This window comes from Nonomuraea solani (genome assembly GCF_900108335.1).
In the GTDB taxonomy this organism is placed as follows: Bacteria; Actinomycetota; Actinomycetes; order Streptosporangiales; family Streptosporangiaceae; genus Nonomuraea; species Nonomuraea solani.
Map to the genome: position 1 here is coordinate 1 of NZ_FNVT01000023.1, position 56,500 is coordinate 56,500.

51 protein-coding genes and 1 pseudogene (1 of these 52 cut by a window edge) are annotated in these 56,500 nt (G+C 71.5%); 26 read left to right on the top strand and 26 right to left on the bottom strand.

Going from position 1 to position 56,500, the window contains the following annotated elements; all coding sequences use genetic code 11:
- The 3 genes from C4V41_RS62440 to C4V41_RS49430 form a co-directional block, all read left to right on the top strand.
- Positions 1-264: transposase (locus C4V41_RS62440; RefSeq protein ID WP_235030478.1), on the top strand; the 264-nt coding region annotated here is incomplete at its 5' end.
- Between the two features lie 103 nt (positions 265-367).
- Positions 368-706, top strand: a complete 339-nt coding sequence (locus C4V41_RS49425; RefSeq protein ID WP_103963027.1) for a hypothetical protein — start codon at positions 368-370, stop codon at positions 704-706.
- Between the two features lie 7 nt (positions 707-713).
- Complete coding sequence (locus C4V41_RS49430) at positions 714-2,258, top strand: tyrosine-type recombinase/integrase (RefSeq protein ID WP_103963028.1); 1,545 nt, start codon at positions 714-716, stop codon at positions 2,256-2,258.
- A 202-nt stretch (positions 2,259-2,460) separates the two neighbouring features.
- On the opposite strand, the gene C4V41_RS49435 is transcribed toward C4V41_RS49430, so the two are convergent.
- On the bottom strand, positions 2,461-3,708 hold the full coding sequence (locus tag C4V41_RS49435) for a phytase (RefSeq protein ID WP_103963029.1): 1,248 nt from the start codon (positions 3,706-3,708) through the stop codon (positions 2,461-2,463).
- Positions 3,709-3,832: 124 nt separating this feature from the next.
- Between C4V41_RS49435 and C4V41_RS49440 the strand changes: the two genes are divergently transcribed.
- The 8 genes from C4V41_RS49440 (at position 3,833) to C4V41_RS49475 (ending at position 13,006) form a co-directional block, all read left to right on the top strand.
- Complete coding sequence (locus tag C4V41_RS49440) at positions 3,833-4,816, top strand: sugar ABC transporter substrate-binding protein (RefSeq protein ID WP_103963030.1); 984 nt, start codon at positions 3,833-3,835, stop codon at positions 4,814-4,816.
- On the top strand, positions 4,813-5,847 hold the full coding sequence (locus C4V41_RS49445; RefSeq protein WP_103963031.1) for an ABC transporter permease: 1,035 nt from the start codon (positions 4,813-4,815) through the stop codon (positions 5,845-5,847). Before C4V41_RS49440 ends, C4V41_RS49445 begins: the two co-directional genes overlap by 4 nt.
- Positions 5,844-6,599, top strand: a complete 756-nt coding sequence (locus C4V41_RS49450; protein ID WP_103963032.1) for an ATP-binding cassette domain-containing protein — start codon at positions 5,844-5,846, stop codon at positions 6,597-6,599. Before C4V41_RS49445 ends, C4V41_RS49450 begins: the two co-directional genes overlap by 4 nt.
- A 253-nt stretch (positions 6,600-6,852) precedes the next feature.
- Positions 6,853-8,160: an MFS transporter gene (locus C4V41_RS49455; RefSeq protein WP_103963033.1), complete on the top strand. Its 1,308-nt coding sequence runs from the start codon at positions 6,853-6,855 to the stop codon at positions 8,158-8,160.
- Positions 8,157-9,104 carry a hypothetical protein gene (locus tag C4V41_RS49460; protein WP_103963034.1) on the top strand — a complete coding sequence of 316 codons (948 nt, stop codon included), beginning with the start codon at positions 8,157-8,159 and terminating at the stop codon, positions 9,102-9,104. Before C4V41_RS49455 ends, C4V41_RS49460 begins: the two co-directional genes overlap by 4 nt.
- Positions 9,105-9,150: 46 nt before the next feature.
- Positions 9,151-10,194, top strand: a complete 1,044-nt coding sequence (locus C4V41_RS49465; RefSeq protein WP_103963035.1) for a DUF917 domain-containing protein — start codon at positions 9,151-9,153, stop codon at positions 10,192-10,194.
- Positions 10,191-11,936, top strand: coding sequence for a helix-turn-helix domain-containing protein (locus C4V41_RS49470; protein ID WP_103963036.1), 1,746 nt, complete (start codon positions 10,191-10,193; stop codon positions 11,934-11,936). The genes C4V41_RS49465 and C4V41_RS49470 overlap by 4 nt, the downstream gene beginning before the upstream one ends.
- Positions 11,937-12,154: 218 nt before the next feature.
- Complete coding sequence (locus tag C4V41_RS49475) at positions 12,155-13,006, top strand: metallophosphoesterase family protein (RefSeq protein WP_200824774.1); 852 nt, start codon at positions 12,155-12,157, stop codon at positions 13,004-13,006.
- Positions 13,007-13,047: 41 nt separating this feature from the next.
- Here C4V41_RS49475 and C4V41_RS49480 read toward each other — a convergent pair whose 3' ends face one another.
- The 4 genes from C4V41_RS49480 to C4V41_RS49500 form a co-directional block, all read right to left on the bottom strand.
- Positions 13,048-14,274 (bottom strand): pectate lyase family protein, encoded by a 1,227-nt coding sequence (locus C4V41_RS49480; protein ID WP_103963038.1) that lies wholly within the window; start codon positions 14,272-14,274, stop codon positions 13,048-13,050.
- A gap of 375 nt (positions 14,275-14,649) precedes the next feature.
- Positions 14,650-16,278 (bottom strand): hydantoinase B/oxoprolinase family protein, encoded by a 1,629-nt coding sequence (locus C4V41_RS49490; RefSeq protein ID WP_103963039.1) that lies wholly within the window; start codon positions 16,276-16,278, stop codon positions 14,650-14,652.
- Positions 16,275-18,299 (bottom strand): hydantoinase/oxoprolinase family protein, encoded by a 2,025-nt coding sequence (locus tag C4V41_RS49495; RefSeq protein WP_103963040.1) that lies wholly within the window; start codon positions 18,297-18,299, stop codon positions 16,275-16,277. Before C4V41_RS49495 ends, C4V41_RS49490 begins: the two co-directional genes overlap by 4 nt.
- A gap of 84 nt (positions 18,300-18,383) precedes the next feature.
- Entirely contained in the window at positions 18,384-18,740 is a 357-nt protein-coding gene (locus tag C4V41_RS49500; protein ID WP_146104089.1) for a hypothetical protein, read from the bottom strand.
- Between the two features lie 80 nt (positions 18,741-18,820).
- Here C4V41_RS49500 and C4V41_RS49505 point away from each other — a divergent pair, with 80 nt between their 5' ends.
- Entirely contained in the window at positions 18,821-19,441 is a 621-nt protein-coding gene (locus C4V41_RS49505) for a YigZ family protein (protein ID WP_103963042.1), read from the top strand.
- A 58-nt stretch (positions 19,442-19,499) separates the two neighbouring features.
- Here C4V41_RS49505 and C4V41_RS49510 read toward each other — a convergent pair whose 3' ends face one another.
- Positions 19,500-20,729, bottom strand: a complete 1,230-nt coding sequence (locus C4V41_RS49510; protein WP_103963043.1) for an isochorismate synthase — start codon at positions 20,727-20,729, stop codon at positions 19,500-19,502.
- A 217-nt stretch (positions 20,730-20,946) separates the two neighbouring features.
- Between C4V41_RS49510 and C4V41_RS49515 the strand changes: the two genes are divergently transcribed.
- On the top strand, positions 20,947-21,819 hold the full coding sequence (locus C4V41_RS49515) for a GDSL-type esterase/lipase family protein (RefSeq protein ID WP_103963044.1): 873 nt from the start codon (positions 20,947-20,949) through the stop codon (positions 21,817-21,819).
- On the opposite strand, the gene C4V41_RS49520 is transcribed toward C4V41_RS49515, so the two are convergent.
- Positions 21,816-22,529, bottom strand: coding sequence for an HNH endonuclease family protein (locus tag C4V41_RS49520; protein WP_103963045.1), 714 nt, complete (start codon positions 22,527-22,529; stop codon positions 21,816-21,818). The two genes, C4V41_RS49515 and C4V41_RS49520, sit on opposite strands and share 4 nt — an antisense overlap.
- 73 nt (positions 22,530-22,602) lie before the next feature.
- Between C4V41_RS49520 and crcB (C4V41_RS49525) the strand changes: the two genes are divergently transcribed.
- From crcB (C4V41_RS49525) to C4V41_RS49535, 3 genes are read left to right on the top strand one after another with little or no spacing between them, the layout of a single operon-like run.
- Positions 22,603-23,058 carry a fluoride efflux transporter CrcB gene (gene crcB, locus C4V41_RS49525; RefSeq protein ID WP_103963046.1) on the top strand — a complete coding sequence of 152 codons (456 nt, stop codon included), beginning with the start codon at positions 22,603-22,605 and terminating at the stop codon, positions 23,056-23,058.
- A 34-nt stretch (positions 23,059-23,092) separates the two neighbouring features.
- Complete coding sequence (crcB, locus tag C4V41_RS49530) at positions 23,093-23,452, top strand: fluoride efflux transporter CrcB (protein ID WP_103963134.1); 360 nt, start codon at positions 23,093-23,095, stop codon at positions 23,450-23,452.
- A gap of 40 nt (positions 23,453-23,492) precedes the next feature.
- On the top strand, positions 23,493-24,413 hold the full coding sequence (locus tag C4V41_RS49535; protein WP_103963047.1) for a S1C family serine protease: 921 nt from the start codon (positions 23,493-23,495) through the stop codon (positions 24,411-24,413).
- 14 nt (positions 24,414-24,427) lie between these two features.
- On the opposite strand, the gene C4V41_RS49540 is transcribed toward C4V41_RS49535, so the two are convergent.
- From C4V41_RS49540 to C4V41_RS49550, 4 genes are all read right to left on the bottom strand, one after another.
- Positions 24,428-25,765 carry a glycosyltransferase family 4 protein gene (locus C4V41_RS49540; protein WP_103963048.1) on the bottom strand — a complete coding sequence of 446 codons (1,338 nt, stop codon included), beginning with the start codon at positions 25,763-25,765 and terminating at the stop codon, positions 24,428-24,430.
- Positions 25,766-25,925: 160 nt separating this feature from the next.
- On the bottom strand, positions 25,926-29,033 hold the full coding sequence (locus C4V41_RS49545) for a S41 family peptidase (RefSeq protein ID WP_103963049.1): 3,108 nt from the start codon (positions 29,031-29,033) through the stop codon (positions 25,926-25,928).
- A gap of 93 nt (positions 29,034-29,126) precedes the next feature.
- Positions 29,127-29,249 carry a hypothetical protein gene (locus tag C4V41_RS65630; protein WP_268808864.1) on the bottom strand — a complete coding sequence of 41 codons (123 nt, stop codon included), beginning with the start codon at positions 29,247-29,249 and terminating at the stop codon, positions 29,127-29,129.
- Positions 29,250-29,335: 86 nt separating this feature from the next.
- Complete coding sequence (locus C4V41_RS49550) at positions 29,336-31,228, bottom strand: elongation factor G (RefSeq protein ID WP_103963050.1); 1,893 nt, start codon at positions 31,226-31,228, stop codon at positions 29,336-29,338.
- A gap of 478 nt (positions 31,229-31,706) precedes the next feature.
- Here C4V41_RS49550 and C4V41_RS65970 point away from each other — a divergent pair, with 478 nt between their 5' ends.
- Positions 31,707-32,024 carry an SDR family oxidoreductase gene (locus C4V41_RS65970; protein ID WP_327537515.1) on the top strand — a complete coding sequence of 106 codons (318 nt, stop codon included), beginning with the start codon at positions 31,707-31,709 and terminating at the stop codon, positions 32,022-32,024.
- Positions 32,025-32,047: 23 nt separating this feature from the next.
- A complete protein-coding gene (locus C4V41_RS49560; protein WP_103963051.1) occupies positions 32,048-33,259 on the top strand; it encodes an MFS transporter in 1,212 nt (403 codons plus the stop codon).
- A gap of 24 nt (positions 33,260-33,283) precedes the next feature.
- On the opposite strand, the gene C4V41_RS49565 is transcribed toward C4V41_RS49560, so the two are convergent.
- Complete coding sequence (locus C4V41_RS49565; protein ID WP_103963052.1) at positions 33,284-34,315, bottom strand: Rv2578c family radical SAM protein; 1,032 nt, start codon at positions 34,313-34,315, stop codon at positions 33,284-33,286.
- Positions 34,316-34,449: 134 nt separating this feature from the next.
- Here C4V41_RS49565 and C4V41_RS49570 point away from each other — a divergent pair, with 134 nt between their 5' ends.
- A complete protein-coding gene (locus tag C4V41_RS49570; protein ID WP_103963053.1) occupies positions 34,450-34,794 on the top strand; it encodes a DUF3040 domain-containing protein in 345 nt (114 codons plus the stop codon).
- Here C4V41_RS49570 and C4V41_RS49575 read toward each other — a convergent pair.
- On the bottom strand, positions 34,764-35,591 hold the full coding sequence (locus C4V41_RS49575) for a polysaccharide deacetylase family protein (RefSeq protein WP_200824775.1): 828 nt from the start codon (positions 35,589-35,591) through the stop codon (positions 34,764-34,766). The genes C4V41_RS49570 and C4V41_RS49575 overlap by 31 nt on opposite strands.
- Before the next feature lie 45 nt (positions 35,592-35,636).
- Positions 35,637-36,383, bottom strand: a complete 747-nt coding sequence (locus tag C4V41_RS49580; protein ID WP_200824776.1) for a siderophore-interacting protein — start codon at positions 36,381-36,383, stop codon at positions 35,637-35,639.
- Between the two features lie 85 nt (positions 36,384-36,468).
- Between C4V41_RS49580 and C4V41_RS49585 the strand changes: the two genes are divergently transcribed.
- Positions 36,469-37,173 (top strand): TetR/AcrR family transcriptional regulator, encoded by a 705-nt coding sequence (locus C4V41_RS49585; RefSeq protein ID WP_103963054.1) that lies wholly within the window; start codon positions 36,469-36,471, stop codon positions 37,171-37,173.
- Between the two features lie 4 nt (positions 37,174-37,177).
- Here C4V41_RS49585 and C4V41_RS49590 read toward each other — a convergent pair whose 3' ends face one another.
- The 6 genes from C4V41_RS49590 to C4V41_RS49615 all read right to left on the bottom strand — a co-directional run bounded on the left by C4V41_RS49590 (position 37,178) and on the right by C4V41_RS49615 (position 43,462).
- Positions 37,178-37,648 (bottom strand): OsmC family protein, encoded by a 471-nt coding sequence (locus C4V41_RS49590; RefSeq protein ID WP_103963055.1) that lies wholly within the window; start codon positions 37,646-37,648, stop codon positions 37,178-37,180.
- A 147-nt stretch (positions 37,649-37,795) separates the two neighbouring features.
- Positions 37,796-39,370: a penicillin-binding transpeptidase domain-containing protein gene (locus C4V41_RS49595; RefSeq protein ID WP_235030874.1), complete on the bottom strand. Its 1,575-nt coding sequence runs from the start codon at positions 39,368-39,370 to the stop codon at positions 37,796-37,798.
- A gap of 79 nt (positions 39,371-39,449) precedes the next feature.
- On the bottom strand, positions 39,450-40,109 hold the full coding sequence (locus tag C4V41_RS49600; protein WP_235030875.1) for a lysophospholipid acyltransferase family protein: 660 nt from the start codon (positions 40,107-40,109) through the stop codon (positions 39,450-39,452).
- Positions 40,110-40,362: 253 nt separating this feature from the next.
- Positions 40,363-40,959 carry an NUDIX hydrolase gene (locus C4V41_RS49605; RefSeq protein WP_103963057.1) on the bottom strand — a complete coding sequence of 199 codons (597 nt, stop codon included), beginning with the start codon at positions 40,957-40,959 and terminating at the stop codon, positions 40,363-40,365.
- A gap of 59 nt (positions 40,960-41,018) precedes the next feature.
- Positions 41,019-41,270 carry a hypothetical protein gene (locus tag C4V41_RS49610; protein WP_103963058.1) on the bottom strand — a complete coding sequence of 84 codons (252 nt, stop codon included), beginning with the start codon at positions 41,268-41,270 and terminating at the stop codon, positions 41,019-41,021.
- 215 nt (positions 41,271-41,485) lie between these two features.
- A complete protein-coding gene (locus C4V41_RS49615) occupies positions 41,486-43,462 on the bottom strand; it encodes a HelD family protein (protein WP_103963059.1) in 1,977 nt (658 codons plus the stop codon).
- A 67-nt stretch (positions 43,463-43,529) separates the two neighbouring features.
- On the opposite strand from C4V41_RS49615, the gene C4V41_RS49620 reads away from it, so the two are divergent.
- Positions 43,530-44,129 (top strand): TetR family transcriptional regulator, encoded by a 600-nt coding sequence (locus C4V41_RS49620; protein WP_103963060.1) that lies wholly within the window; start codon positions 43,530-43,532, stop codon positions 44,127-44,129.
- On the opposite strand, the gene C4V41_RS49625 is transcribed toward C4V41_RS49620, so the two are convergent.
- Both C4V41_RS49625 and C4V41_RS49630 read right to left on the bottom strand, forming a co-directional pair.
- Positions 44,126-44,488 (bottom strand): DUF4440 domain-containing protein, encoded by a 363-nt coding sequence (locus C4V41_RS49625; RefSeq protein WP_103963061.1) that lies wholly within the window; start codon positions 44,486-44,488, stop codon positions 44,126-44,128. The genes C4V41_RS49620 and C4V41_RS49625 overlap by 4 nt on opposite strands.
- The gene (locus tag C4V41_RS49630; RefSeq protein ID WP_103963062.1) at positions 44,485-45,306 is read right to left on the bottom strand and encodes an SDR family oxidoreductase; all 822 of its coding nucleotides are present in this window, start codon (positions 45,304-45,306) and stop codon (positions 44,485-44,487) included. The genes C4V41_RS49625 and C4V41_RS49630 overlap by 4 nt, the downstream gene beginning before the upstream one ends.
- Before the next feature lie 69 nt (positions 45,307-45,375).
- On the opposite strand from C4V41_RS49630, the gene C4V41_RS49635 reads away from it, so the two are divergent.
- Positions 45,376-46,311, top strand: a complete 936-nt coding sequence (locus C4V41_RS49635) for an AraC family transcriptional regulator (protein ID WP_103963063.1) — start codon at positions 45,376-45,378, stop codon at positions 46,309-46,311.
- Positions 46,312-46,480: 169 nt separating this feature from the next.
- The gene (locus tag C4V41_RS49640) at positions 46,481-48,169 is read left to right on the top strand and encodes a SulP family inorganic anion transporter (protein ID WP_103963064.1); all 1,689 of its coding nucleotides are present in this window, start codon (positions 46,481-46,483) and stop codon (positions 48,167-48,169) included.
- A gap of 5 nt (positions 48,170-48,174) precedes the next feature.
- Here C4V41_RS49640 and C4V41_RS49645 read toward each other — a convergent pair whose 3' ends face one another.
- The 3 genes from C4V41_RS49645 to C4V41_RS49655 form a co-directional block, all read right to left on the bottom strand.
- On the bottom strand, positions 48,175-49,146 hold the full coding sequence (locus C4V41_RS49645; RefSeq protein ID WP_103963065.1) for a tyrosine-type recombinase/integrase: 972 nt from the start codon (positions 49,144-49,146) through the stop codon (positions 48,175-48,177).
- 10 nt (positions 49,147-49,156) lie between these two features.
- Entirely contained in the window at positions 49,157-50,812 is a 1,656-nt protein-coding gene (locus tag C4V41_RS49650; RefSeq protein ID WP_103963066.1) for an acetolactate synthase large subunit, read from the bottom strand.
- A gap of 169 nt (positions 50,813-50,981) precedes the next feature.
- Positions 50,982-52,160 carry a cysteine desulfurase-like protein gene (locus C4V41_RS49655; protein WP_103963067.1) on the bottom strand — a complete coding sequence of 393 codons (1,179 nt, stop codon included), beginning with the start codon at positions 52,158-52,160 and terminating at the stop codon, positions 50,982-50,984.
- Between the two features lie 9 nt (positions 52,161-52,169).
- Between C4V41_RS49655 and C4V41_RS49660 the strand changes: the two genes are divergently transcribed.
- Together C4V41_RS49660 and C4V41_RS49665 are read left to right on the top strand one after the other, a co-directional pair.
- A complete protein-coding gene (locus C4V41_RS49660) occupies positions 52,170-53,219 on the top strand; it encodes a winged helix DNA-binding domain-containing protein (RefSeq protein ID WP_103963068.1) in 1,050 nt (349 codons plus the stop codon).
- Positions 53,220-53,243: 24 nt separating this feature from the next.
- Positions 53,244-54,674 carry a WS/DGAT/MGAT family O-acyltransferase gene (locus C4V41_RS49665; RefSeq protein ID WP_103963069.1) on the top strand — a complete coding sequence of 477 codons (1,431 nt, stop codon included), beginning with the start codon at positions 53,244-53,246 and terminating at the stop codon, positions 54,672-54,674.
- A gap of 651 nt (positions 54,675-55,325) precedes the next feature.
- On the opposite strand, the gene C4V41_RS64865 is transcribed toward C4V41_RS49665, so the two are convergent.
- On the bottom strand, positions 55,326-56,129 hold the full coding sequence (locus C4V41_RS64865; RefSeq protein WP_103963070.1) for a TetR/AcrR family transcriptional regulator: 804 nt from the start codon (positions 56,127-56,129) through the stop codon (positions 55,326-55,328).
- Positions 56,130-56,301: 172 nt separating this feature from the next.
- On the opposite strand from C4V41_RS64865, the pseudogene C4V41_RS49675 reads away from it, so the two are divergent.
- A pseudogene (locus C4V41_RS49675) lies at positions 56,302-56,500 on the top strand (RNA polymerase sigma factor) (its annotated part continues 728 nt past the right edge of the window); the annotation flags it as partial.

A 56,500-nucleotide genomic window follows, 5' to 3' on the forward strand; every position in this document is an offset into this window, starting at 1 on the left:
CCCGGCCGGTTCGCCTCTCTGGCTGACGCCCGAGCCTTCTGCCAGCGGTTTTTCGGCTACTACAACCACGAGCACTATCACGCGGGAGTCGGGCTGCACACCCCGTTCACCGTGCACATGGGCATCGCCCACGCCATCCAGGACAAGCGGGCCGAAACCATCGAACGCTTCCGCTCGGCCAACCCCCACCGGTTCACCCGCACGCCCCGGCTCCCCAAGATCCCGCAGGTCGCCTATATCAACCAGCCGGAAGAAGCCGCCTAGCGATCAGACCAGCCCACTCCCTGTCGCATTTGACTTGACACCTTCCGTTCTTCGCCTGCGTGACCTGTTCGGCAGGAGGATCCCGGACAGCCAGGTACGAGCGGTGTCCGAGCTGGTGCAGGGCAACGCAGAGGTCTTGGTACGCGCCGGGATGCTCGACGTGGTCATCCCGGTCATCGACTCCTACGAACGCGGCGAGGCTTGCCCCACGGATGACGTCGTAGCCGAGATCGATGTCCGACTCCAGCGGATCATCGATCGTGAGCCTCGGGACCGACTGGACTACCTCGAAGCTCTGGCAGCTCGGATCGGGCTCCGTTGGAGGGGCAACGAGACCAAGGGGGAGCAAGAGGATTTGGCCGCGCAACTGGGAGCGACGCCAGAGGACTACGCAGCTGCCAAAAGGATTGGTGGCATCTATCGCGACATGGGACTGAGGTGAGTCATAAATGGCGGCTGGCAACGGCTACAAGAGATGCAAGTGTCGCGATGCCGATGGTCGCGAGCTAGGCGCCAAGTGTCCCAAACTGCGCCGGAAGGGTGGCGCGTGGAATCCCAACCATGGCACCTGGTATGGAAAGGAAGAGCTGCCCAAAGGGGCTGACGGGAAGCGCGTAGACCTGCGATTGGGCGGCTTTAAGACCGAAACGGAGCTGATCGCCTTCTTCGAGAAGGGCCTGCGTCTCCTTGGTATCCCCGAAGCCGGCCCGGAAGGGCACGAGGCGCGGATGGAGATCCGCGCCATGATCAAGGCAGCGAACAAGCAACAGGCGCCGCTGCCCGATTACGAGGAACTCCATCGGAAGCACAACGTCGGGCAACCGCTCCAGTCGATCACGCTTGGGGAATACTGGGAGTACTGGGTGGAGCGGCGGCGCCGGCTCAAGGATATTCGCGAGAGCACGCTCATCAGCTATTTGTCCAATTGGCGGACGCATATTCGGGAGGTTCTGTCCGGTGTGCGGTTGGACCGGTTGTTTGTGCCCGTGGTCGAGCAGGTCTTTACCGAGATAGACCGGAAGAACGAGGCATTGCTCGCCGCACGTGTCTCCGATGATCCCGAGGTCCAGGCATCGGTGCGTGGGAAGCACCCCACAGGTCCGGTGACCAAACAGCAAGTGCGGGCGACGATCCGGACGGTGCTGGCTTCCGCCGAGCGGGAGCACCTTGTCTCGTTCAACGCCGCCAAGCTGGTGAAACTTGCTCCAGGAGAGAAAGTCAGGGGCCTGGTGTGGACGCCCTCACGGGTGGAGGCGTTCAACGGCGAGTACGAACGACGGCTGGCCGCCAAGCGGGCTGGTCAGAAGCGGCCGAGAAGGGCACAAGGGAGCTTCGAGGTCTGGCTGGGGACGCCACGCCCATCGCCGGTCATGGTATGGACGCCCGTTCAGCTCGGAGCGTTTCTTGATCATGCGATGGCAGATCGGCTGTATGCCTTGTATCACTTGATCGCGTTCTGCGGTCTACGTCGTGGCGAAGCCTGTGGGGTGCGCTGGATTGATGCGGACCTGGACGAGAATCTGCTGGCCACCGTTAAGCAACTCACCAAAGTCGGACGAGCGGTCAAGGAAGGAGCCACCAAGACGCATTACTCGAACGGAACAGTCGCACTGGACCAGGCGACAGCGGCGGTTCTGCGCGCGCATCGGGCGCGGCAGGACGAGGAACGGCTGGTATGGGGTCCTGCCTGGACCGACACGGGCCGCATCTTCACCAAGGAGGACGGCCGTGATCTGACGCCCGATTGGGTGAGCACGCACTTCGAGCGACTGACGTTTCAGGCAGGCCTGCCGCCGACCCGCTTGCATGATCTCCGTCATGGTGCTGCCACCTTGTCGCTGGCAGCTGGGAACGACATGAAGACCACTTCGGCGATGCTTCGGCACTCCACTGTGTCGATCACGGCCGACCTGTATACGACGGTCTTGCCGGAGGTGGCGTGGGCGGCAGCCGAGGCTAGCGCCGCGTTGGTGCCACGCAGCACGACGGTATGAGAGTGGCCCAGGCCGGGCCGGGGATCCCCACGTCGCGACTGCTGTAAAGGGTGCGAAACTCGCGGTCTCCCTTCGGTCTCCCAATTCGCCGATGAATTGCCAGAACGCAGGGCAGCCTGCGAATCGTCCCAGGTCAAGAGGGCTAGGCTGCGGAGAGCGGGGTATGCCCGTTTCCGCGGCCAGGCAGCGTTGTATCCGCAGGTCAGGTGCAGTCGAGCACCTCCGCCACCAGCCGCCAGTCCACGAACTTGAAGTTGGTCACCTCGCGGTCGCCGTCCCCCGGAGTCTCGGCGCCGTCGTGCACGACCAGCAGGCCCTTGGGGAAGGCGCGGCCGAGGGAGGCGCTGGTGACCATCGCGCCGTCGCTCACCTCGGCCCCGTCCACGCGGGAGCCGGGGCCGACCCGGAACTGGGCCACGTGCTCGTTGTCGTCGCGGTCATAGGCGGCGAAGGTGTCGTCGCCCTGGCTGGAGGCCAGCAGATAGCCGTCGTCCCCGTCCTCGTAGATCGTCAGGCCCTCGGCGTCGGCCGACAGGTGCCGGCCGCCGTAGCCGCGGTCCTGGCCGGGCAGGCACTCCTCCGTGGCGGGGTCGTAGGTGTCCTGCCTGCCGTACTCCCGCACCTTGTCCATCAGCACCGGCCGGCCGGTCAGGTCCGCGCGCAGGCGCCAGATGCCGACGTCCTCCTGCGCCGCGTACAGCACACCGCGGGCGCGGTCCACGACCATGCCCTCGACCTGCGGCAGCTCGCCGGGCTCCGCGCACGGGGTCCAGGTGGTGCCGTCGGGGAGGGGGAAGGTCGCGGGCAGGTCGAGGGTGCGGACGCGCCGGTAGGTGACCTTGCCGCCGGGGGCGGCGGCGAGCTGGAGCAGGCCGACCGTGGTCCGGTGGCGGCGGCTGACCACCACACGGGTGCCGCTGACGGCCACTCCGTACGCGGTCTGCGCCTCGTCCACCTCTTCCTGGGTGGCGTTGAAGACGAACGGCACGGCGGGGTCGGTGACGTCGGTCAGCGGGGGTTGCCCGGCGGCGGCCTTGGCGGGGTCGATGGCGTACACGCGGAGCTGGTCGCGCCCCCGGTCGGAGGCGACCGCGAGGTCCACCCTGGCGCCGGTGGACAGGCGGAAGCCGTGGACGAGATCGACGTTGTTGAGCCGTCCCGGCTCGTGGTCCTGGCCGGGCGGCGGCTGGGCGGGCAGGTGCTGGAGCTGGGCGCCGGACAGGGAGTAGGCGTACAGGCCGCCTTCTTTCGCCGTGGTGATCACGACGCTCCTGCCGGGTTTCGCGGGGTGGACCCAGATCGCCGGGTCGTCGCCGTTGGCGCGGCCGCCCGCGTCGTCGTCGTACAGGGGCGGCGTCTCGGCGGCGGCCGTGACGGTCGCGACGCCGGAATCCGGGGCGAAGGGGGTGACAAGCAGCAGGACAGTGGATAAGAAGGCACGCACGGGCATCTCCTCACGATCCTCGTCCGGACTGAACGATGGGTGAACGTGCCGGGCATAGGTCAGCATGTCTATACAAACAGATGACATTGGGGTAGAACCAGGCCAAGCCCGTTGGTCTTGGAGGTGTCCTATGAGACGTACCCCGATCGTGCTGGCACTGCTGGGCGCGCTGGCCGTCACCGGCTGCTCCTCGGGTGGGCAGAGCGCGCAGAGCGCACCACCCGCCGCCTCGTCCGCCGCGCCGGCCGCGGGGAGCGGCGCCCGTTTCTCCGTCATCACCCACGGTGCGCCCGGCGACTCCTTCTGGGACGTGGTCAAGAACGGCGCCGAGGCCGCGGGCAAGCAGTACGGCGCGCAGGTGGCCTACCAGGGCGACGGCGACCCCGCCAAGCAGTCGCAGCTCATCGACCAGGCCGTCTCCGAGAAGGTGGACGGCATCGTGGTCTCCATGGCCAACCCCGACGCGCTGAAGGAGGCCATCGGCAAGGCCGTCGCCGCGAAGATCCCGGTCGTGACGATCAACTCCGGGGCCGACTCCTCCAAGGCGTTCGGCGCCATCACGCACGTCGGCCAGTCGGAGGACGTGGCCGGGCGCGGGGCGGGCGAGCAGCTCAAGGCGGCCGGCGTCACCAAGTTGCTGTGCGTCATCCACGAGGCCGGCAACGTCGGCCTCGACCAGCGCTGCAAGGGCGCCGAGCAGACGCTGGGCGGCGCCGTCGAGCGGCTGCAGGTGGACGTCAGCAACCTGGCCGACGTCACCTCCAAGGTCACCGCGAAGCTCCAGTCCGACAAGCAGGTCAACGGCGTGCTGGCGCTCAACCCGGCCATCGCGATCGCCGCCAGGGACGCGATCAAGGACGCGGGCTCGCAGTCGAAGCTGGCCACGTTCGACCTGTCGGGCGACGTGGTGACCGCCATCAACGACGGCGAGGTGCTGTTCGCCGTGGACCAGCAGCAGTATCTGCAGGGCTACCTGCCGATCACGTTCCTCAACCTGTACAAGGCCAACCTCAACACCGTCGGCGGCGGGCTGCCGGTCAACACCGGTCCCGGATTCGTGACCAAGGACAACGCCGCGCAGGTGGCCAAGCTGGCCGAGGCCGGCACCCGATGACGACCGCAGCGGCCGATGAACGGGTCGCCGACGTCGGGCTGGCGCGGCGCCTGCTCATCAGGCCGGAGCTCGGCGCGGTCGTCGGGCTCGTGGTGGTGTTCGCGTTCTTCGCCTCCCAGTCGCCGGTGTTCCGGTCGATGGACGGCATCGCGAACTGGCTCGACCCGGCCGCCACGCTCGGCATCATGGCGGTCGCGGTCGCGCTGCTGATGATCGGCGGCGAGTTCGATCTGTCGGCGGGCGTGCTGACCGGGACCAGCGGGCTGATCCTCGTCACCCTGGCCACCCGCTTCGGGCTCAGCGTGTGGCTGGCGATGGCGGCCGGGCTGGTGGTCGCGCTGGCCGTCGGGTTCGCCAACGGGCTGGTCGTCACCCGGACGCGGCTGCCCAGCTTCATCGTCACGCTGGGCACGTTCCTCATGCTTCAAGGGCTCAACCTCGGCGTCACCAAGGCCATCACCGGAACCGTGCAGGTCAGCGGCCTGCGCAGGGCCGAGGGGTTCGAGACCGCCAACGCGATCTTCGCGGGGACGATCCAGATCGGCGGCAGCTCGTTCCGGGTGGCGATCCTGTGGTGGATCCTGGTGACCGCCGTCGCCACCTGGGTGCTGATGCGCTCCAGGGCGGGCAACTGGATCTTCGCGGTCGGCGGCAACGAGCAGGCCGCGCGGGCGGTGGGCGTGCCCGCCGCCCGTACGAAGATCGCGCTGTTCATGACGACGGCCTTCGCCGCCTGGCTGGTCGGCTCGATCCTGGCCCTGCGCTACACCTCCGTCCAGGCCAACATCGGCATCGGCCAGGAGTTCATCTACATCATCGCCGCCGTCATCGGCGGCTGCCTGCTCACCGGCGGGTACGGCTCCGCCATCGGAGCCGCCATCGGCGCGGTGATCTTCGGCATGGCCGACAAGGGCATCGTCTTCCTGGGCTGGGACGCCGACTGGTTCAAGTTCTTCCTGGGCGGGATGCTGCTGCTGGCGACACTGGCCAACCGCCTGGTCAGGCGGTACGCGGAAGAGGTGAAGCATTGATCCTGGAGACCCGCGGCATCGGCAAGACGTTCGGCTCGGTGCTGGCGCTGCGCGAGGTGTCGATGGGCGTGGCGGCCGGTCAGGTCACCTGCGTGCTCGGCGACAACGGGGCCGGCAAGTCCACGCTCATCAAGATCCTGTCGGGGATCCACCAGCACGACGCGGGCGCGTACCTGGTGGACGGCCGGGAGGTGCGCCTGTCGAGCCCGCGTGACGCGCTCGACCGCGGCATCGCCACCGTCTACCAGGACCTGGCGATGATCCCGCTGATGTCCGTCTGGCGGAACTTCTTCCTCGGCTCCGAGCCCCGCAAGGGCCTGTCCTTCGACGTGGCCAAGGCCCGGCGGGTGGCCCGCGAGGAGCTGCGCGCCATGGGCATCGACATCCGCGACGTGGACCAGCCGGTCGGTACGCTCTCCGGCGGCGAACGCCAGTCCGTCGCCATCGCCAGGGCCGTCTACTTCGGCGCCCGCGTCCTCATCCTCGACGAGCCCACCTCGGCGCTCGGCGTCAAGCAGGCCGGCGTGGTGCTGCGCTACATCGCCCGCGCCCGCGACCGGGGGCTCGGCGTCGTCTTCATCACCCACAACCCCCACCACGCCTACCCGGTGGGGGACCGGTTCCTGCTGCTCAACCGGGGCACCACCCTCGGCGACTACGCCAAATCCGACATCACCCCCCAGGAGCTGACCGCGCTCATGGCCGGCGGCGCGGAGCTGGAGCAGCTCTCCCACGAGCTCGAACGCGAGTGAGCTTGCCCCACATTTGACGAATCCCCAGGTCAGTGTGGTGGAAGGGAGGGCAGGAACTCCTACCATGGAGGTCGCATGGCCTGGCAGGCCCCTGGGACCGTTATTACCGGCCGCGGGCCCTGCCCGTCCGTAAAGGCACGGGCGGGCGGTCCGCACAGGTCACGGGGCCCGGCCAGGGCGGGCCGCACAGGCGCGCCGCTCAAGGGGCGTCCTATCGTGCGGCCATCTGCCGCCCCCCTTCGAGGAGCCTTCCATGACCGCCGTCGACTCGAGAACGATGCCCATCGGGGCGGCGTTCGACCGGATGCCGTTCACCCGCCGGCACGTGCTCATCGCGCTCGCGCTCTTCGTCGCCTTCGTCATCGAGTCGTGGGAGCAGCTCGCCCTCGTCTACGTCTCCGGCGACCTCGGCACCCGGCTCGGGATCGGGGAGACGGGGATCGGCGTCGTGCTGTCGGCGGTCGCCTTCGGCATGATCCCCGGTGTGCTGGTGTGGGGGCCGGTGGCCGACCGGATCGGGCGCAAGCCGGTCGCGTTCTGGTCGCTGCTGGCGTACGGGGTGATCGCGTTCGCCTCGGCGTTCGCGCCCTCCATGGCGGTGCTGGTGACGCTGCGGGTGGCCTCGGGGCTGGCGCTCGCGGGCGTCTACACGATCACGTTCCCGTACTTCCTCGAACTGCTGCCGACCAAGCACCGCGGCCGGGCGGCGGTCTACCTGTCGATCGGGTGGCCCATCGGCATGCTGGCGGCGATCGGCGCGTCCGTGGCGCTGGGCGACCTGGGCTGGCACGTGGTGGTGATCGCCAGCGCGGTGGCGGGGCTGTGGGCGTTCGCGATCAGGGCGTGGGTGCCGGAGTCGCCGTACTGGCTGGCCTCCCGCGACCGGCAGGAGGAGGCGCGCGCCGTGCTGCGCTCACTGGGCAGCCCGGACGCCGGCGCCACGTTCACGGTGGCGCGGCAGCGGGCCGGGCGGCCGCTCGACCTGTTCCGCGGCGGCCTCTCCCGCATCACCGTGCTCATGCTGCTGCTGAACTTCGTCTTCAACTGGGGCTACTGGGGGCTGCAGACGTGGCTGCCCACCCTGCTGCAGGCCAGGGGCCTGACGCTGTCCGCCTCGCTCGGCTTCGCCGCGCTCAGCGCCCTGATGATGATCCCCGGATACGTCAGCGCCTCGCTCCTGACCGGCCGGTTCGGGCGCAAGAAGGTCTTCCTCGTGTACGTCGTCGCGGCCGTGCTCGGCGGGCTCTGGTTCGCCACCGCCGACTCGATGACCGGGCTCTACCTGGGCAACTTCACGCTGTCGTTCTTCAGCCTGGGCGCCTGGGGCGTCTGGAACACCTGGAACGGCGAGTTCTACCCGACCGCCCTGCGCGGCACCGGCTACTCGTGGGCCACGGCCGCGCAGCTCGTGGCCACCACCGTGGCGCCGTCGGCGGTGGGCGCGCTGCTGGCCGGAGCCACCGGGTTCACGGCTACCATGCTGATCATCAACGCGTTCATGGTGGCCACGGCGCTGCTGGCCGTGCCGCTGCCGGAGACGGAAGGGCGCGAGCTGGAGTGATCCTGGGCGTCGCCCTCGGAGGGCCCGCGCCGGTGGTGGTGGCGGTCGGGGACGGTGCTCCGGCCCGTCCCGTGGCCCGTGCCGCCGCTCGTACGGCCGCGCGCGCCTGCGTGGCGGTGGACCTCGCGGCAGTGCGTACGGCTCCCGTCGCGGCCATCCGCGTCGGCGGGCCCTGCCCCGAGGCGCTGCGGCCCGTCGTCGGGTCCGGGGTGGCCACCATCGTGCGAGGCGGCCACAGCGTGACCGGGCGGCGGCTGGCGCCTCTCGACACCGAGGCGGTGCGGCGGTTCGCGGCCACGTGCGGGCTGGCCGACTTCGCCGTGACGGCCACCGGGTCGCCCATGCTGGCCGAGCACGAGCTGGCCGTGGCGGCGATCGTGGCTTCTGAAGTGCCGGGGGCGCGGATCACGTTGTCGTACGAGTTCGGCTACCCCGGCCTGCGCGAACGGGAGGCGGACACGATCCGCAACGCGGCCCTCGGCCCCGAGGCGGGCCGGATCGCCGACGAGGTGGCCAGGGAACTGCCCGGGGTGCCCGTGTACTTCGCCAGGTCCGAGCGGGGACTGGTGTCGGCGCACTATTTCCGGCGGTATCCGCTGGCCTGCGATCTGGGCGCGACGGCAAGCCTGGCACGGGGCCGGACGGCGCTCGGCTGGGGCGCTTCCGATGCGGACGGTTCGGGCGTGCCGGATGCGGTGGCGGCGGCCTACGGTGCGGCGCTCGGTCGGCCGGAGGCGCGGGTGGAACGGATCGTGCAGGCGCGCGGACGGGCGGAACTGGACCGGGTGCTGCAGCACGCCAGGGACGAGGCGCTCACCCGGGTGGTCAGCGCGGGAGCCGCGCCGGGCTCGGCGAGGATCGCGGAGACGACCGTGAACCCACTGTCGTACCTGCCGGACGGCCTGTACCGGGTGCGGGTCCTGGCCGAAGGGGACACGGCGTGAACCCCCGGACCGGACGTCGCGGGAGCCGACGGGACGGGCGGCGGGCGTGAACGAGCGGATCGACCGGATCGGGCTGGACGAGCTGGACCGGTTCTCGGCGGGGGCGCGGCTGTTCGCCACCGGGGCGGCCAGGTCCTCCGACAACCTGACGCGCGACTGGGCCCGGTCGGTGGCCGGGCGGGGCGTCGAGCTGGTGGCGGCCGAGGAGCTGCCGCCGGGCACGCTCTGCGTGGCGGTCACCCTGGTGGGCTCCACGACGGCGCTGGGCGAGCAACTGCCGGGCGGGGACGAGCCGGAGCGGGCCGTACGGGCGCTGGAGCGCAGGCTGGGGGAGCGGGCCGGGGCCGTGGTGGCGCTGAACCTGGCGGCGGAGAACGCGCTGGTGCCGTTCATCGCGGCGGCGGAGCTGGGGGTGCCGCTGGTCGACGGTGACGGTTCTGGGCGGGTGTTTCCGCTGGTGGAGCAGACGACGTACACGCTGGGCGGGATGAGCCCGGCCCCGCTGGCGCTGGCGGGGGCGGCGGGGGAGCTGGTGGTGCTGGAGACCGCCGCGGGCCGGGTGGAGGAGCTGCTGCGTCCCGTGGTGTTGTCAGTCGGCGGGTGGGCGGTGGCGGCGTGCTATCCGATGGCGGCCCGCGACCTGGCCAAGTCGCTGGTGCCGGGGACGGTGAGCCTGCTGATCAGGGCAGGGACACCGGGGGCGCCGCGGGCGACGGCGGCTCCGTACGGTGTGCGGACCCTGTGCAGGGGGCAGATCCTGGCCGTGGAGGGAAGCACGGGGCACGGCGCGGACCTGGCGCTGCCGTCCCTGCCGTCCAGCATCGTGCTGCGCGAGTCCGAAGGGCTGCGGCGGCTGGTACGGCTGGAGGCGCACAACGAGATCGTCCTGGCCCTGGCCGACGGGGCGGTGGTGGCGACGGTGCCGGACCAGATCTGCATGATCTCGGCCGGGGACGGGATGGTCGTGGACGTCGACAAGGCCGAGCCCGGCGTCGAGGTGGACGTCATGGTGGTGAAGGCCGCCCCGGTGTGGCACACGGAGCGCGGCCTGGCGCTGGGCGGGCCGCGCGCGTTCGGGATCCCGTTGTGAGCGGGGTACGGGCGGCGGGGTGGGAGGCGCCGGTCACGGTGGCCGAGCTGGTCAACGCGGGGCCGCTGGCCGGGGCGCGCATGTACGGCGCCGGCGATGATCCCGTACGCGGGGTGCGGATCGTGGACGAGCTGTCGGTCCTCGCGACGGTGGCGCCGCACACGGCGGTGGTGCTGATCGGGACGGCGGCCAGCGGGGGATGGGCGGTGGAGATGGCCGTTCGCCGGGCCTGGGAACAGGCGGCGGCGTGCGTGATCGCACCGTCGGGCGGGCTCAGTGAGGGGTCCGGTGAGGTGCTGGCGGAACGGCTCGGCGTCACGTTGATCTTCGTCGACGAGGACCCCCTGATCGTCGCCGTCCGCGTCGCCTCGGCCGCCTCCCGCCCGGACGCGGCCCGCACCCAGCTCGTGGCCCGCTGCGCCACCCGCCTCGCGGACGCGGGCACCTCGGCGCGCCGGGTCCTGGGCGTACTGAACGCGGAGCTACCGGGCACCTCGGTCGCCTTCCTCGACCCGCACGGCCTCCCCTTGGCAGGCCGCCGCGACGCCCTCCCCGACCAACCCCAAACCGGCAACCCTCCCAACGACCGCCCCCCGACCGGCCCCGGCGATCGGCCCTCGACCGTCGGCGCGTCCGGCGCGCGGCCTGGGGCTGGTGGCACACCGGACGGGGCGCCCTTGGCCGGAGACGCCGCTGGTGGGGGCTTCGGCAGCGGACGGGGCCTGGGTGTTGGTGGGTCCGGGGGGCGGTGGTCGGCGGTGGTGGAGGTGCCTGACCACGAGGGCAGGGTGCTGGGCACGCTGGTGGCCTCCGGATCGTCGCGGTCGCCGGGGTGGCCGTCGGTGGTGCGTACCGTGCTGGGGCTGGCGGTGGCGCCACTGACCGCCTGGGCCGCGCGGGAGCGGTTGCGCGCCTCCCGCGACTTCACCGTGCAGGCGTCCCTGGCCGAACGCCTCCTCACCGAATCCTCCAGGACGGCCACGCCCCCCGGAGACCTGGCGGAGACCTCCGCAGACGACGTCGGGACGCCTGAAGACGGCGCCTGGGCGACCGCGATCGCGCTGGGCTGGCCGGTGCACGGCCCCATCACCACCTATGTGATCCACGCACCGGCCCGGACGGACGACGACGGCCCATCGGCCCAGACCCTCATCACCGCCGCCCTCGGCCCGGTCCCGGTGATCGCACGCAAAGGGGGATGGGCAGGTTGGTCGGCCCTGGACCCCGCCCAACTGGCCGATCGCCTCGAACACTGCCTCACCACCATGCCCTGGCCGGCCACCGCGGGCGTCGGCGCCCCGGTCAACGATCTGTCGGCGGCAGAGGAGTCACTGCTGGGCGCCGAGGCGGCGGCCTTCGTAGCGGCCGGCCAGGGCGCGGCGGCCGGTCGGACCGGGACCGATGAAGGCGGGAGATCCAGGCGGGCCGGTCAGGGGGCGGTGGTGCGGGCCGATCGGACGGGGCCGGTCGAGTTGCTCGGTGCGCTGCCGGCGAGCGTCCTGAGCGCCCCCGCCGCCGTCGTGCTGCGCCCCCTGCTGAGCGTCGACAAGGACGGCACGCTGCTGGAGACGCTGGCCGCGCTCCTGGACGAGGGCGGGGCGCTGAGGGCGGCCGAACGTCTCGGCGTGCACCGCAACACGATCACCACCCGCCTCGAACGCATCAAATCCGCCGGTTTCGACCTGGACGACCCCGCCACCCGCCTGGCCCTCCACCTCGCCTGCCACGTAATGCGCCGCTGACCCCAGCCGGTCTCGTCTGTGCGGTCAGTCCGCGCGGCCGGAGAGGAGGGAGCAGGCCGGCCACGTGACGCGACGTTGGAGGGGTCGGTGGGCGCGCGAGCGGAGGGTCGGCTGGCCCGCCGGGCGATGCGCTGCCGGAGCCCCGGCAGGCACGGTCCCCTGGTGCGCTGGTGGAGATCCGCATGGCATGCTCGTAGGAGCCCTGAAGGAGGCGCCTGGTGTCCGAGAGCAGACTGCTGGCGGTCAGCGACCTGCACGTCGCCTATCCCGAGAACAGGGACATCGTGGACCGGCTGAAACCGGTCACCCCCGGCGACTGGCTGCTGGTGGCGGGGGACGTCGGTGAGCGGCTGGCGGACATCGCCTGGGCGCTGGGCCTGCTGGCCGACCGTTTCGAGCGGGTCGTCTGGGTGCCGGGCAACCACGAGCTGTGGAGCCCGCCCAACGAGACACCGGACCTGCGCGGGGTGGCCCGCTACGACCATCTGGTGCGCATGTGCCGAAACCTGGGCGTCCTCACCCCGGAGGACGACTACCCCTTATGGGAGGGCGCGGGCGGACCGGTCAGGATCGTGCCGCTGTTCCTCCTGTACGACTACACCTTCCTGCCCGAAGGCCACCCCACCAAGGCCGCCGCCCTGGCCCACGCCCACGACACCGGCGTGGTCTGCACCGACGAATACATGCTGCACCCTGACCCGTACCCGACCCGTGAAGCCTGGTGCCGGGCCCGCGTGGAGCTGACCGAGCGCCGGCTGGTGGAGCTGGACGACGACGTGCCGCTGGTGTTCGTCAACCACTACCCCCTCGTACGCGAGCCGACGGACATCCTGCGCTACCCCCAGTTCGCCCAGTGGTGCGGCACCACCGCGACGAGAGACTGGCACCGGCGCTACCGCACGGCGGCGATGATCTACGGGCACCTGCACATTCCGAGGGTCACCTGGTACGACGGTGTCCGGTTCGAGGAGGTTTCGCTGGGCTACCCGCGCGAGTGGAAACGCCGGCCGGGGACCCGCCAGCTCCTGCGCGACGTACTCCCAGAAAGCGGCGTACTTCCTGGGAGCTGAGAAAGCCCGCTCGCCCGCGAAGGGGCGAGCGGGCGCCGGCGTCAGTAGCCCCGGGTGACCCGGACTCCCTTGCCGATCTTGCGCGGCACCCCGATGTCGTCGATCAGGTTGCCCGTCGAGGTCACCCGCATCGCCTCGCCGTCACCGTCGCCCTTGTCCAGGAGCAGCCCGGTCTCGCGCTTGGTGCCGTGCCCGAGGATCGTGTTGCCGCTGATCGCCGCGTGCCCCTTGCCGTAGTTGACCGCGTCCAGCGCCAGGTAGACGAAGTTCACGTTCTCCGGCAGCGGCCCGGTCGCGGCCGTCTTGCGCTCCGGCGGCGCCGACCCCTGCTGCCGGGCCTTGCGCAGCTCGGCCAGGGCGTTCGGCGGCGGCAGGAACTTGTGGATCCGGTTGGCCGTGATCGTGGTGTTGGCCTCGCCCTGCAGGTCGCAGCGGATGCCGTAGTACGTCTGGTCGGCGGTGCTCTCGGCGCCGAAGTCCTCGATGTAGTTGTTGTGGATGGAGGTGCCGAAGCAGCGGTGCGCGTCGATGGCGTTCTTCGGCGTCGCGTACAGGTGCAGGTCGCTGAACGTCCACCCGGCCGCGTTGTCGCTCTGGATGGCGTGTGTGCCGCTGAAGCCGATCCAGGAGCGCTGGAACGTCCAGTCGGTGACCGAGTTGCCCGGGTCGATCACGCGCAGCCCGGCCTCGGCGGCGGCCTCGATGTAGACGTCGCTGATGATGCTGTTCACCATCGTGTTCCGCAGCAGGGTGCCGTTCTGCGACGGGTTGCTGATGCGGATGCCGTCCGACGGCGTGCTGTAGATGTCCAGGTCGTAGACGCGGGTGTTCCACGACCGCAGGAGCAGGCCGACGGTGCCGGTGTTGTTGTCGCGGTTGCCGTCGATCGTCAGTTTTTCGACGCGGATGGTCTCACCGCTGTTGTCGGTGTTCTTGAGCCAGCCCTCGGAGGCGAGTACGGCGGGCAGATTGGCGCCGTCGGCCTGCTTGAGTACCGTGCCGGCCTTGGAGTCACCCCGATAGGTACGCATGTCGGGCAGGCTGATCGTGGCGTTGATCAGGCACGGGCCCTTGAAGACGACCTCGTCCCCCTCCTTGGAGGAGTCGATCGCGGCCTGCAGCGTCTTGGCGTCATCGGCCGTGTTGGCGCAGGTGGCCTCGACCCGGGAGGCGGACGCGGGCTGGAGCGGCATGAAGATGGCCCCGGCGGCGACGGCCGCGGTGAGGGCGGCGCCGCCCGCGAACAGCCGAACTGGTAATTGACGCAATGTGATTCCCCTTGTCAGAACGGTCGATACGGGGGCACAGCGCCCCGAGAACCCCCGTCCGTAGCGATCATTGTGGCCGATCGCGGGGCCCATCCGGATCTTCTTCACGGATCTCGCACACTTCCCCGACCGCAAACAGTTCTTCGCGAAGAAGTCCGCGTGCGGCTCGTGGACCTGCTGCGCAAGCACGGCCCGTCCACCGCGACGCGCCTGGCCGAGCGCCTCGGCGTGAACTCCGGTACACCCTCACCGCCGGCCTCACCGGCCTGTGCCCCGAATGGCGCGCCATGGACCCGCCCCGCACCACGCCGGTGCCGGGACAGAGCGCCGCACCGGTGCCAGGACAACGCGCCACCAAAGCGGGCAGGGCCGGGCTCAGCGAGTGATCATGCCTGCGGCCAGGTCGGCGGCCGTGGCGGTGGGGGAGCGGTCGGCGGCGGGGCCGTAGCCGCCGCCCCCGCCCGACTCGCAGCGCAGCACGTCCCCGGCCTTGACCGGCAGCGCGTTGATCTTGAGCATCTCCCGTTCCCCGGCCGTCCCCGGGTTGAGCGTGACGCGCGGGGGAGCGCCCGCCTCGCCGCCCGCCAGACCCCACGCCGGGGTGACCGAGCGCTCGAACCACAGCGACAACGACGTGTCGCCGCAGAACTCGTATTCACGCACCACCCCGTTCCCGCCCCGCCACCGCCCGGCGCCGCCGGTGTCCGGCCGGACCTCGTAGCGGGTGACGCGCACCGGGAACAACGTCTCCAGCACCTCGATCGGCATGTCCCGCAGTGCGCCGTTGACGTTGTTGATCAGGCAGGTCTCGCCGTCGCCGCCCTCCCACGCGCCCCAGCCGCCGACCGTGGCCTCCTGGGAGACGTACAGCTTGCCGGTACGCGGGTCCGTGCCGGTGAACTGCACGATCATCGAGTCCCCGTACGACGCCGCGGCCGCCTTGTCCGGCAGTACCGGCGCCAGCGCCCTGACCACCAGGTCGATGAGCAGCCCCAGGTGCGAGTAGTAGTACTGGCAGGCCGCCGGCGACTCCGCGGCCAGCATCGAGCCGGGGCGCGTGACCACCGACAGCGGCCGGAACGAGCCCCCGTTCAGCGGCACGTCACCGGAGACCAGCAGCTTGTAGCCGACCCGCACGGCCGCCACCGCCTGCGCCGCGCCGCAGTTCACCGGGCCGAGCGCCTGGTCGGCGCAGTCGGTCAGGTCCACGTGCATCGACTCGCCGGACACCGTGACCGTCACCTTCACGGGCAGCGGCGTGGCCAGGTCGATGCCGTCATTGTCGAGCAGGCCCGACGCCTCGTACACGCCGTCGGGGATGGCCGCGATGGCCGCCCGCTCCATGCGCTCGGTCTGGGCGAAGATCTGGTCGCGGGCCGCCATGACGGTCTCCAGGCCCCACCGGGAGACGATCTCCTTGAGCCGCCGCTGGCCGGTCATCGCGCAGCTCACCTGGGCCCGCATGTCGCCGAGCGTGGCGTGCGGGAAGCGCACGTTGCGGGCGATCACCTCGTGCAGGTCACGGCAGGGCTCGCCGCCCGCGTACACCTTGACCGGGCCCATCCGCAGGCCCTCCTGGAAGATCGACGTGGAGTCCATCGAGCCGCCCGGGTCCTTGGAGCCGACGTCCAGCCAGTGCGCCCGCGACGCCGCGAACCCGGCCAGCTCGCCGTCCACGAAGATCGGCCCGTAGACGGTGACGTCGTTGAGGTGGGTGCCGCCGATGTAGGAGTCGTTGAGCACCCACACGTCGCCCTCCCGCCACACCTCCCGCCCGTACAGGCGCTCGGTCTCGCGCGTGCACACCTCCAGGTTGCCCAGGAAGATCGGCAGCCCCGACGACTGGCCCAGCACGTTGTGGTCGCGGTCGAGCAGCGCGACCGCGCAGTCCTTGGCCTCGTAGATGACCGGGGTGTAGGAGCTGCGGATGAGGGTGGTGTTCATGTCCTCGGCGGCCTGCAGCAGGGCGCAGCGGATGATCTCGGTGGTGACGGGGTCGATCACTGGTCCACCTTCAGGATGAGGAAGCCGTTGTCGTCGACGATGGCCAGGCAGCCGGGCGGCACGACCGTGGTCGCGGTCTCCTCGACCACGATCGCGGGCCCGGCCAGCTCGCCGTCCAGCGCGGAGCGGCGCAGCACCGGCGTCCTGTGCACCTCGCCGTCGAAGATCACATCTCGTACGTCGGGCGCCGCCGCACCGGGCACACCGGGAACCGCCGCCGCGGTACGCGGGAACGAGCCGAACCCCGTGCTGCGTACCATCACGAACTCCACCGGCGCCTCCGGCGTGGCGTGCCCGTAACGACTGGTGTGCGCCTCGGCGTAGCGGGCCGCGATGGCCTGGAGGAACCCCGGCTCCGCCGGTTCGGCCGCGTCGCGCAGCGGGATGGTGAGCGTGTAGTCCTGGCCTTCGTACCGCAGGTCCACGGCATGTTCCACCCGCCGTCGTTCCTCCGGCACGCCCTGCCCGGCGAGCGCGTCGAGCGCCTCCCGCTCCAAGTTCACGAAATTTCGTGACATGTCGGCGCCGTTCAGCGCCTCCTGCGACCGGAAGTACGGCCGCGTCAGATCCCGGCGCACATCCGCCTCCAGCATGCCCCAGGCCGAGAACGCCCCAGGAAACCGCGGCACGACCACCTCGGAGATCCCCAGCTCCCTGGCGATGAACGCGGCGTGCATCGCCCCCGCGCCCCCGAACGCCACCAGCGCGAACTCCCGAGGCTCCACCCCGTGCTCCACGGTCAGCGTCCGGATCGCCTGCGCCATCTTGGCGTTGGCCACGTCGCAGATCCCCTCCGCCAGCCGCAGCGGATCGAGCTCCAGCTCCCCGGCCAGCTCCGCCACCGCGGACCCGGCCGCTTCGGTGTCCAGCGTCATCAGCCCGCCCGCGAACCACGCCGGATCCACCCGTCCGAGTACCACGTTCGCGTCGGTGACGGTGGCCCGGGTGCCGCCCCTGCCGTAACAGGCGGGCCCCGGCACGGCCCCGGCCGACTCGGGCCCGACCCGCAGCGCGCCCGCCTCGGCGTAGGCGATCGAGCCGCCGCCCGCGCCGATCGTGTGCAGGTTGACGATCGGCATCAGCACCGGGTAGCCCTCGATGCGCGCCTCGGCGCTGACGTCGGGCCGCCCGTTCACGACGAGCGACACGTCGAACGACGTCCCGCCCATGTCGGCGCAGATCACGTTCTCGCGGTCGAGCAGCCGCGCCGCCGCGACCCCGCCCATCGTCCCGCCGACCGGCCCGGACAGCAGCGTCTGCAGCGGCCTGCGCATCGCGTATGAGGCGTTGACCAGCCCGCCCGACGACTGCATCACGTGCACCGGCACCGCAAGCCCGCGCTCGGCGAAGCGCCGCTCGATCCCGGCCAGATAGCGGCGCACCACCGGCCCCGTGTACGCCTCCAGCACCGCCGACGACGTCCGCTCGTACTCGCGCCACTCCCGCGCCACCTCGTGCGACAGCACGACCAGCACGTCGTCGCCCAGCTCGGCCCGCAGGATCTCGCCCGCCCTGACCTCGTGCGCCGGGTTCGCGAACGAGAACAGCAGGCACACGGCCACCGCGTCGAACCCCTCGGCCCGCGCCCGCCGCGCCGCCGCCCGCACCGACTCCTCATCGAGCGGCAGGAGCTCCTGTCCCCGATAGTCCAGCCGGCCGCCCGCCTCCATCACGTCCTGGCGCGGCACCAGCGGCTCGGGCTTGCGGTAGCGCAGGTCGAACATGCGGTCCCGGTTGCCCCTGGCGATCTGGTAGACGTCCCGGCCACCCCGGCTCGCCAGCAGCAGCACGCGGGCGCCCTTGCGCTCCAGCAGCGCGTTGAGTCCCTGCGTGGTGCCGTGCACGAAGAACGAGATGGCGGCGGGATCGTCCACGACCCGCCCCAGCGCGGCGAACACGCCGTCGGCGAGGTCCCCCGGAGTGGTGGGCGCCTTCGAGGCCGTGACGGCGCCCGACCGCTCGTCGTAGCAGACGACGTCGGTGAAGGTGCCGCCGATGTCCATGGCGACGCGATAGCTCATGCGCTGAACGGTATGCGTGCCCGGTCCCCGTCCGCATGTGCGTCCCGCACAGCCAGGTGCGGCCTCCCGTGCATCCCGCCGGGGTCAGCGCGCGGGCTGTACCCGGTCCCCGGTGATGATCATCCCGTCGTCGTCCCCTGTCACCTCGCGCGGCAGCATCGCGGCCACCTCGGTCGCGAGGTGGGGCTCGGTCTGGAACGCCTCCAGGATCGCCAGCCGCAGCGCCGTCTGGCTGGGCTCGTCGTCCGGCTTCGAGCCGGCCACGCGCATGATGGCCAGCTTGGACTCGGTGTCGCCGCGGCCGAAGACGCGCTGCAGGATGCGCGAGCCGCGGGCCACGTCGGTGTCCGCGGCGAGCTCTCCGGTCTTGGCGAGTGCGCCGACCCCGTAGGCGTTGATCGCCGCCGTGACGTAGGGCATGACATCTTTCGCAGTGTCCATGTGACCCTCCCATAGGTCCTTATGGAATGACGAGATGGTAGCTCCCAGAGTTCCGGCGGCGAGGGCATACCCTGTCGAATGTGTCTGCGCCGTACCTCACTCTCACCACCGTCGTCGAGCACGAGACCGAGGCGCGGCGCTCCCGCTTCCTCTGCGCCCTGGCCCCGGCGCGCACGGTCGAGGAGGCGGCCGCCTTCATCGCCGGGCGCCGGCGCGAGCATCCGAGCGCCACGCACAACTGCACCGCGTACGTCATCGGCGAGCGCATCCAGAAGGGCGACGACGACGGCGAGCCGGGCGGCACCGCGGGCACGCCCATGGTCCAGGCGCTGGTCGGGCGGGGGTTCAGCGACGTGGTGGCGGTGGTGACGCGCTACTTCGGCGGCACCCTGCTGGGCGCGGGCGGGCTGGTGCGCGCCTACGGCTCGGCGGTGACCGAGACCCTCGACCGGGCCGAGCCGGTGCGGATGGTGCCGGCCAAGCTGGTGCTCGTCGCAGTGGCGCACGACCAGGCGGGGCGGGTGGAGAACGACCTGCGCGCCTCCCGCCACGCCGTACGCGACGTCGCCTACGCGGGCGAGGTCACCTTCGCCGTCGCGGTGGGGGACGACGAGGTGGCCGCGTTCACCGACTGGGTGGCCACGCTGACGGCCGGCCGCGCCCGCGTGACCGTGGGCGACGACCTCCACGTGCCCGCGTGACCGTGGGCGACGCCCTGCACGTGCCTGCGTGACCGGGCGACGACCTGCACGTGCCCGCTCAGCCCTCCAGGGCGTACTGCATCACCCGGAACTTCGCCTGGGCCTCGGCCAGCTCGGCGGCCGGGTCGGAGTCGCCCATGATGCCGCCCCCCGCGAACAGCCGCGCCCGGCGGCCCTCCACCAGCCCCGAGCGCAGCGCGATGCCCCACTCGCCGTCGCCGTGGGCGTCGATCCAGCCCACCGGACCGGCGTATCCGGCCCGGTCCATGCCCTCCAGCTCACGGATCACCTGGATGGCCTTCGGCGTCGGGGTGCCGCCGACGGCCGCCGTCGGGTGCATGGCCGCGACCACGTCGAGCACCGAGGCCCCGTCGGCCAGCCGCCCGCTGACGTGGCTGGCCAGGTGTTGCACGTTGGGCAGCACCAGCAGCTCGGGCTCGTCGGGCGTCGTCAGCGAGGAGCAGAGCGGCGCCAGCGTCTGGCGGACCGAGGCGATCGCGCACTCGTGCTCGTGCCGGTCCTTCGGCGAGGCGAACAGCGCCGCCCCCCGCGCGAGGTCGTCGGCCGGGCCGGTGCCGCGCGGCGTGGTGCCGGCCAGCACGAGCGACTCGATCTCCTGCCCCGTGCGCCGGATCAGCAGCTCGGGCGTGGCGCCGACCAGCCCCGCCACCGAGAACGTGTAGCACTCGGGGTAGCGGCTCGCCAGCCGGGTCAGCAGCAGCCGGATGTCGATCGGCCGCTCGGCGGTGGCGACCAGGTCGCGGGCCAGGACGACCTTCTCCAGCTCGCCCTCGCGGATGCGCCGCGCGGCGCGGGCCACGACGTGCTCCCACTCGGGGGCGGTCAGGCTGCCGTCGCCGTAGCTGATGCGGCCGGGATCGCGGATCGGTGAGAACGTCTCCAGCGGCGCCTCACCGACCGTGGTGAGCCACGCGTGGCCGTCGCGGCGGGCCAGCACGGCCTGGGGGACGACGAGGACCGAGCCGGGGGCGTCCTCGTCGAAGGTGAAACTGCCGAAGGCGACGGGGCCGGAGCCGGGCGTGCGCACGGCGTCGTCGACATGCGCGTCGCCGAAGACGGTGGACAGCCACTGGCGGGCCCAGGCGAACCGGCCGGGACCCGGGGGTACGCTCACGCGGGCGGCCTGACCCCAGCCGACGAGGCCCTCTCCGTTCCTGACCCAGGCGTAGGGTGCCGTCTTGGGCAGGGATGCCAGCAGGTCACCGGGGTCGCCGACAGGGGTGGTGCGAACCGGTAGCGGGCGGGTTGTTCCGAGCGCGACACTCACCCAAGACACTCTATGCGGGAACTGAACACGTTCGACTCGGACCCCCGTGAATGCGAGGTTACGGGCAAAGAACTCGGAAAAAACCGAAGCCCAGCGGCTATTTGGTGCAACCTCATCGGGTCCGGACTGTCAACTTCCGATATGAAGTCGGTCCTGAACCGGCAGACCTTACCCCCAGGCCATGGCAGCCCGGTGATCGGCTCCTTACGTTGGGTTCATGATCACTCGCGTGGGCTGCGTCCTCGCCTCAGTCGTCGTCCTGTCCGCTCCCGGCACGGCTCAGGCCGCTCAGGCCCAGGCTGTTCAGGCTGTTCAAGCTCGGGCCGGTCAAGCCCAGGCCGTGCCCGACGTCATGGCCGCGCTCGGAGACTCGATCTCCACCGGCTTCAACTCCTGCGGCTTCTACGTCTCCTGCGTCTCGCGCTCATGGTCGTCCGGCGACAACGGCGAGGTCTCCAGCCACTACCTGCGCCTGTCGAAACTGTCTGGAACGCTCCACAAGCACAACCGCAACTTCGCCGTCCCCGGATCGACCAGCGCCGACCTGCTCGGCCAGGTCAAGCAGGCGGTCGCGGCCAAGGCCGACTATGTGACGATTCTCATCGGCGCCCTCGACGCCTGCGTGTCCACCGAGCAGGCGATGACCCCGGTGGCGACCTACCGGCGGCGGATGGAGTCCGCGCTCGCCGAGCTGCGTGCCGGGATGCCCAGGGCCAGGGTGTTCCTCGCCAGCATCCCCGACCTGCGGCGGCTGTGGCAGGTGGGCCGGTCCAACCCGCTCGCGCGCACGTTCTGGTCGGTCGGCCGCATCTGCCAGAGCCTGCTGGCCAAGCCCACCTCCACCCGGGCGGCCGACACCGAGCGCCGCGACCGGGTGCGGGCGCGGGTGATCGCCTACAACCGGGCGGCGGCCGAGGTGTGCGCCGCGTACGGTCCCGCCTGCCGCACCGACGGGGGCGCGGTGTTCGCCTATCCGTTCACCCTGAGCCACCTCAGCAAGTGGGACTACTTCCACCCCAACATCGCCGGGCAGCGGGCCCTGGCCGATCAGACGTTCAAGCACGGTTTCGACTGGATCGACCCGCGTTAGGTGCACTGGGCCAGCATCGTCTTCTTGTCCGCCGCCGTCACCGGCACCCCGTACTTGATCGCGACCTGCGCGAAGCGGGTGACGTAGGCGCAGCGGACGTACACCTCCGGCGGCAGCCAGCCCGACGGGCCGGAGGCGTCCTTCTCCTCGTTGGCGTCGCCGTCCACGGGCAGCAGGTTGAGCGGGTCGTTCGCGAAGTCGAGCCGCTTCGACATCGGCCAGCGCGGCGCGCCCATGCGCCAGCCGTAGTTGAGCGGCACGACATGATCGACCTGCACCTCGTCGGCGTTGTCCTTGTGCCAGTAGATGAGCCGGCCGGTGTAGGGGTCGGTCAGCTCCATGGAGACGACCTCGCAGTTCGAGCCCGCCCGGTATTTCACGTTGTGACCGTCGCGGGCCAGCAGGTCGTCTCGGGTACGGCAGCCGTTGCCCGCGTACGGGACGCCGGTGGCGTTGTCGGCCCAGTTCTCGCCGTACCGGGTGCGCTCGTAGCCGGCGCCGCTGCCGAGGCTCTTGACGCGCAGGCGCTTGATGAGGGCGCGTGCCTCGGCCTTCTCCGTGTCGGAGATGATGGGGGCCAGACCCGGCAGCGTCCCGCTGACGTTGCCCAGCGGGCCGGCCGCGGTGGCCGGCGGGGTCTTGGCGCTGCCGATGAAGGAAACGACGATGATGGCTCCCGCGACGAGGGCGACCGCGTCCTTCGTGCTCAAGCAGTCCTCCGTGGGGCTCCAGGTTGTCTAGAGAAATTCCCGGCATCGACTGTTTTGACACGGGGAGGGTTATGTGACTGATCGTCCGATCGATCCGGATGTCGATCTCCATGTTCCGGCGCAGCGGGCCGAGCCGCAACGGCCGGTGCTCGCGGCGATCGCGGCCGGTGGCGCGCTGGGCGCCCTGGCCCGGCACGGCGTCCAGACCGCCCTGCCCGCCGGCCCCGCCGACTTCCCGTGGGCGACGTTCTGGGTCAACGTGTCGGGCTGCCTGCTCATCGGGGTGCTGATGGTGGTGATCACGGAGATCCGGCCGGCGCATCGGCTGGTGCGGCCGTTCCTGGGGGTGGGGGTGCTGGGCGGGTACACCACGTTCTCGACGTACGCGGTGGACGTTCAGCGGCTGATCGCGGCCCGCGCCCCGCTGACCGGGCTGCTCTACCTGGCCGGAACGCTGGCCGCCGCGGTGACGGCGGTGGCCACGGGCATGTGGCTGACCCGCAGGATCGCGCGGGTGGGCGCGCGGTGACGGCGTGGCGGGTTCGCGGGACGGCGGGCGCACGATGACGCTGCTGCTGATCGTGGCCGGGGCGGCGGTGGGGGCGCCGCTGCGGTATTTGGCGGATCGGGCCGTGCAGGCGCGGTACGACACGGTGTTCCCCTGGGGGACGCTGCTGGTCAACGTCTTGGGATCGCTGCTGCTGGGGTTCCTGGCCGCGGTGCCCGCGGGCGACGGGGTGATGGCGCTGGCGGGCGTCGGGTTCTGCGGGGCGCTGACGACGTACTCGACGTTCGGGTACGAGACGGTGCGGCTGCTGGAGGAAGGGGCGCGCTTTCACGTGGTGGCCAACGTGGCGATCAGTGTGCTGGCCGGGCTCGGTGCCGCCTACTGCGGCCTGGCCCTTGCCCAGGTTTTCACCTGAGGAGTTACCGTGTAATCCTGTAAGCAAAGGAGTGCACGAGATGGCGGATCCCCTTGACGCCTACTCCCGCGTCGTGTCTTCCGTGGCGGCCGATTTGCTGCCGAAAGTGGCCGGTGTGCGGGCCGGCCGGGGCAGCGGGTCCGCGGTGGTGTTCACCGCCGACGGGTTCCTGCTGACCAACGCGCACGTCGTCGGCTCCTCCCGTGGCGGCTCGATCGCGTTCGCCGACGGCTCCTCGGGCGACTTCGTGGTGGTCGGCCGTGATCCGCTGTCGGACCTGGCGGTGATCAGGGCGCAGACGGCCACGCCGCCGCCCGCCGAGCTCGGCGACAGCGACGAGCTGGTGGTCGGGCAGCTCGTGGTGGCGGTCGGGAACCCGCTCGGGCTGGCCGGATCGGTGACGGCCGGCGTGGTGTCCGGGCTCGGGCGGTCGTTACCGGCGCGCAGCGGCTCGGCCGTACGGCTCATCGAGGACGTGATCCAGACCGACGCCGCTCTCAACCCCGGCAACTCCGGCGGGGCGCTGGCCGACTCACGGGCCCGGGTCGTCGGGATCAACACGGCCGTGGCCGGGGCCGGCGTGGGGCTGGCCGTGCCGATGAACGGCACGACCCGCTCCATCATCGCCGCGCTCATCAGGGACGGCCGGGTCAGGCGGGCGTTCCTCGGGCTGGTCACCTCGCCGGCGCCGCTGCCCGAGCAACTGCGGCGGCGTACCGGGCAGGACGCGGCGCTGCGGGTGGTCGAGGTGGTGCCGGGCTCACCCGCCCACCGCGCCGGGCTGCGCGCCGGTGACCTGGTGCTGAGCGCGGGCCGCAGCCCGGTGGGCGACGCGCAGAGCCTGCAGCGGCTGATGTTCGCCGACGCCATCGGGCGGCCGCTGCCGATCACCGTCCACCGCAACGGTGCCCTCGTCGACGTCATCGCCGAGCCGGTGGAGCTCACCGGCTCAGGCGTGTGAACCTCAGGGACCGCTCAGGGGCACGGCGGCCGGAGCTCCACCACGTTGCTCTCCGGTGTATCGCCCGGTTCCTCCGCCGGGGTGGCGGGTTGCGGGCGGACGTAGGTGCCGTTGCGGCGGGCCAGCAGTTCCGCCATCAGGGCGTCCCACTTCTGGCCGATGACCTCCACGTCGTACGTTCGGGCGGTCTCCAGCGCGCGGGCCGCCAGATCCCGGCGGAGCTGCTCGTCCTCGATGACCCGGCTGATCGACGCCGCCAGGTTGGCGTTCGTACGCGGCTTGACCAGCAGCCCGTCCACCTCGTTCGTGATCATCTCCTTCGGCCCGTGCGGGCTGTTGAAGCTGACGATGGACAGCCCCTTCGCCATGGCCTCCAGAATCGTCATGGGGAACCCCTCATGACGCGAGCTGAGCACGTAGATCGACGCCTTCTCCAGCTCCGCCCCCACGTCGCTGGTCGGCCCCGGCAGCTCGACCTTGCCCTCCAGGCCCGCCTCCGCGATCTGCAGGCGGAGGTTGTCCTCCTGTGGCCCGGCCCCGAAGATGCGCAGCGTCCAGTCGGGGTGGGCGGCGGCGACCGTCTCCCAGGCGGTGATCAGCCGGTGGTAGCCCTTGATCCGGGTCATCCGGCCGACCGTGATCGCCACCTTGGCGTCGAGCTTGGCCGTCCCGCCCGTCATCGGCGGCACGGCGTTGGGGATGCGAGTCAGCTTGCGCGGCTTCTTCGGCAGCGTCTCGCGATAGTCCTTCAGGTCCGCCTTGGTGAGGGTGACCAGGGCGTCGAGGCGCCGGTAGCGCCACTTGATGAGCTCCTGCATCGGCTCGGCCTGGGTGCGCAGGGCCACGTGCTCCTGCCCGATCGTGATGACGCTGGGCAGGGCTAACTGGGCCATCGCCAGGTTGAGCCCGGGGCGGGTGCCCATCAGCACGCCGGTGTCCAGCGAGCGGATGTAGCGGGTCAGCTTGAGGTCGGTCCACAGGTTGAAGCGGTGGTAGGCCGACTCCTCCTTGGGGATGATCCGGCTCGGCATCTTCGACAGCATCGCGCGCAGCGGGTCGGGGCTGGGCTTGAGCCGGTCGTCCAGGAAGCGGAACTTCACACGCGGGTCGATGGGGAAGAACGGCTCCTCGGCCTCCTTCAGGATGCTCACGATCTCGACCTCGTGGTTCTCGGCCAGGTAGCTGGCCAGGTTGAACACCGTTCGGATCGTGCCGCCCATCCCGTTGGCGTGCAGCAGCAGGATGCGTACCTGCCGGGTGGAAGGCGGTGGCGCCTTCTGCACTTTGCGCCGGTTGTACCCCCGATAGAGCCGGACCATCGCCGACTTGCCCTTGCGTGCCAGTGCGCGCACCTGACGGTTCCCCTTTTCGAATGAAGTCTCAACAACAGGTGGCCGACGATGAGGAACGCACTCTCATCACCGGCCCAATTGTCTCTTGTCGGCGGGGTGCACTTTTGTTCATCCCCTGTGCGCTATCCCCACCTATGATCTTTAGACGCCGGACGGATGATTAAGGTTGCATGCGCGGCCGATGCCGGGGATCAGGGGTGTGCGGCGGGTGCTCGGCCAGCAGGTCGAGGGCGACATCGATGGCGCGTTCGAGCTGCGTGTCGACGCCTCTGGCGTAGTCCTGCGGGGTGATGTCCACCTCGATGTCGGGATCGGTGCCGTAGTTCTCCACCTGCCAGCCGACGTCGTCGAACGCGAACGAGAATTCCGGCTGCGTCGTCACGGTCCCGTCGGCCAGCCGATGCCTTGGCCAGATGCCGATCACGCCGCCCCACGTGCGCTTGCCGACCAGCGGGCCCAGTTCGAGCAGCTTGAAGGTGTGGCTGAAGATGTCGCCGTCGGAGCCGGCCCACTCGTTGGTGACGGCCACGATCGGGCCGCGCGGCGACTCCGGCGGATACGGCTCAGGAGCCCCCCACCTCGGATGGTCGTAGCCCAGCCGCCGCCTGGCCAGCTTCTCCAGCAGCAGCGCCGACACGTGGCCGCCGCCGTTGAAGCGCACGTCCACGATGAGCGCCTGCCGGTCGTACTCGGCCAGGAACCCCCGGTGGAACTCCCCGAACCCCTCCGTCCCCATGTCGGGCACGTGCAGGTAGCCGACGCGCCCGCTGGAACGCTCGTGGCACTCGGCGCGGTTGAGGTTGACCCAGTCGCGGTAGCGGGCCGGCTGCTCGTCGGCGAGGGCGCGCACGGTGGCCGTGAACACCTCGTCGCCGCGGCGCAGCGTCAGCTCGACCTCCTCGCCGGCCTGGTTGACGAGCCGTTCGTCGGGGGTGGCCGCCGTACCGATGGGGGCGCCGTTGATGGCGAGGACCGCGTCGCCCGTACGGACGTCGAGGCCGAGCCGGTTCAGCGGCGAGGTGGCCTCCGGATCCCACGGGTCACCGGTCACGATGGCCCTGATGTGGTAGACGCCGTCGCGATGGTCCCAGTCGACGCCCAGCTTGCCCTGGCTGTAGTCGGGGCCCGGACGATATTCGCCGCCGCTCTCGAAGGCGTGGCTGGTGGCCAGCTCGCCGTGCAGCTCCCACAGCAGGTCGGAGAACTCGCCCCGGGTCGTCACCCGCTCCACCAGCGGCAGGTACCGCTCGTAGACGCCCGGCCAGTCCACGCCCGCCATGTCCTCGGTCCAGAAGTTCTCCAACTGCAGCCGCCACGCCTCCCGGAACATCTGCCGCCACTCCGCCTCCGGGCAGACCGACACCTTGATCCGCGACAGGTCGATCCAGCCGCTCTCGCGCCCCGGCCGCTCCTCGTCGCCGGGCGCCTCGGCCGCCTTGACCACCCGCAGTCTGCTGCCCGCCCGGTACAGCAGCGTCTTGTGGTCGCGGCCCAGCTCGAACTCGTTCACGCCGTCGGCGAACGTCTCGCTCTCGCCCTTGGCGAAGTCGAACAGGTGCAGCGTCTCGTCCCCTTCGAGGGGACTCGTCAGGATCAGCGCCTTGCCCTTCAGCCCGGCCACCCGCTCGTAGCGGCCCTCGGGCAGCGGAAAGGCGGTCACCCGGCGGGCCAGCCCGTCCACGTCGATCAGCAGCGGCTCCGGCTCCTCGTCCTCGTCGTCGTCCTTCTCCTCCAGCGGGCGCGGGAGAGGGACGAACGGATCCGGTACGTCCGCGCGCAGCGCCACCGCGTACGGCCGGGTGCCCAGCGGAAAGCCCAGGTCGAACTGGAGCTGGTCGTAGACGGGGGAGAAGCCGCGCTGCCCGATGAAGTACAGGTAGCGGCCCTGCGGGTCGAACGCCGGCATCGAGTCTTCGAGCACCGGCTCGGTGGCCTGCACCGTCCGGCCCGTCTCGAGGTGGTGCACCATGATCGCGGTGGTCTGGGCGTTCAGCGGGCTCGCATAGGCCAGCCAGCACCCGTCGTGCGACCACGCCGGATCTTGCGGCGCGCCGTGCGGGTTGGCCTCGACCAGCGTCGCCCCGCCCGTGGCCAGGTCGAGCAGGTGCAGCTCGTGGCGGTGGTTGAGCACGGCCACCCGGTCGTGGGCCGGGTCGGGCACCAGCGCGTTGATCCGCCCCAGCCGGGCCACCTCCGTGCCGGCGCCGCCCTCGCGGCCTTCGAGGATCACCAGCTTCTCCTCGTCGCCGTCGTCGCTGGCCGCCGCGATCAGCCGCTCGCCGTCGTTGAGCCAGGTCAGGAAGCGGTAGCGGACGCCGTCGGGGGCGCCGTGCCGCAGCACGGGGCCCTCCCAGTGCGCCATGGCGTACGCCTTGCCGCGCGCCGTGACGGCCAGCGCGCTCCCGTCGGGGCTCAGCGAGGCGCTCTCCAGGTAGTCGGCGGCCTCGACGAACCTGCGGTTGCGCTGCGTCCTGGAGCTGGCCAGCCGCACCTCCAGGCGGCGGGGCGGCTCGCCCGGGTCCATCAGGAACAGGTCGCCGCCTGCGTGGTAGACCAGGCGCCGGCCGTCGCTCGCCAGGTTGCGCGCGTAGTAGTCGTCGTGGTGGGTGTGCCGGCGCAGGTCCTGGCCGTCGGGGGCGCACGAGTAGACGTTGCCGACGCCCTCGTGGTCGGAGATGAAGCACACCCGGCCGCCGCTCCAGCAGGGCGAGGCCAGGTTGCCGGGCAGCCTGATCAGCCGCCGGAACTCGCCGCCGCCGTCCGGGTCGATCCACAGGTCGCCGGCCGTGCCGCCGCGGTAGCGCTTCCACCGCGCCGGGTCGGCGGTGTTGCGGCCGAGCACGATCATGCCGCCCGGACCGTACGCGATGGAGTTCGCCGGTCCGTACGGCAGCCGCTCCGGCACCCCGCCCGGCGTCACCCGGTGCAGCCACTTGCGGCCCTCGAAGGGCTGGGACTGGTCGCTGGCGTACAGGATGCGCTCTTCGGGGTCCCAGCCGGTCACCGTGCAGCGGGCGCCGTGGAAGGTCACCCGGCGGGCCGCGCCGCCCGCGGACGGCATGACGTACACCTCTTCCGGGCCCTCCTCGCGCCCCACGAACGCGACCCGGTCGCCGTGCGGTGAGATGCGCGGATAGCCGGCCTCGGCGAGCCCGGCGGTCAGGCGGAAGGCCCGTCCGCCCTGGGCGGAGACCATCCACAGGTCGTCCTCGGCGGCGAAGACCACCACGTCGTGGAGGACGGCGGGGAAGCGCAGGTAAGCCGACATGAGATCAGCTCCACTGTCGATCGGACGGCCGGGACGCCGGCCCCTGCCGTCCGATCATGTCACCGGTCAGACGGCCGGGACGGCCGCCGGCGCTCACTCTTCGTCGGTCGTCCGGCGGCTCTCCCGCTTCGTCACCTTGGCCTGCCTGCTGCTCTTGATGGCCTGCTTCTTCGACTTGCCGGACTTCGCGGCGGGTTTCTTCTTCGTGTCTGCCATGGAATTTCCCCCCGTACGGCTGAGATGCGCCTGATTAGTGCATCAAGGCCGTTAATACCCATCTCACGAAAAACACGACATACCGCCTACTGTTGGCGGGCGGGACGGTCGCCGGCGGGCTCCGACAACCACGCGCCCTCGCCGTGGGACAGGCCCGGCAGCCGCTGCTCGAACACGTGCGCCTGGGCCGCCGGGATCTCGCCCGTCAGCAGCCAGGTGTCGTCCTGCCTGAGCGTGTCGCGCAGCTCGCCGCCCACCGCCGCCAGCTTCGCCGTGACCGCGCCGAACGTCTCCAGCGGCACCTCCAGCTCGAAGCGGTGGCACGGCTCGTACACCGTGGTGCCGGCCCGGCGCAGCGCCGCCATGAGCACGATCGGGGTGCGGCCGCGGAAGTCGGCCGCCACGGTTTCGGGGGCCGAGTAGCCGGTCCTGGTCACCGTCACCATGACGTCGGTGACCGGCCAGCCGTGCGGGCCCTCGCTCAGGGCCAGGCGGACGCTCTCCTCGATCGCCCGGTGAAAGGCCATCGGCAGCGAGCCGAGATCGACCTCCAGCCGGTAGCCGACCCCCGAACCGGGCGGGGCCGGCTCGACGCGCAGGCCGAGGGTGGCCATGAAGTCGTTGCGGGCGTTGCGCTGGATCTCCTCGACCGCCTCGGCGGTGCCCGAGGGGCGTTCGAAGTAGACCGGACGGCTGGGCTCGAACACGGCCTCGACGCCGAAGTCCCTGGCCAGGGTCTCGCCGATGACCTCCTTCTGCACCTCGCCGTACAGGAGGACCGAGGTGTCGCCGCCCGCGAGGGTACGGGTGCCGATGAGCGGGTCCTGCTCGGCCAGGGCCAGCAGGGCGGCGTGCAGACGGGGCTCCTGGCCGGGGACGCGCGGGCGCACCACGGTCTCCAGGCCGGGCGGGGTGAAGTACGCCTGGGTCGTGGCCGGGGGCTCGTCCGGGTGGTCGCCCGCCTTGCCGTGCACCTGGTCGCCGACGCGGATCTCGGGGACGCCCCACGCCTTGACGATGTCGCCGGCCACCGCCTGCCGTTCGCCGGGGGCGCCGGAGATGTCGAGGGCGGTCAGCCGGCCTTCGTACGCGGGTCCGCCGCCCCGGTGGAAGGCGAGGTGCTCGCGCTCCCGCAGGACGCCCGCGCGCATCCGCAGGTAGGCCACCTTCTCCCCGGACGGCGCCCGCTCGATCGCGAACACCGTCGCGCGCGCCGCCCTCCCGTCCGTTCCAGGGGCGGGGCGCGGTGCGGCGGGCAGCAGGGTGCCGAGGCCGTCGAGCAGCTCGGGAAGGCCCTGCCCGGTGATCGCCGAGCCGAACAGCACCGGGTACGCCACTCCGCCGGCACACTGCCGCGCCAGCGAGGCGCGTACCTGATGGGTGTCGGGCTCCTTGCCCTCGACGAGCAGCTCCAGCAGCTCGTCGTCACGCTCGGCCAGCACCTCCGCGGCCTCCCGCGTGGAGGAGGCGGGACGGGTGACGGCGGCGCGGCCGCCGATGCCGCGCACGGTGTTGAGCGGGACGCAGGCCGGCCAGAGCCGCCGCCGGATCTCGGCGAGCGTCTCCCGTTCCCTGGCGCTCGATCGGTCGATCTTGTTCACGAAGATCAGCGTCGGGAGGCGCATCCTCCGCAGGGTCCTCATCAGGACGCGGGTGTGCGGCTGCACGCCCTCGACGGCCGACAGCACGAGTACGGCGCCGTCGAGCACGCCGAGCGCCCGCTCGACCTCGGCCACGAAGTCGGCGTGGCCGGGCGTGTCCACCAGGTTGACCCGCAGATCACCCAGGGTGAAGGAGGCCACGGCGGTGCGGATGGTGATGCCGCGTCGGCGTTCGATCTCGCCGCTGTCGGTCTGCGTGCTGCCCGCGTCGACGCTGCCGAGCCGGTCGATGACGCCGGTCTCGAACAGCAGCCGCTCAGTGAGGCTGGTCTTGCCCGCGTCTACGTGCGCGAGGATGCCGATGTTCAGGATGTGCATGAGTGGAGGAGCCCTCGAGAACTCTCGTGCCAATGGGGCGCTGGGAGAATCCGAGGGGGCGCCGCATCTCATGCTCCTTGCTCATCGTCCTGCCGGGCCCGTCAATCCTTCCACCGGTCGTCCGGCGGGGGCCAACCATTTTCGGCCGGGTCTCCGCGGTCAGCCGCCGTCACCGCGGGCTAAAAGCAGTTGAGGCGGCAGCCCGGGTGAACCATGATCCCAGCATGCCGGACACGACGCCCTCCAGTCCCCGACCCGTCACTCTCGTCACCGGTGCGGGCGGACGTACCGTCAACATCGGCGCCGCCGTGGCCCGCGGCCTCGCCGAGACCGGCTGGGACATCGCGTTCACGTACTGGCGTCCCTATGACGGTGAGAAGCCCTGGGGGGCCGAGCCCGACGCGGCCACCGCGCTCGGCAACGACCTGGGCGCCCGCCACACCGCCGTGGAAGCGGACCTCACGGACCCGGGCGCATCATCGCCTTCACCAGCGACCACGTCGTCGGCAACCTCCCCTACGGCGCCAGCAAAGGCGCCCTGGACCGCATCACCCTCGCCGCCGCCCACGAGTTCGCCCATCTCGGCGTCCGCGCCAACATCATCAATCCCGGCCCGATCGACACCGGGTGGATGACGGACGAGATCCGTGGCGCCATGAGCGAGCAGACCCCCGCGGGGCACCTCGCCGGCACCGAGGAGCCGGCCAGGCTCGTCGCCTTCCTCTGCTCCCCGCAGGGCCAGTGGATCAACGGCCAGCACCTCCTCAGCAACGGCGGCTTCCGCACCGCTCTCTGACAGTTTCTGGAGCACCTCAGTCCATGACCGACCAGTTCACGGCGAAGGCCACCTATGGCCAGGTCTTCGCGGTCACCCAGTTCCGTGCCCTCTTCGCGGCCCGGCTGCTCGGCGTCATGTCCGACACGCTGCGGTCCGTCGCGCTGGCGGTGCTGGTGTTCGACCAGACCAGCTCTCCGCTGCTGACGGCGGTGGCGTTCACGATCGGCTTCCTCCCGCAGGCCGCGGGCGGCCTGTTCCTCGCCGCGATGGCGGACCGGTTCTCGCCGCGGGTCCTCATCACCACGGGGTACGCACTCCAGTGCGCGGTCGGGCTGCTGCTCGCGTTCGGACGCCTCCCGGTCGCGGTCAGCCTGCTCCTCGTCGCGGCCGTGGCCTGCCTGACCCCGGTCACCACCGGGGCCGCGGGCCGGATTCTGGCGGAGATCCTCACCGGCGACACCTACGTGCTCGGGCGTTCGCTGAACTACCTCGTCGCGGTGGCGGCGCAGTTGGCGGGCATGGCCGCCGGCGGGGCGCTGACCGCGTGGCTGGGCGTGGAGCGGACGATGCTGGTCACCGCGGGGGCGCACCTGCTCGCGTTGGTGGTCAGCCGGCTGTTCCTGTCGCGTACCGAGGTGGCCCGCACGGGTGGCGGGTCGATCGTGCGGAAGACCCTGCGAGGTAACGCCGCGCTCGTCGCCGCCCCCGGGGTCGCCAAGTTGATCATGGTTCATTGCCTGCCCGCCGCCTACCTGGCGGCGGCGGGAAGCCTGCTCATCCCGTACGCCGCGCAGCGTGGATTCGGCCCGGCGGAGACCGGCCTCCTCCTGGCGGCCACGTCGGTCGGCATGCTCATCGGCGACGTCGTGGTCGGGCGGGTGTTCGCGCCCGCCACCCGGGAACGGCTCGTCCTGCCGCTGCTGCTGGTCATGGGCACGCCCCCGATCGCGCTCGTCCTGGACCTGCCGCACCCGGCGATCGTCGCAGCGTACGTGATCACCGGCGTGGGCTCCGCCTACCTGCTCGGCCTGCAGCGACGCTTCCTGGAGGCGGTCCCGTCGGAGCTCCAGGGGCAGGGTTTCGCGCTGCTCAACACCACCACCATGACCATCCAGGGGATCGGGCCCCTGGTCTTCGGCGTGTTCGCGGAATTTCTCCCGATCGGCGGCGCGATCGCCCTGACCGGGGTGAGCAGTGTGATCACCACGCTCCTCCTGCGCGACGCGGCCCGCCCGCGCGCCACGTCCGGCTGAGACCGTGCCCGCCCCGGGATTCGGCTACAGGAGGCGGAGTTGTTCCGGTTGGGGGGCCGCGGGGGCGGGGCGGGGTGGGACGCGGCGGGACATGGCGGGGGTGGCGCGGCCCACGCCGTGGCGGGCGGCCAGCTCTTCCACCTGGGCGGTGATCCGCTGCTGGTAGGCCTTCGGCGCGTAGGCGCCGCGCCCGTAGAGCTCCAGGTAGCGCGGCACCAGGCGCGGATGCTCGCGCGACAGCCAGCCCAGCCACCACTCCCGCGCCCCGGGCCGCAGGTGCAGGACGATGGGGGCGAGGTGGGTGGCGCCCGCCGCCGCGATCTCCTTGACCGTGCGTTCGAGCTGGGCGGGGGAGTCGGTGAGGTAGGGCAGGATGGGCGCCATCAGCACCCCGCAGGCGATGCCGTTGTCGTTGAGCGTGGCGCAGGTCTCCAGGCGGCGGCGCGGGTCGGGGGTGCCCGGCTCCACGGCGCGCCACAGGCCGGGGTCGGTGAAGCCGACCGACACGCTGGCGCTCACGTCCGTCACGTCGGCGGCCTCGGTCAGCAGGTCGAGGTCGCGCAGGATCAGCGTGCCCTTGGTGAGGATCGAGAACGGGTTGGCCGCGTCGCGCAGCGCCGCCAGAATGCCGCGCATCAGCTTGTAGCGGCCCTCCGCGCGCTGGTAGCAGTCGACGTTGGTGCCCATGGCCACGTGGTGACCGCCCCACCGGGGTGCGGCCAGCTCTCCGCGGGCCAGCTCGGCGGCGTTGACCTTGACCACGATCTTGGAGTCGAAGTCCGCACCGGCATCTAAATCTAGATATTCATGCGTTTTTCGGGCAAAACAGTAAATACAGCTATGACTGCACCCTCGGTACGGGTTGATCGTGTACTCGAACGGGACGCGGCTGGCCCCCGGCACCCGGTTGATGATGGATTTCGCCCGGATCTCGTAGAAGGTCATGCCCCGGAATTCGGGCGTGTCGAATGTGCGGGTGACCGCGCCACGGGCGAACAGCGGCACGGCCGGATCGTCCTGGCCGGCGGCGGTCAGGCGCAAGTTGTCCCAGCGCATCCCATGATTAGAACAAAGGTTCGAGCTTGATCGCAAACCGAAAAGAGGTTGCAATTAGCTGGTAAGGCGGGGGCTAATGATCTTCAGGGTTGGGCAGATAGCTGCCACGGAGCTTGCGTTGCGGAGGTGCGCCTATGGCCTGGTCGCAGGACGAGGAGCGGATGCTGGCACAGATCGAGCAGCACCTCGTCGACGACGACCCGCGACTCGTCGCGCGGCTCGAGTCGTTCAACGAGCGGGTGCGTCGCAGCGAGGCGAAGTCGAAGGCCGAGCCCCGGGTCGGTCGCCGGCCGCGCCGCTCGACGGTCATCATCCTGATCAGCTGGCTGCTCATCGCCACGCTGGTCGCCACACTTCTGATCATGGTTCTCCGGCACGAGGCCGCCGCGGCCATGGCCTTGGCGGCCGCCGCCGAGCCGCCGCGAACCGTTCCGGGTCCGGTCGTCGACTACGTCCACGCTTCGCGGAGCGTCCGGTAGCCGATCACGGTGATCCCTTCTCGCCGTACGATGTCGCGTGCCCGCGGCGAGGTGAGGAACGCGTGGTCGCTGTGGCGCACGGGCCATCCACCGGGATCGAACGCCCGTGCCTCCTCGCCGTCCAGGCCCGGATGCACGGCCCACTCGCTCAGCCCCGGCGGCAGCTCGCGCAGCAGCCGCGCGTACTCCTCCGCCTTGCCGTCGAGGTCCAGTCCGAAGCTGTCCAGGAAGTCGTGGTCGATGACCGGCCGCCCGCGCGCCCGCAGTTTCGAGCGAGCGGGGTCGAGCCAGGCGCGCACCGCCAGCCCGTGCTCGTCGGCCAGGGCCACGGTCAGGTCGAAGATGTCGGCCCGCCCGCCGTCGGCCAGGCAGTGCCAGTCGAGGTGGACGGGCGTCAGCCCGGCGTCCGTCACGGCGGCGATCTGGGCGCGGAACTCCAGCTCGACCTCCTCGATCCGGGCGGCGGCGAGCAGCTCCGGGATGCGTTCGGAGGGGTGGAACCCGCCCGAGCCGAGCAGTGAGGTCACGCGTTCCCTCGGCGCCAGTGGGCCCCACGGGTGGCCGGGCAGCTCACAGACCAGCGTCAGGTGGATGCCGAAGGGGATCTCGGGCCGGTCGCGCAGCAGGTCAATGGCGTGCCCGGCGGCCGGGCAGGGCGTCATCAGGCTGCACGACGCGGCGATCCCCTCCTCGATCGAGCCGATGATCGCCTCGTTGACCGCGCGGTACATGCCGAAGTCGTCGGCGTTCACGATCAGCAGCCGGGCGTCGGCCGAGTATCCCAGGAGCTCGTTCACGAGACCCCACCTTGGCCGGACGAACCCCGGTGATCCAACCGGTTTTCAGTGCAGGCCGCGCTTGCCCGGTGCCCAGAACGGCTTGATCTTGATCGAGGTGCGTGGCCAGTTGCGCTCGCGTACCAGGTGGTCGCGGATCATCTGGCAGGTGCGCGCCTCGCCCGCGAGGTAGGCGGCGCCGGTGTTGCCGGGCAGGTCCAGCGCGGCGACCGCGGTGAGCAGCGTGTTCGACGACGCGGCGGGCGCGCCGTGGCGGTGGGCGCGGCGCAGCTCGTACGGACCCGGCATGGGCAGGTCGTGCTCGGCCGACTCGCTCTCCAGCACCCCGTGCACCTGCGCGCCGGCCCCGAGCGCGCGCAGCATCGGCCCGAACGCCGCGGCCGCCGTCTCATCGCCCGCGAACACATGGAACGGAGCCTCGTCGCGGGTGAAGAAGTCGCCCTGCGGCCACCAGAACGTCACCGCGTCCCCGGGAGCCGCCTCCCGGGCCCAGCGCAGGCCGATGCCGTCGCCGTCGTACAGGTGCGCGCGCAGCTCCAGCGCCCGCCTGCCGGCGTCCAGCTCCCAGATCGTGTACGTGCGCAGCGTCTCGGCCGGCCGCAGGATCCCGTACATCGACAGCGGGTCGTTGATCTGCACCCTGATGTGCTGGCCGGGCCGGTAGGGAAAGGCGATCGGGGCGCCGGTCGCCAGCCGGATCCGCCGCATCGTGGGCGTGACGAGCTCGGCCTCGGTGACCCGCGCCTCCATGACGTACTTGGCGAAGGCGCCCGCCAAGGGATTGCGTTGCATCTATACTCCTTAAATATCCTTAGAGGCATTAAGGAAACATAGACGCCCTAGGATGTCAACGGACGATTCCTGAGAAAGGTGGGCCATGACCGTCAGCAGGCGTGACAGGGTGCGGCAGGCGACGCTGGCGGAGATCCGCGCCGCCGCCCGCGGGCTGCTCATCGAGCAGGGGCCGGCGGCCGTCACGATCAACGCCGTGGCCAGGGAGATGGGGATGAGCGGGCCGGCGCTCTACCACTATTTCGCCGGGCACGACGAGCTGATCGGGGCGGTCACCGCCGACTTCTTCCGTGAGCTGACGGCCGTGATGGAGGCGGCGCGCGACGCCTGCCCGCCGGACGACCACGGCCGCCGGTTGCTGGCCACCTGCCGGGCGATGCGGGCCTGGGCCATCACGCACCGGGCCGAGTTCGGGTGGGTGTTCGCCAGCCCGATCACCAGCGAGCGCCGGCCTGACTCGCCGCGCGAGCTGGCCGGGCGCGACTTCGAGCAGGTCTTCCTGGAGGAGGTCACCGAGCTGTGGACGATCCGGCCCTTCCCGGTGCCCGAGCCCGGCGAGCTGGATCCGTCCATCAGGGAGCAACTGCGGGCCTACACGGTCTCGACCGGGGTCGCGCTGCCCGTGGAGGCGGTCCACGTCTTCCTGACGTGCTGGATCAGGCTGTACGGGCTGCTCTGCATGGAGGTGCTCAACCAGCTCGACTTCGCCTACACGGACCTGGGGCCGGTCTTCGAGGAGACCCTGCGGGAGCTCGCCCCGAAGCTGGGCCTGGACTACGTGGAGGCGTAGCGGCTCAGCCCGCCGCACTCACCTCCGGCTCGTGGCGGACCGGGAAGTTGACGGAGGCGGCGATGAAGCACGACTTGTGGGCGTCGGCGTGCAGGGCCAGCGCCGCCTCGGTCATCTCGGGCGAGGCCACGGTCACCTTGGGCCGCAGCACCACCTCGGTGAAGTGACCGCCGTCCGCCGTCTCGGCCATGGTGCCCGTCGAGCGGTCCTCGTACGCGGTCACCACGACACCCGCCATCGCGCACTTGTGCAGATACCACAGCATGTGACACTGCGCGAGCGAGCCCACCAGCAACTGCTCCGGGTTCCAGCGCGCCGGGTCACCCCGGAAGGCGGGGTCGGACGTGCCCGCGATGGTGGGCGGCCCGTCGGCGGACAGGTCGTGCTCGCGCCCGAAGTCCCGGTAGCCGCTGGTGCCGCTGCCCTTGTTCCCGGTCCAGGTCACGACGGTCTGGTAGGTGTGCTGACGGCTCATCGACGCCCCCTGCGCGTAGTCCTTGACAAGTGACCAGCGTAACCGCGGAGGGCGGGCCGGCTCGCCGATCGTTTAGAGCCCCTCACTCTCGCCTGGCAGCGTGCACCTTCCACCCGCTGGGGACTCAAGGCCCCGGCCGGAGGGACGTCAGTAGCTCTTGAGGAAGGTCGCCGCGACCGGGGCCGCGACCTTGCCGCCGCCTCCGCCGCCCTCGACGACCACGGCGAACGCCACGTCGCCCTTCCACCCCATGAACCAGGCGTGGGACTCGAGCTTCTCACCGGTGCCGTATTCGGCCGTGCCGGTCTTGCCGTAGGTGCCCGAGGGCAGGCCCGCCGCCTTGGCGGTGCCCTTGGTCACCACGGCCGACATCATGTCGTGCAGCCCCGACTTCACGCCCTCGGGCAGCTCCCGGTCGGCGGTCTTCTGCTTCACCGAGGGCACCAGCGTCGGCGGGCGCCAGGTGCCGTCGGCGATGGCTGCGGCCACCGAGGCCATCGACAGCGGGCTGGCCGTGATCCTGGCCTGCCCGAACGACTCCGCGGCCAGTTCGGCGTCGGACGTCGCCTTGGGGAAGCTGGCCTTCGCGGCCGGCACCCCGATGGTCAGCTGCTGGTTGAAGCCCACGTCCTCGGCCGCGTCGAGCAGCTTGTCGGCGCCCAGGTGCTCCTTGGTCAGCGGCGCGATCGTGGTGTTGCACGAGTGCGCGAACGAGTCGCGGAGCGACAGCGAGCCGTATTCCGCCTTGTCGGAGTTGCGGATCTTCAGACCGCCGACGGTGGCGTACTTGGGGCAGGTGACCATGTCCTTCGGCGACATCCCGGCCGCCAGCAGCCCGATCGCGGTGACCGCCTTGAACGTCGAGCCGGGCGGGTAACGCCCGTCGAGCGCCCGGTTGAACCCGCCCACGTTGTTGACCACGGCCAGGATCTCGCCGGTGGACGGCTTGATCGCCACCAGCGAGGTGGGCTTCTTCATGTTCTTGACCGCCGTCACGGCGGCGGCCTGCGCGCGCGGGTCAAGCGAGGTCTGGAGGGCCTCGCCGTCGGTGCCCTCGATGGTCTGCAGCTTCTTGCCGCCGAGCTGGATCTCGGTCGCGGGGGTGCCGGCCAGCCGCTTCTGGAACGTCGCCTGCAGCCCGGCGTAGCCGACCGCCTGCCCGACCTTGTAGGAGGCGCCGAGCCTGGTCACGTCCTTCTTGGTGGCCTTGGACAGGTAGCCGACGAGCTGCTGGACCGACCCGCCCACCGTGCCGGTGTCGATGCGGTCGCCCTCGGCGTCGGTGATCTCGGCGCGGTCCGGCCAGCGGGTCTTGAGCGCGAACGTGGCGCCCTGCGTCATCGACGGATGCAGCGTGGCCGGCTTCCAGTCGACCTTCCACGTGCGGTCGGCCACCATCAGGTCGATCTGGCCCTGGTAGGACCACTTGCCGACGTTCTTCATGGTCAGGGTCGCGGTGTAGGGGACCTGGGCCCGCCCGTCGCCCTCGGTGACCTTGCCGAGCTCGATCGTGGCCGACTCGACCGCGAGCGCGGTGCGCTGCTGGTCGTAGGCGGTGAGTTGCTGCGGCTTCGCCAGCTCCTTGGTCATCGCGCCGCTGTCACCCGCCTGCCACGCCACCGCGAAGCGCTGCGCGGTCTCGGCCGGCGTGCCCCTGGTGTGCAGTACGTAGTAAGCGCCCCCGGCCGCGGCCCCCACCGCGAGCACGGTGACGCCTGACACGATCGCGATGGTACGGCCCCGCGCCACTGATCAGCCCCCTAATCCTCGACGGCACGTGCCCGAGCCGGGCGGCGAGACCTCAGGACATCCCATGGGAGGCCTTGAAACTCGACGCGTAGCTCGGGACGTATTCCTGCCCTGACAGCCGCTGGATGGCGGCCATGATCTCATCGGTGACCCGCCGCCGGTCCTGGGCCTTGGTGTGGTCGCCCGTGAACCGCATGGGCGCCCCGATCGCGATGCCGATCCGCGCGGGACGCGGCACCTTCGCACCCAGAGGCAGCACCTTCTCGGTGCCGCTGAGCGCCACGGGCAACACCGGCGCGCCCGTCTTGAGCGCCAGCCAGGCCACCCCGATCTTGCCGCGGTAGAGGCGGCCGTCGGGGGAGCGCGTGCCCTCGGGATGGATGCCGAACAGCTCGCCCCGCTCCAGCAGCGCGGCCGCGTCGTCGAGCATCGCCTGAGCGGCGTGCGCGCTCTCGCGGTCGATCGGCAGGCTCCCGCCGAGCCGCATGAAGAAGCCGGAGACGGGGTTGCCGTCGAAGTACTCGTTCTTGGCGGTGAACGTCACGTGCCTCGGCAGCAGCGCCGGCAGCAGAAACGAGTCGAGCACCGACAGGTGGTTGGCGGCCAGGATCGCGGGACCGCTCCTCGGCACGTGCGCCGCACCGGAGATGTGCGGCCGGCACATCGCGTGAGCGAGGGGCGCGGCGGCGAACTTGACCACTTCGTACAGCAACGAGCTCTCCTGATCATCGGGCGGGCGGCCACCCCACAATAAAGCAGGCGCCCCGCCGGGTGCTGCGGGACGCCTGGGAAAAGCTTTGAGGCCGATGTGGCGGTCGCCTCCTCGGCGAGATGCACAACACGGCTCCAGCCGAACGGTATTCCGTGAAGGCGGTAATTTGCGGCCCGGGGGACACAGACCACATCGGCCTCTCGATGCTAACGGACATCCGGGGGGTGCTATTCCATCGGGCCCGAAGTTCCGGTCAGGTTCTCGTCCAGTGCGGCTGCCTGACGTCGAAGACCCGCTGCTCACGGCCACGCAGCGCCACCTCGGCGAACTGCCACAAAATCGCGCCCGTCGGCGCGTGGATGACGATCGAGGGGCCCAGGGGCATCTGCAGCAGGCCGCCCTGCCAGCGCGGCACCCCCGGCTCCAGGAAACGGTCGAGCGGCACCGGGTGCACCGAGGCCACCTCCCGGGCGTCGGGCACCGGCTCCTGACGGCCGCCGAACGCCACCACCGGGGTGATCACGAAGCCCGAGTCGGTGACGAAGTCGTCGAGCAGGCCGGCCACCTCGACCCCCGTGACGCCGGTCTCCTCGGCCAGCTCGCGCAGCGCGGCCTCCACCGGCCGCTCGCCTTCGTCGAGCCGGCCGCCGGGCAGCGCCCACTGCCCGGGGTTGCGGCCCCGGGCGGCGCGCCTGATCACGATGACGTACGGGCTGCGCTCGTCGTCCTCCAGCACGCACACGGTGACGGCGGCCCTGCGCACCCCGCCGGCGGGCGGCACCTGGCGGCGGTCGAAGGTGGTCAGGCGGGCGGTGATCTGCTCACGCAGCGCGTCAATGGGCGAAAGCACCCGACCAGGATCTCACGACGGCCGCGTCATCTCGGGGTCATCTCGGGATCATCTCGGGGTCATCTCGGGGTCAGCAGGATGCTGAGCACCGTGCCGGCGAGCATTCCCGCGCCCGCCGCGATGGCCGCCCACCGGCCCAGCGGCTCTTCGCGGGTGTGGCCGACGATGCCCAGCACGACGCCGGCCAGGCCGAACAGCACCGGCAGGAACAGCACGGCCACCGCGGCGCAGACGAACCCGATGATCGACAGGACCTGCTCGCTCGCCCGCGGCCGATGCGGCGGCCGCGGGTAGGGCGGCGGCGACCACATGCCCTCAGACCATGCGCTCTCAGACCGCGTGCTCTCAGACCGCGTGCCCTCAGACCGCGCGCCTTCAGACCGCATTCCCTCACCGGAATGCGGGTCGTCGCCTTGCGGCGGTGTCTGCGCGGAGGTCACGGGCGGGCTCCTCTCGGGGTGTGGACCACATCACACACCCGGGGGAGCGGCCGTGTCGAGCGTGCGTTCCCCGACATCTGCCCATTTCAAGCGGCTTCTGCGGGGTGGGAAAGCGGTGGCGGGAGCGGCCGGGCGTGGACGACGTCTAGGCGGGAGACGGCCCGGGTGAGGGCGACGTACAGACGGTTCAGGCCGCGCCGCTCGGCCTCCGCGATCGCGGCGGGCTCGGCCACGACGACGTGGTCGTACTCCAGCCCCTTGGCCATCGAGGCGGGCAGCACGCTGAGGCGGCCGGCGATGTCGAGGCCCTCGTCCCACAGCGCGGACGTCAGCGTCTCGACATCGGCGTCGGCGGCGATCACCCCGATCGAGCCCTCGAACCCCAGCGCCTCACGCGCGGCCGCCACCACCCCCTTCGCCAGCGCCGTCACCGGGGTCACCCGCAACCTGCCGTCCGACCGGTACGAGCGGGTCTCCGGCACCTCCACCTGGAGCGCCGCCAGCAGTGTGTTGGCCAGCTCCACCACGACCGCGGGCACCCGGAAGCCGGTCGTGAGGGCGATGATCTCGCCGTCGGGCTTGCCCAGCAGCTCCATGCGCTCCGGCCACGAGGTGGCGGCCCACGGCGTGGTGCCCTGGGCCAGGTCGCCCAGCACGGTGAGCGAACCGTGCGCGCTGCGCCTGGCCACGGCCCGGCACTCCATCGGCGACAGGTCCTGAGCCTCGTCCACGATGACGTGCCCGTAGCCCCGGGGCCGCTCGATCAGGCAGGCGATCTCGTCGAGCAGCACCAGGTCGGCGGCGCTCCACTTGGCGCTCTTGAAGCTGCGCGGCGGCTTGGCCCAGGTGATCGCGGCCCGTTCGGCGTCCGTGAGCACGCCGGCCACGTCCTCAGGGCCGAGGAGGAGGTCGTGCAGGAGCTCTTCCGGTTTGACGTTGGGCCAGACGGCGTCCAGGTACGGGGTGACGGCGCGGCCGATCTGGCGCAGCCAGGCCGCGTTCGCCGTCTGGCCACGGGTCTCGGCCTGGTCGCGGACGGCGGCGACGATCCGGGCCTTGACGCGTTCGCGGCCCACGCCGTAGGGGATGGACTCGCGGCGGGTGTCGTCGACGATGCGGCGCAACTCGTTCTCGTACACCCGCCAGCGGTACGAGCCGTCCGGCACCACGACCGGTTCGAGCGGCCGGGAGATCCGCGCGTACAGGGCCTCGCGCAGGACCTGGGCCATGCGGGCGTCGTGCTTGACCATCGCGGCCGCCTCGGTGTCGGCCGCCGCGACCGGGACGGTGGCCAGCAGTCCCGCCAGGGTCGTCTGCTCGACGTCCATCTCGCCGAGCGCGGGCAGCACGGCGGAGATGTAGCCGAGGAAGGCCCGGTTGGGCCCGAGCACCAGCACGCCGCCGCGTTCGAGGCGGTGGCGGTGGGCGTACAGGAGGTAGGCGGCCCGGTGCAGGCCCACCGCGGTCTTGCCGGTTCCGGGTGCGCCCTGGACGCAGATCGAGGTGTCGACGTCGGCGCGGACGAGGTCGTCCTGCTCCGGCTGGATCGTGGCGACGATGTCGCGCATGGGACCGACGCGGGGCCGCTCGATCTCGGCGGCCAGGATCTTGCTCTCACCCTCCTCGCCCTGGGCGAGCCGTTCGTCCTCGAAGCCGGTCAGCGTGGTGCCGGACCAGCCGAAGCGGCGGCGTACCGCGACGTCCTGGGGGTCGCGGGCGCTGGCCCGGTAGAACGCGCGCGAGACCGGCGCCCGCCAGTCGATCACCACGGGCGGGCCGCCGTGCTCGCCGGTAATGTGCCGCCTGCCGATGTGGTACGAGCGGCCCGGATGCTCGGCCGAGCCCGCGCCGAAGTCCAGGCGGCCGAAGAACGGCGGCCCCTCCGGCTCCTCGCTCAGCTCCTTGGCCAGGCTCTTGAGGTGGCGGCCCAGCCGTTCGGCGCTGTAGCGGTCGCCGGCCACGGTCTCACCGACGATCACGTTGTTCCGCGCGCCGTCCAGCATCCTGCGCAGGCCGGCCGTGCAGCGTTCGACGTACCGGCGCTCGTCGTCGAGCGTCTCCATCACACCTCCCGAAAGTGTTAACTCGGTTAAGATATTGACCAGGTTAACACTTTGATAGAGTGTGCTCATGACAGGACTCCGGGAGCTGCAGCGGCGGCGGCAGCACGAGGTCATTTCGGCGGCGGCCATCGCGCTCTTCCTCGAACGCGGCTTCGACGAGGTGCCCGTGACCGAGATCGCGGCCGCGGCGGGGGTGTCGAAGCCCACGCTGTTCAAGTACTTCCCGACCAAGGAGGACCTGGTCCTGCACCAGATCGCCGACCACCAGGACGAGTCGGCGCGGGTGGTGCGCGAGCGGGCGGCGGGGGAGGCGCCGGTGGCGGCGCTGCGCCGGCACTTCCTCGACGGGCTCGCCCGCCGCGATCCCGTCACGGGGCTCAACGACCATCCCCAGGTGGTGGCCTATCACCGGATGGTGTTCGGCACGCCCAGCCTGGCCTCCCGGGTGACCCAGTACATGGAACGGGCCGAACAGGCCCTCACGGAGGCGCTGGCGGAGACGAGCGACGACCTCACCGCCGCGCTGCTGGCCGCGCAGGTGCTGGCCACCCAGCGGGTGCTCGCCCGGCGCAACTGGCTGCTGCTCGCGGAGGGGCGGACGGCGGACGAGGTCGAGGCGGAGGCGGTCCTGGCGGCCGGGCGGGCGTTCGCGATGCTGTCCGGCTAGGGGATCCAGGTCTCGTGCAGGTGCACCCAGCGCCAGGGCGTCGTCCGGAGGACGGCCGTGGCGCGGCGGCCCCGGGTGCCGTGCCACTCCTCGTAGGTCGCGACCAGCAGGCCGCCCGACTCCGCGATCACGCGCACGTTCGCGATGGTGATCGTCAGGTCCGGCGCCTTGCCGTGGGCGGACTCCACCTGGGCCAGGATCTCGGCGCGCGACAGCACCGCTCCGTCGGGGCCGATCAGCGTGAAGCCCGGCGCGTGCGCGTCGGCGAAGGCCGCGAACTCGGTACGGGCGGCGGCGCCCGTCAGCCAGCGTTCGATGACCTGGTGGTGGCGGACGACCTCGTGTGCGGCGTCCGTCATGTGGCGATCCAGTCGCGCAGTGGGGTGAGGCGGAGGCCGAGCCGTTCCGCCAGGCCGGGCGACGGGGTGAAGAAGCCGCGCCGGCCGCCGATCCAGCGGTACGTCGCCGCCACCCCCGCCGCCGCCTCCGCCCCGACCGCGTGCGCCAGGCCCGACTCGAACGCGGCCACGTCCTGCTCTTCGTACCGGACCCCCGGCCCGAACATCGCCGCCAGTTCCGGCCCCGTCACCGTGTCAGGACCGCCCAGGTCCAGCGTGGCGCCCTCCAGCCCGTCGAGAGTGAGCGCCGCCGCCGTGGCCGCGCCCAGGTCGGCGTGCGTCAGCCAGGGCACGGCGACGTCGGCGGGCAGCGGGTAACGCAGCACTCCAGGGCCGGCGACCCCGGGGGCGCGCAGGTTCTCGGCGTAGAGCGGCGGGCGCAGCACCACCGTCGGCACCCCGCTGGACAGCAGGGCGGCCGCCGCCCGCCGCCGGGTCTCGAACGCGGCCACGCCCGACTCTGCTTCGGGCAGCCGGTTGCCCGTGTTGAACGCCAGCCGCCGCACCCCCGCCGCCAGCGCCCCGTCGATCACGTGCCGGACGTGGGCGGACACCGTGGCGGGGTCGTACACCAGGGGCAGCGTCACCGACGCGTGCGTCACCCCGTCGAACGCCTCCTTCACCCGCGCGGCGTCCCCCAGGTCGCCGCGGAACGGCCGCACCCTCGCCGGGACGTCGCCCGTACGGGAGAAGCCGCGGACGTCGTGGCCCCGCTCGGTCAGATGGCGGGCGACGGCGCCGCCCTGGGCGCCCGAGGCGCCGATCACCAGGAATCGCATGGCCCCAGTTTTCCGAGGGCCCGCGATACTCTCCATAAAGGGAGATCTCCGAAATGTTAAGGATCGTCCATGGGTGACCTGCTGAGCGAGCTGCTGGCCCCGCTGCGCCTGCGCGGCGTGTTCCACAGCCGCTGGACGGCACGGGGGCCGTGGGGCGTGGCCGGGGAGCGGGAGAGCTGCGCGCTGCTGCACTACGTCCAGGAGGGCCGGTGCGTGGTCGAACTGCCGGGCGCGGGACCGGTGCGGCTGGGGGCGGGGGAGCTGGCGGTGTTCCCGCACGGGGCGGCCCACCGGCTGGCCGACGCGCCCGGCCGGGCGACCGTGCCGCTGGAGAGCGTGCTGCCGGAGCGCGAACCCGGCTCGGTGCGCACGGTGTCGATCGACGGGCCGGGGGAGCCGACCGTCATGCTCTGCGGCGGGCTGCACTATGACGCGGCCGCCGCGGCGCCGCTGTACCGGGCGCTGCCGCAGGTGCTCGTGCTCGACCGGCCGGCCGTCGCCCGCGAACCTCTCCTCGCCGACCTCCTGGGCCGCCTCGCCGCCGACTGGGACACCACCGAGGCCGGGCGTCAAGACGCGGGGCTGGAGATCGTCGCGTTGCGCGCGTTCGAGCTGGTCTTCGTGCTGGCGTTGCGGGCGGCCATGGCGAGCCTGGGCGAGGGGGAGCCGGTGCTGCGGGCGTTGCGGCATCCGGCCGTCGGGGCGGCGCTGCTGGCCGTACAGACGAGGTTCGCCGAGCCCTGGACGGTGGAGAGCCTGGCCGCCGAGGCCGGGATGTCGCGATCGGCGTTCGCGGCGGCCTTCCGCGAGCTCGTCGGCGAGGCGCCGATGCGGCACCTGACCGCGCGCCGGATGCAGGAGGCCGCCCGGCTGCTGGCCGGCACCGCGCTCCCGCACAGCGGCATCGCGCGGCGCGTCGGGTACGGCTCGACCGTCGGATTCCACCTCGCCTTCAAACAATGGCACGGTTTCACGCCTGGCGAATATCGCCGTCGCGGAGTTTAACCAGGTCGGAGGGGGTGTACTTGTACCCTGACAACCTCTTCACCAATTGCAAATTTATGCAATTTGGGGCAATGCGGGGTTGTCTTGACCTAGAAGGAGTGATGGTGAGCGGACCTTTCGCGGGCCGATGCGGTAACAAAGACGAGTCGAACGGGCACGCACGGTGAACATGGCACTCGACCTCGCCTGGCGCCGTGTACGAGCCGTCCTGCCGGAACGCACCGGGTTGACCGAAATGCGCCGCAGCCCCCGCCACGATCTCCTCGCCGGGCTGACGGTCGCCATCGTCGCCCTGCCGCTCGCGCTCGCGTTCGGTGTCTCCTCCGGTCTCGGCGCCGCGTCGGGGCTGGCCACGGCCGTGATCGCGGGGTCGCTCGCGGCCCTGTTCGGCGGGTCGGCGCTGCAGGTGTCGGGCACCAGCGGCGCGATGACCGTGATGCTCATGCCGATCATGAGCGCGCACGGCGCCTCCGGCGTGCTGACGGTCGGCCTGATGGCCGGGGCGCTGCTCATCGGGCTCGGCCTGGCGGGCGCGGGCCGCTACATGGCGCTGGTCCCCGCGCCCGTGGTGGCCGGGTTCACCGTCGGCATCGCGGGCGTGATCGGCCTGCAGCAGTTCCCGCACGCGCTCGGCGTACCGGCCCACGACAGTGACAAGGTCGCCGTCGTGGCCTGGCACGCCGTCCTCGACTTCCTGGCCAGGCCGCACTGGTGGGCCATGTCCGTGACCCTCATCGTGGCCGTGGCGCTGCTCGTGGGCGCCGGTCTGCGGCCGACGGTGCCGTTCTCGCTGCTGGCCGTGGCCGTCGTCACCGTCCTCGCCGAGGTGGCCGCGCTGCCGCTGGCCAGGATCGGCCACCTGCCCGCCGGGCTGCCCGCGCCCTCGACGGCCTTCCTCGATCCCGCCGTGGCGACGTCGCTGATCGCCCCCGCGATCGCGGTGGCCGCCCTGGCGTCGCTGGAGTCGCTGTTGTCGGCCACCGTCGCCGACAACATGACCGGCCGCGACCGGCACGACCCCGACCGCGAACTGTTCGGGCAGGGGCTGGCCAACCTCGTCACGCCGCTGTTCGGGGGCATGCCGGGGACGGGCGCCATCGTGCGTACCGCCATCAACGTACGCTCCGGCGCGCGCTCCCGGCTGGCGGCCCTCTCCCACGCCGTGATCCTGGGCGGCATCGTCTACCTCGGCGCCGGGCTCGTCTCCCGCATCCCGCTGGCCGCGCTCGCCGGGGTGCTGCTGGCCACGTCGGTGCGCATGGTCGAGGTCGGCGCGGTGCGCGCCATGTTCAGGTCCACCAGGAGCGACGCCGCGGTGCTCGTGCTGACCGCCGTGGCCACCCTCACCCTCGACACCGTCCTCGCCGTCATCCTCGGCCTGGTCGTGGCCGGGGCGCTGGCGTTGCGGGTCATCGCCCGCAACGTGCGCGTCGACCAGGAGCGGCTCCGCCACGACCTGCAGCCCCAGCACACCGAGGACGAGCACGCGCTGCTCGCCGAGCACATCGTCACCTACCGGCTGGAAGGGCCGCTGTTCTTCGCCGCGGCCCACCGCTTCCTGCTCGAACTGTCGGAGGTGACCGACGTGTCCGTGGTGGTGCTGCGCATGAGCCGGGTCACCACCATCGACGCCAGCGGCGCCCTGGTCCTGGGCGACGCCATCGAACGACTCGAACAGCGGGGGATCATGGTGTACGTCTCCGGCATCCCCGACGACCAGCACCAGCCGCTGGAGGCGCTCGGCGTGATCGCCCGGCTCGACCAGGCCGGTCAGGTGTTCGCCACGACCGACCAGGCCATCGCGGCCGCCCGTGAACGGCTGCACAACACCGGCATCGTGCCCCGCCTGGCCGGGTGACCCCCTTACGCCAGCGGACGGGGGGCGGGGAGGCGCAGGCGGTCGACGGCCTCGCGCCGGGTCCGCTCGGGGCGGCGGTCGTAGCGGGCCGTGGTCGCCGGCGACGAGTGCCCCACCAGGGCCTGGGCCGTCGCCAGGTCCACCCCGGCGTCCAGCAGCTCGCCGATGAACGTGCGGCGGAAGTCGTGCGCCGTACGCCGGGACGCCCCCGCCTCCCCGAACCGCCGGGTGAGAATGTCGGAGATGCCCTGCCCGGTCAGCCCGACCGGGCGCCCGTCGCGTTCGCGCAGGCGCCCGGCCTTGCTGATCGGGCTGAACAGCGCGCCGGGCGTGCGGCCGCGCACCGCCAGCCACCGTTCGACCAGCCCGATCGCGTCGGTGGTCAGGTAGACCAGGCGTTCCTTGTCGCGTTTGCCGCGCACCCGCAGCGACCGCGCCCCCGGATCGTAGTCGGTCAGCGACAGCCCGCCGAGCTCGGCGCGGCGGCAGCCGGTGGAGTAGAGCACGGCGATCAGCGCCGCGTCGCGCACCCCGGCCGGCGAGTCGTCGCACACCGACAGGGCCGCGCCGACCACCTCGGGCGGCACGTGGTGCCCGGCCGGCAGGCGGCTCTGCCGCACGGGGGCCAGGTCGGAGGCGCGGGCCAGGTCCTCGGCGCTGGTCTGGCCCAGCCGCCACGCCTCCTTCAGCACCCGGCGCAGCGCCACCAGGTGCTTGTTGACATAGGCCGCCGACCAGCCCTGGTCGGTGAGCAGCGTGCGAATCCGCACGGTGTGCTCGTAACGCAGCAGATGCCACGGCTGGCCCGCGCCCGTCGCGCGCTCGTCGCCGGTGAGCAGGCGCGCCAGCCGGTCGAGGCAGCCGCGCATGGTGCGCCGCGACTCGGGGCTGGTGAGCGAGTCGAGATAGACGTGGTACGGGTCACGCGCCGGCTCGATCGGCGGTGTCCCCTGGACAGGCAGGGCGGGCAGGCTCACCTGGACGATCTTAGAAGGGTCCGGTCAGCTCGCCCAGCTTGTCGGTCAGTTGGAGGTTGGCCGCGTAGTCGACCGGCACCGCGATCACCGACACCACGTCGTCGGCCAGCGCCTTGCGCAGCGTAGGCAGCAGCTCCTCGGCGCTCGTGATCCGGTAGCCGCGCGCCCCGAAGCTCTCGGCGTACTTGACGAAGTCGGGGTTGCCGAAGGCCACGTTGGAGCTGCGGCCCAGCTCCAGGTCCATCTTCCACTCGATCAGCCCGTACGCGTCGTCCACCCACACCAGCACCACGAACGGGATCCGCTCCCGCACGGCGGTCTCCAGCTCCTGCGAGTTCATCAGGAACGCCCCGTCGCCCGTCGCCGCCAGCACCCGCCGGTGCGGGAAGGCCAGCTTGGCGGCCAGCGCGCCGGGCACCGAGAACCCCATCGAGGACAGGCCGTTGGAGACCAGCATCGTGTTCGGCTCGTACGTCGGGTACATGCGGGCCATCCACATCTTGACCGCCCCCGTGTCGGCCAGCACGATGTCCTCGCGTCCCATGGCCTGGCGGATGTCGGTCACCACCCGGCGCGGCGACAGCGGGAACCCGTTCTCGGCGCGGCCCTGTTCGAGCTCCTCGCGGATCATGCCGCGGATCCGCTCGCCGGTGCCGTTGATCTCGAACCGCCGGCGCACGGCGTCACCGAGGGCGTGCAGCGAGCGCGAGATGTCGCCCTGCACGCCGACCTCGACCGGATAGTGGTCGTCGACCTCGGCGGGGAACCGGTGGATGTGGATGATCTTCTTGTCGCGCATCGGGTTGATCTTGACGGGGTCGAACTCCTGGAGCTCGTACCCGACGCTGATCAGCACGTCGGCCTCGTCGAAGCCGAAGTTCACGTAGTCGTGCCTCATGAACCCCACGGCGCCGAGCGCGTGCCGATGGTCGTCGGGGAAGACGCCCTTGCCGTTGAACGTGGTGGCCACCGGCAGGCCGAGCCGCTCGGAGAAGCGCACCAGCGCGTCCGAGGCCCCGGCGCGGGTGGCGCCGTGGCCGGCCAGCACGATCGGCCTGCGGGCGGTGGCCAGCACGTCGGCGGCGCGGGCGATCTGGGCGGGGGAGGGGTCCTGGGGGCGTACGACGTTGACGGGGAGCGGGCGCAGGTCGCCGGGGATCTCCGCGGACTCGACGTCCTCGGGGATGGCCAGATAGACGGCGCCGGGGCGCTCGGTCTGGGCCGTCTTGAACGCCTTGCGGATCAGCTCGGGCAGCGCCCGCGCCGTGGGGGCCAGCTCCGACCACTTGGTGATCGGCCTGAACAGCGACACCAGGTCGACCACCTGGTGCGACTCCTTGTAGATGCGGTCGAGCCCGACCTGGGCGGTGATCGCGACCACGGGGGTGCTGTTCGTGGTGGCGTCGGCGACGCCGAGCTGCAGGTTGATCGCGCCAGGGCCGAGCGTGGCCGAGGCCACGCCCGCCTTGCCGGTCAGGCGGCCGTAGATCTCGGCCATGAACGACGCGGCCTGCTCGTGCCGTACGAGGACGTACCGGATCGAGGAGTCCGTGAGCGCGTCGACGAAGTGGATGTTCTCCTCACCGGGGATGCCGAAGACGTACTCGACACCCTCCGCCTCCAGAGCCTGAACGATGAGCCGGGCCGCGCGGGCCTGCGGGGACATGGGAAACGCCTCTTTTCATGAGCGACTTCGCCCACGAAAGCACCGGAAGGGCGGGTTTCATTCCACGCCCTTCGAGGCGTGGCTGTCCGGCACCGCCACCGTGTGCGTCGCTCTTGCCGCGGCCTTCTTCCACACATGGAGGAAGAAGGGGGAGCCGCCCGAGTGACGGTCAGCCCAGGCGGGCCACCCCCTCCAGGAGGCGGTCCACGTCGGTGCGGTCGTTGTAGTGGACCAGGCCCGCGCGGACCGCGCCGCCCGAGTCGCGGATGCCGAGCGCGCCGGTCAGCTCCCAGGCGTAGTTGTGGCCGTTCCACACGTTCACGCCCAGGCGGGCCAGGTGCTCGGCGACCCCGCGCGGGGTGTGGCCGGCCACGTTGAAGTAGGCGGTGGCGGTGCGCCTGGCCGGTTTGCCGTACACCGTGACGTGCGGCATCGTCTCCAGGCCCGCGAGCAGCACCCGGAACAGCGCCTGCTCGTGCTCCTCCGCCGCCGCCATCGAGGCCAGCAGGCGCTCGCGGCGGCCACCCGGGCCCGGGACCATGGCGGCCAGGTGATCGACGGCGGCCGTCACCCCGTCGAGGTCGGCGAACGCGGCCGTGCCCGTCTCGAACCGCTCCGGCACCGTGTCGGCGGACGAGGCCAGCTTGTCCGGCCTGATCGTCTCCAGCAGCGCCGGGTCCGCGACCACCGCGCCGATGTGCGGGCCCGACCACTTGTACGCGCTCGTGGCGTAGAAGTCGGCACCCAGCGCCCGCATGTCCACCGGGCCGTGCGGGGTGGCGTGCACGCCGTCCACGTACACCAGCGCGCCCGCCTGATGGGCCAGCTCCGCGATGGCCGGCACGTCGGGGCGGGTGCCCAGGATGTTGCTGGCCGCCGTCACCGCGACCACCCGGGTGCGCTCGTTGATCAGATCGGCGTACTGCTCGACCGGCAGTTCCCCGGTGACCGGGTCCACCTCGGCCCAGCGCACGGTGGCGCCGACCTGCGTCCACGGGCGCACGTTGGCGTCGTGGTCCAGCCGGGAGACCACCACCTCGTCGCCCGGCCCGGCGATCGCCCTGGCGAGGCGGTAGGTGAGCGTGGTCATGTTGGGGCCGAGCAGCACGCCGCCGGCCTGGCCGCCCACCAGGTCGGCCACGGCGGCGCGGCACGCGGCCACGATGGCGTCGGAGCGGTGGCTGGCGGGGAAGGCGCCGCCGACGTTGCCGATCCCGGTGCGGTAGGCGGTGGCGATGGCGTCGATCACGGGCCGGGGGACCTGGGTACCGGCCGCGCCGTCGAGGTAGGCGTGGCCGTCGGCGAGGGCGGGGTACATGGCGCGTACCGACTTGAGGGGGAAAGGCATGATATGTAGATGCTCAGCCTTCGCGACCTCAACCGTGCCACCTTGGCCCGCCAGCACCTTCTCTCGCGGCACAAGGGGGAGGTCGCCGACGTGGTGCACCGCCTGGCCGGCCTGCAGGCGCAGGAGCCGCGGCCGCCGTACCTCGGGGTGTGGACGCGGCTGGAGGGGTTCGAGCGCGACGACCTGCACGCGGCGCTGCACGCGCGCACGCTGGTGCGGGCCACCATGTGGCGGGCCACGCTGCACCTGGTGACGGCCGCGGACTTCGCCGCGTTCCGGCCGCTGCTGCGGCCGGTGCTGGAGAGCGCCGCGCGCCGCTTCGACGGGGTCGACTTCGAGGCGGTCGTGGCCGCCGCCGACCGGCTGCTGGCGGCGGGGCCCATGACGTTCAACGAGCTGCGGCCGCGGTTGCTGGCGGAGTTTCCCGGGGCCTATGACCGGGCGCTCGGGTACGCGGTCCGCATGCTCACTCCGCTGATCATCACGCCGACCGAGGACCGGTGGAGCTTCCCGCGCGACCCCGCGTTCGGGCTGCCCGGCATCGCTGTGACGCCCGCCGAGCCGAGTTCGCTGATCGAGCGCTATCTGGCCGCCTTCGGCCCCGCCACCCCCGCCGACGTGCAGACCTGGTCGGGACTGGGCGGGCTGCGGCCGGTCATGGAGGGCATGGAGCTGGAACGGCTCACCGACGCCGCCGGGCGTGAGCTCTTCGACCTGCCGGACGCGCCCAGGCCGGGCGGTGACGTGCCCGCCCCCGTACGGTTCCTGCCCGACTTCGACACGCTGATCCTCGGCCACGCCGACCGCACCCGCGTGCTCGCCGAGGAGTACAAAAGCCGCGTCAGCACCAAGAACCTGCGGATCAAGGCGGTCTTCCTGGTGGACGGGTTCGCCGCGGGGACGTGGCAGATCAAGCGCTCGGGCAAGAAGGCCAGGCTGCTCGTCAGCCCGTTCACGTCAGTGGATCCGGCCGCGCTGGAGGAGGAGGGACAGCGGTTGCTGGCCTTCGCGGAACCGGATGCCGCGACGCTCTCTATTGAAGAGGTGGACGGACTCTGATGGGGTCGGGGCAGAGGTGAGACGATGCCACAGTTGACCGCCCTGGACGCGCAGTTCCTCCATTTCGAGACCGCGACCAACATCGCCAACATCGCCGGCCTGGCCGTGCTCGACGGCGATCTCAACCGCGCCGACCTGCAGGCCCTGCTCGAACGGCGGCTTCCCTACGTGCCCGCGCTGCGGCGCAAGCTGGCCCCCGTGCCGCTGGGGCTCGACCATCCGTACTGGATGCAGGAGGACGACCTCGACCTCGACTACCACGTACGCGAGATCGGCCTGCCGCCGCCCGGCGACGACCGGCAACTGGCCGACCAGGTCTCGCGCCTGCACGCCCGCCGCCTCGACCGCGGCCGTCCCCTGTGGGAGATCTACCTGATCCACGGGCTGTCCGGCGGCCGCATGGGGCTCTACACGAAGATCCACCACGCGGCCGTGGACGGGATCGGCGGCGCCGACGTGCTGGCCGCGCTGCTCGACATCAGCCCCGAGCCCGCGCCGCCGCCCGCCGCCGCGCCCGAGCGGGACGCGCCCCCGCCCGGCTCCGCCACGATGCTGGCCCGCGGGCTGGCCAGGCTGGCGGGCAACCCGGCCGCCGCCGCGCGGTTTGCGGCCAGGGCCGTCCCGCACCTGGACGAGATCCCCGTCGTGTCCTGGATCCCGGGCAGCCGCGTCGTCTCCGGGCTCGCCCGCCGGCTGGCCGGGACCGGGCGGGCGCCGGACCTGCCCGCCCTGCCCGCGCCGAAGACGCCGTTCAGCGGCCCGCTGTCGGGGCATCGGCGCTTCGCGTTCGCCTCACTGCCGCTGGAGGAGATCAAGCAGGTCCGCAAGGCGTTCGGGGTCACCGTCAACGACGTCGTCATGGCCGTGTGCGCGGGCGCGCTGCGCAGGTGGCTGGCCGCGCACGGCGGCGTGCCGCGCCAGCCGCTGGTGGCCGGGGTGCCGTTCTCGTTACGGGCCGCCGGCATCGAGGGGCAGGGCAACCAGGTGACGATCATGACGGCGCCGCTGGCGGTGAACGTCACCGATCCCGTCGAGCGGCTGCACCACGTACGCCAGGCCATGCACCGGATCAAGGACAGGTTCTCGCTGGCGCCCGCGCGGTGGCTGCGCGAGTTCAGCGAGTCGATGCCGGCCGCGCTCATGGGGCTGGCCTCGCGCTCGGCGTTCGGGCTGGTCGGGCAGGCGGCGCCGCCGATCAACGTGATCGTCTCGAACGTGCCGGGGCCGCAGTTCCCCCTGTACGTGTGCGGTGCCCGGCTGCTGACCCACTACCCGGTGTCGGTGATCACCGACGTGAGCGGCGGCGTGAACATCACCGCCTTCTCCTACGACGGCTCGATGGACATCGGCGTCGTCACCGACCGGCAGATGGTGCCGGACGCCTGGGAACTGGCCGGCTATCTGCGGGAGGCCCTCGACGAACTACGCAACGCGGAAGCCGACCTGCCGCATTAGCTCCTGCGCTGACGCCGTGATCCCGACTCGCGGGGCGCTCAACCGCTGGAGCGCCGGCTCCTGCTGAGCCGCTCGTCCGGGCGGGCGCGGCCCTTTCCTCGTCCACGGAACTGTCGGTGGCCTGTGGGACCTTGAGGGCGGCGGGCTGACGGCCGAGCCTTCCATCCGCTCTCCGACGGGGGTGATGGCGGAGCCGGCCGAGGAGGGGGCGCGCCTGCCGGCCTTCACGGGCCTCGACGAGGGGAGCATCACATGGCCACCGCCCAGGAGCTCTGCGACGGGCTCCTGAGGATCTTCGGGGCCGCGACGAGGAATACGCGTTCTTCGCGAGGGGCAGATGAATACTCGGGCCGCCCGAGGCGCGGGCGGATGACACGGCGCGGATGGGGGCCCGGGGGATGCGCGAGCGGGTGGAATCACGGAGCACACGGCACGCGCCCGCGACGGCAACAGGGCCTGATCCCGCAGGGCCCCGTGCCGGAGAGCCCAGTCTCGCAGGGTGCGGTGGCGCAGGGCTCAATGCCCCAGGGTCCACCGTGCCAAGGGCTCGTGTCGCGGTGTCCGGAGGGCTCGTCGGGTGGGGCCGGCCAGGGAAGGCCGCCTCCTCAGCGGAAGACCTGGCGCGATCGGGGCGTTGACCGACACATGGGCTCAGCGGACGGCGTACCCGCCGATGGCCGGTTCGAGCAGGCCGAAGATCCGCCGCGCGGCCACGGACAGCGCGGCGGCGATCTCGTCGTCGCTCCCGCCCGCCAGCGTCCGCGCCTGCAACTCCCGGAAGAGCAGCCGATCGGCCGCCGCCAACTGCGCCGCCACGGCCCGCGCCACGACGGGATCCCCGGCCGCCACACCCTCCGGCTCCCCGTCCCCGCTCTCGCCGGCGGTTCCGGCCGTCCGGCCGTCCCCGCTCTCGCCGGCGGTTCCGGCCGTCCGGCCGTCCCCGCTCTCGCCGGTGCTCTCAGGCGTCCGGCCACCCCTGGTCTCGCCGGCATTTCCCTCCGACCGGCCGTCTCCGGTTGTTTCGGTGGTCAGGTGGACGGCGAGGGCCTCTTCGCGTTGGTCGTGGAGGTCGCGCAGGCGGGCGATCAGGGTCGGGCTGTCGGCGATCATCCGCGCGAAGTCCTGCCCGGTGAACCCGATGACCGGGTCGCGCCGCTCCAGCGCCTCCTCATACGTGCGCCGTACCGCCCCCAGCGCCGACTCTCCGGCCGGGCGGCGCGCCACCGCGTCCGCCAGGCCCGCCACGAACGCCTCGTGGTGGTCGAGGGCCAGGTCCTCCTTGCGGGGGAAATAGTTGGTGACGGTCATCTTGGCCACCCGGGAAGCAGCGGCGATGTCGGCGATCGTCGTCCGGTCGAACCCCCGTTCCAGGAACAGTTGGGTAGCGTGGTCAGAGATGACCTGTCTGGTCTCTCGCTTCTTCTGTTCCCTCAACCCCAAGGTGTCGATGCTCATAGCCGCAGTCTTCCACAAATTTTTAGGTTCGACCTTATTTTAGGTTGACTCTCATTCGAGGGCGACCTAAAGTTAGGCGCGACCTAAGTTTGGGTCGCCGTCCATCCAATGCAGCAGCGAGGAGAGTGTTTTGTCCCAAGCAGCAGAGGTTCTCGAACTGGACGACAACGTTGCCGACGGCGGCACGGCCGTCGGCCCCGACTCGGTCAAGGCCTACCTCAAGGAGATCGGCAGAGTGCCGCTCCTCAACGCCGAGCAGGAGATCGAGCTGGCCAAGCGCATCGAGGCCGGCCTGTTCGCCCGAGAACGGCTCGACAACGAGCCGGGTCTGCCCCCCGAACTCCGCGCCGACCTCGAGTGGGTCGCCGACG

Bases quoted from the DNA above. Each gene is read 5' to 3' on its own strand.
- C4V41_RS49430 (WP_103963028.1), top strand. From the start codon at position 714: ATGGCGGCTGGCAACGGCTACAAGAGATGCAAGTGTCGCGATGCCGAT.
- C4V41_RS49435 (WP_103963029.1), bottom strand. From the start codon at position 3,708: ATGCCCGTGCGTGCCTTCTTATCCACTGTCCTGCTGCTTGTCACCCCC.
- C4V41_RS49440 (WP_103963030.1), top strand. From the start codon at position 3,833: ATGAGACGTACCCCGATCGTGCTGGCACTGCTGGGCGCGCTGGCCGTC.
- C4V41_RS49445 (WP_103963031.1), top strand. From the start codon at position 4,813: ATGACGACCGCAGCGGCCGATGAACGGGTCGCCGACGTCGGGCTGGCG.
- C4V41_RS49455 (WP_103963033.1), top strand. From the start codon at position 6,853: ATGACCGCCGTCGACTCGAGAACGATGCCCATCGGGGCGGCGTTCGAC.
- C4V41_RS49495 (WP_103963040.1), bottom strand. From the start codon at position 18,299: ATGAGCTATCGCGTCGCCATGGACATCGGCGGCACCTTCACCGACGTC.
- C4V41_RS49500 (WP_146104089.1), bottom strand. From the start codon at position 18,740: ATGGACACTGCGAAAGATGTCATGCCCTACGTCACGGCGGCGATCAAC.
- C4V41_RS49515 (WP_103963044.1), top strand. From the start codon at position 20,947: ATGATCACTCGCGTGGGCTGCGTCCTCGCCTCAGTCGTCGTCCTGTCC.
- crcB (WP_103963134.1), top strand. From the start codon at position 23,093: ATGACGCTGCTGCTGATCGTGGCCGGGGCGGCGGTGGGGGCGCCGCTG.
- C4V41_RS49535 (WP_103963047.1), top strand. From the start codon at position 23,493: ATGGCGGATCCCCTTGACGCCTACTCCCGCGTCGTGTCTTCCGTGGCG.
- C4V41_RS49545 (WP_103963049.1), bottom strand. From the start codon at position 29,033: ATGTCGGCTTACCTGCGCTTCCCCGCCGTCCTCCACGACGTGGTGGTC.
- C4V41_RS65630 (WP_268808864.1), bottom strand. From the start codon at position 29,249: ATGGCAGACACGAAGAAGAAACCCGCCGCGAAGTCCGGCAAGTCGAAG.
- C4V41_RS49550 (WP_103963050.1), bottom strand. From the start codon at position 31,228: ATGCACATCCTGAACATCGGCATCCTCGCGCACGTAGACGCGGGCAAG.
- C4V41_RS49560 (WP_103963051.1), top strand. From the start codon at position 32,048: ATGACCGACCAGTTCACGGCGAAGGCCACCTATGGCCAGGTCTTCGCG.
- C4V41_RS49565 (WP_103963052.1), bottom strand. From the start codon at position 34,315: ATGCGCTGGGACAACTTGCGCCTGACCGCCGCCGGCCAGGACGATCCG.
- C4V41_RS49570 (WP_103963053.1), top strand. From the start codon at position 34,450: ATGGCCTGGTCGCAGGACGAGGAGCGGATGCTGGCACAGATCGAGCAG.
- C4V41_RS49580 (WP_200824776.1), bottom strand. From the start codon at position 36,383: ATGCAACGCAATCCCTTGGCGGGCGCCTTCGCCAAGTACGTCATGGAG.
- C4V41_RS49585 (WP_103963054.1), top strand. From the start codon at position 36,469: ATGACCGTCAGCAGGCGTGACAGGGTGCGGCAGGCGACGCTGGCGGAG.
- C4V41_RS49590 (WP_103963055.1), bottom strand. From the start codon at position 37,648: ATGAGCCGTCAGCACACCTACCAGACCGTCGTGACCTGGACCGGGAAC.
- C4V41_RS49610 (WP_103963058.1), bottom strand. From the start codon at position 41,270: ATGTGGTCGCCGCCGCCCTACCCGCGGCCGCCGCATCGGCCGCGGGCG.
- C4V41_RS49615 (WP_103963059.1), bottom strand. From the start codon at position 43,462: ATGGAGACGCTCGACGACGAGCGCCGGTACGTCGAACGCTGCACGGCC.
- C4V41_RS49620 (WP_103963060.1), top strand. From the start codon at position 43,530: ATGACAGGACTCCGGGAGCTGCAGCGGCGGCGGCAGCACGAGGTCATT.
- C4V41_RS49625 (WP_103963061.1), bottom strand. From the start codon at position 44,488: ATGACGGACGCCGCACACGAGGTCGTCCGCCACCACCAGGTCATCGAA.
- C4V41_RS49630 (WP_103963062.1), bottom strand. From the start codon at position 45,306: ATGCGATTCCTGGTGATCGGCGCCTCGGGCGCCCAGGGCGGCGCCGTC.
- C4V41_RS49635 (WP_103963063.1), top strand. From the start codon at position 45,376: ATGGGTGACCTGCTGAGCGAGCTGCTGGCCCCGCTGCGCCTGCGCGGC.
- C4V41_RS49640 (WP_103963064.1), top strand. From the start codon at position 46,481: ATGGCACTCGACCTCGCCTGGCGCCGTGTACGAGCCGTCCTGCCGGAA.
- C4V41_RS49650 (WP_103963066.1), bottom strand. From the start codon at position 50,812: ATGTCCCCGCAGGCCCGCGCGGCCCGGCTCATCGTTCAGGCTCTGGAG.
- C4V41_RS49655 (WP_103963067.1), bottom strand. From the start codon at position 52,160: ATGCCTTTCCCCCTCAAGTCGGTACGCGCCATGTACCCCGCCCTCGCC.
- C4V41_RS49660 (WP_103963068.1), top strand. From the start codon at position 52,170: ATGCTCAGCCTTCGCGACCTCAACCGTGCCACCTTGGCCCGCCAGCAC.
- C4V41_RS49665 (WP_103963069.1), top strand. From the start codon at position 53,244: ATGCCACAGTTGACCGCCCTGGACGCGCAGTTCCTCCATTTCGAGACC.
- C4V41_RS64865 (WP_103963070.1), bottom strand. From the start codon at position 56,129: ATGAGCATCGACACCTTGGGGTTGAGGGAACAGAAGAAGCGAGAGACC.